At 60.7% G+C, this 52,970-nt stretch carries 43 protein-coding genes (1 of these 43 only partly in view); 27 read left to right on the top strand and 16 right to left on the bottom strand.

Translation table 11 applies throughout. The features are described 5' to 3' along the window. Nucleotides 1-111 precede the first annotated feature (111 nt). The 3 genes from AC3WN7_RS15440 to AC3WN7_RS15430 form a co-directional block, all read right to left on the bottom strand. Nucleotides 112-3,780, bottom strand: coding sequence for a translocation/assembly module TamB domain-containing protein (locus AC3WN7_RS15440; RefSeq protein WP_102674661.1), 3,669 nt, complete (start codon nt 3,778-3,780; stop codon nt 112-114). Next, nucleotides 3,777-5,504 carry an autotransporter assembly complex protein TamA gene (locus AC3WN7_RS15435; RefSeq protein WP_102674660.1) on the bottom strand — a complete coding sequence of 576 codons (1,728 nt, stop codon included), beginning with the start codon at nt 5,502-5,504 and terminating at the stop codon, nt 3,777-3,779. The genes AC3WN7_RS15440 and AC3WN7_RS15435 overlap by 4 nt, the downstream gene beginning before the upstream one ends. A gap of 78 nt (nt 5,505-5,582) precedes the next feature. Continuing rightward, nucleotides 5,583-6,233: a GNAT family N-acetyltransferase gene (locus AC3WN7_RS15430; protein WP_095966520.1), complete on the bottom strand. Its 651-nt coding sequence runs from the start codon at nt 6,231-6,233 to the stop codon at nt 5,583-5,585. Between the two features lie 305 nt (nt 6,234-6,538). Here AC3WN7_RS15430 and xthA point away from each other — a divergent pair, with 305 nt between their 5' ends. Both xthA and AC3WN7_RS15420 read left to right on the top strand, forming a co-directional pair. Then, nucleotides 6,539-7,351, top strand: a complete 813-nt coding sequence (gene xthA / locus AC3WN7_RS15425; RefSeq protein WP_007970500.1) for an exodeoxyribonuclease III — start codon at nt 6,539-6,541, stop codon at nt 7,349-7,351. Between the two features lie 189 nt (nt 7,352-7,540). Beyond that, nucleotides 7,541-8,881: a substrate-binding domain-containing protein gene (locus AC3WN7_RS15420; RefSeq protein ID WP_102674658.1), complete on the top strand. Its 1,341-nt coding sequence runs from the start codon at nt 7,541-7,543 to the stop codon at nt 8,879-8,881. 124 nt (nt 8,882-9,005) lie between these two features. Here AC3WN7_RS15420 and AC3WN7_RS15415 read toward each other — a convergent pair whose 3' ends face one another. Further along, entirely contained in the window at nt 9,006-10,235 is a 1,230-nt protein-coding gene (locus AC3WN7_RS15415) for an acyl-CoA dehydrogenase (protein WP_095966522.1), read from the bottom strand. 165 nt (nt 10,236-10,400) lie between these two features. Between AC3WN7_RS15415 and AC3WN7_RS15410 the strand changes: the two genes are divergently transcribed. The 3 genes from AC3WN7_RS15410 to AC3WN7_RS15400 all read left to right on the top strand — a co-directional run bounded on the left by AC3WN7_RS15410 (nt 10,401) and on the right by AC3WN7_RS15400 (nt 13,003). Further along, entirely contained in the window at nt 10,401-11,330 is a 930-nt protein-coding gene (locus AC3WN7_RS15410) for a LysR family transcriptional regulator (protein ID WP_007970503.1), read from the top strand. 221 nt (nt 11,331-11,551) lie between these two features. Continuing rightward, nucleotides 11,552-11,953: a MerR family transcriptional regulator gene (locus AC3WN7_RS15405; RefSeq protein ID WP_007980992.1), complete on the top strand. Its 402-nt coding sequence runs from the start codon at nt 11,552-11,554 to the stop codon at nt 11,951-11,953. Between the two features lie 150 nt (nt 11,954-12,103). Continuing rightward, nucleotides 12,104-13,003, top strand: a complete 900-nt coding sequence (locus AC3WN7_RS15400; RefSeq protein ID WP_095966523.1) for a hydroxymethylglutaryl-CoA lyase — start codon at nt 12,104-12,106, stop codon at nt 13,001-13,003. A gap of 685 nt (nt 13,004-13,688) precedes the next feature. Here AC3WN7_RS15400 and AC3WN7_RS15395 read toward each other — a convergent pair. Next, complete coding sequence (locus AC3WN7_RS15395) at nt 13,689-15,386, bottom strand: AMP-binding protein (RefSeq protein WP_102674657.1); 1,698 nt, start codon at nt 15,384-15,386, stop codon at nt 13,689-13,691. A 294-nt stretch (nt 15,387-15,680) separates the two neighbouring features. Between AC3WN7_RS15395 and AC3WN7_RS15390 the strand changes: the two genes are divergently transcribed. The 4 genes from AC3WN7_RS15390 (at nt 15,681) to AC3WN7_RS15375 (ending at nt 21,446) form a co-directional block, all read left to right on the top strand. Then, nucleotides 15,681-16,844 (top strand): isovaleryl-CoA dehydrogenase, encoded by a 1,164-nt coding sequence (locus tag AC3WN7_RS15390; RefSeq protein ID WP_102674656.1) that lies wholly within the window; start codon nt 15,681-15,683, stop codon nt 16,842-16,844. A 97-nt stretch (nt 16,845-16,941) separates the two neighbouring features. Beyond that, on the top strand, nt 16,942-18,546 hold the full coding sequence (locus AC3WN7_RS15385; RefSeq protein WP_102674655.1) for a carboxyl transferase domain-containing protein: 1,605 nt from the start codon (nt 16,942-16,944) through the stop codon (nt 18,544-18,546). Nucleotides 18,547-18,678: 132 nt separating this feature from the next. Continuing rightward, a complete protein-coding gene (locus tag AC3WN7_RS15380; RefSeq protein ID WP_007981004.1) occupies nt 18,679-19,491 on the top strand; it encodes a gamma-carboxygeranoyl-CoA hydratase in 813 nt (270 codons plus the stop codon). Further along, complete coding sequence (locus AC3WN7_RS15375; RefSeq protein WP_102674654.1) at nt 19,491-21,446, top strand: acetyl/propionyl/methylcrotonyl-CoA carboxylase subunit alpha; 1,956 nt, start codon at nt 19,491-19,493, stop codon at nt 21,444-21,446. The genes AC3WN7_RS15380 and AC3WN7_RS15375 overlap by 1 nt, the downstream gene beginning before the upstream one ends. Before the next feature lie 39 nt (nt 21,447-21,485). On the opposite strand, the gene AC3WN7_RS15370 is transcribed toward AC3WN7_RS15375, so the two are convergent. Then, nucleotides 21,486-22,133, bottom strand: coding sequence for a LexA family protein (locus AC3WN7_RS15370; RefSeq protein ID WP_095966528.1), 648 nt, complete (start codon nt 22,131-22,133; stop codon nt 21,486-21,488). A 129-nt stretch (nt 22,134-22,262) separates the two neighbouring features. Here AC3WN7_RS15370 and AC3WN7_RS15365 point away from each other — a divergent pair, with 129 nt between their 5' ends. Together AC3WN7_RS15365 and AC3WN7_RS15360 are read left to right on the top strand one after the other, a co-directional pair. Continuing rightward, the gene (locus tag AC3WN7_RS15365) at nt 22,263-22,604 is read left to right on the top strand and encodes a DUF6124 family protein (RefSeq protein WP_095966529.1); all 342 of its coding nucleotides are present in this window, start codon (nt 22,263-22,265) and stop codon (nt 22,602-22,604) included. A gap of 483 nt (nt 22,605-23,087) precedes the next feature. Beyond that, nucleotides 23,088-24,239, top strand: a complete 1,152-nt coding sequence (locus AC3WN7_RS15360; protein ID WP_095966530.1) for a M14 family metallopeptidase — start codon at nt 23,088-23,090, stop codon at nt 24,237-24,239. Between the two features lie 54 nt (nt 24,240-24,293). On the opposite strand, the gene AC3WN7_RS15355 is transcribed toward AC3WN7_RS15360, so the two are convergent. The 3 genes from AC3WN7_RS15355 to AC3WN7_RS15345 all read right to left on the bottom strand — a co-directional run bounded on the left by AC3WN7_RS15355 (nt 24,294) and on the right by AC3WN7_RS15345 (nt 27,426). Continuing rightward, nucleotides 24,294-25,631, bottom strand: coding sequence for a hypothetical protein (locus tag AC3WN7_RS15355; protein WP_102674653.1), 1,338 nt, complete (start codon nt 25,629-25,631; stop codon nt 24,294-24,296). Between the two features lie 167 nt (nt 25,632-25,798). Further along, the gene (locus AC3WN7_RS15350) at nt 25,799-26,344 is read right to left on the bottom strand and encodes a cytochrome b (protein WP_102674652.1); all 546 of its coding nucleotides are present in this window, start codon (nt 26,342-26,344) and stop codon (nt 25,799-25,801) included. Then, on the bottom strand, nt 26,341-27,426 hold the full coding sequence (locus AC3WN7_RS15345; protein ID WP_102674651.1) for a catalase family peroxidase: 1,086 nt from the start codon (nt 27,424-27,426) through the stop codon (nt 26,341-26,343). Before AC3WN7_RS15345 ends, AC3WN7_RS15350 begins: the two co-directional genes overlap by 4 nt. A gap of 163 nt (nt 27,427-27,589) precedes the next feature. Here AC3WN7_RS15345 and AC3WN7_RS15340 point away from each other — a divergent pair, with 163 nt between their 5' ends. Beyond that, nucleotides 27,590-28,096: an RNA polymerase sigma factor gene (locus AC3WN7_RS15340; RefSeq protein ID WP_095966533.1), complete on the top strand. Its 507-nt coding sequence runs from the start codon at nt 27,590-27,592 to the stop codon at nt 28,094-28,096. Beyond that, entirely contained in the window at nt 28,093-28,845 is a 753-nt protein-coding gene (locus AC3WN7_RS15335) for an anti-sigma factor family protein (protein ID WP_102674650.1), read from the top strand. Before AC3WN7_RS15340 ends, AC3WN7_RS15335 begins: the two co-directional genes overlap by 4 nt. Nucleotides 28,846-28,986: 141 nt before the next feature. On the opposite strand, the gene AC3WN7_RS15330 is transcribed toward AC3WN7_RS15335, so the two are convergent. Then, on the bottom strand, nt 28,987-29,823 hold the full coding sequence (locus AC3WN7_RS15330; RefSeq protein ID WP_102674649.1) for an IclR family transcriptional regulator: 837 nt from the start codon (nt 29,821-29,823) through the stop codon (nt 28,987-28,989). 252 nt (nt 29,824-30,075) lie between these two features. Here AC3WN7_RS15330 and AC3WN7_RS15325 point away from each other — a divergent pair, with 252 nt between their 5' ends. The 9 genes from AC3WN7_RS15325 to AC3WN7_RS15285 all read left to right on the top strand — a co-directional run bounded on the left by AC3WN7_RS15325 (nt 30,076) and on the right by AC3WN7_RS15285 (nt 39,652). Then, on the top strand, nt 30,076-31,101 hold the full coding sequence (locus AC3WN7_RS15325) for an ABC transporter ATP-binding protein (protein WP_095966536.1): 1,026 nt from the start codon (nt 30,076-30,078) through the stop codon (nt 31,099-31,101). Continuing rightward, complete coding sequence (locus AC3WN7_RS15320) at nt 31,098-31,967, top strand: ABC transporter permease (protein ID WP_007992817.1); 870 nt, start codon at nt 31,098-31,100, stop codon at nt 31,965-31,967. The genes AC3WN7_RS15325 and AC3WN7_RS15320 overlap by 4 nt, the downstream gene beginning before the upstream one ends. A gap of 6 nt (nt 31,968-31,973) precedes the next feature. Next, nucleotides 31,974-32,768, top strand: coding sequence for an ABC transporter permease (locus AC3WN7_RS15315; protein WP_095966537.1), 795 nt, complete (start codon nt 31,974-31,976; stop codon nt 32,766-32,768). A gap of 7 nt (nt 32,769-32,775) precedes the next feature. Next, nucleotides 32,776-33,066 (top strand): (2Fe-2S)-binding protein, encoded by a 291-nt coding sequence (locus AC3WN7_RS15310; RefSeq protein WP_102674648.1) that lies wholly within the window; start codon nt 32,776-32,778, stop codon nt 33,064-33,066. 145 nt (nt 33,067-33,211) lie between these two features. Continuing rightward, nucleotides 33,212-34,567, top strand: a complete 1,356-nt coding sequence (locus AC3WN7_RS15305) for an FAD/NAD(P)-dependent oxidoreductase (RefSeq protein ID WP_102674647.1) — start codon at nt 33,212-33,214, stop codon at nt 34,565-34,567. Then, nucleotides 34,564-35,679, top strand: a complete 1,116-nt coding sequence (locus tag AC3WN7_RS15300; RefSeq protein WP_095966540.1) for an NAD(P)/FAD-dependent oxidoreductase — start codon at nt 34,564-34,566, stop codon at nt 35,677-35,679. The genes AC3WN7_RS15305 and AC3WN7_RS15300 overlap by 4 nt, the downstream gene beginning before the upstream one ends. Nucleotides 35,680-35,697: 18 nt before the next feature. Beyond that, on the top strand, nt 35,698-36,744 hold the full coding sequence (locus AC3WN7_RS15295) for an ABC transporter substrate-binding protein (protein WP_102674646.1): 1,047 nt from the start codon (nt 35,698-35,700) through the stop codon (nt 36,742-36,744). A 266-nt stretch (nt 36,745-37,010) separates the two neighbouring features. Further along, complete coding sequence (gene zapE / locus AC3WN7_RS15290; RefSeq protein ID WP_102674645.1) at nt 37,011-38,135, top strand: cell division protein ZapE; 1,125 nt, start codon at nt 37,011-37,013, stop codon at nt 38,133-38,135. Nucleotides 38,136-38,338: 203 nt separating this feature from the next. Next, on the top strand, nt 38,339-39,652 hold the full coding sequence (locus AC3WN7_RS15285) for a leucine-rich repeat-containing protein kinase family protein (RefSeq protein ID WP_102674644.1): 1,314 nt from the start codon (nt 38,339-38,341) through the stop codon (nt 39,650-39,652). Between the two features lie 101 nt (nt 39,653-39,753). Here the strand turns inward: AC3WN7_RS15285 and AC3WN7_RS15280 are convergent, their stop codons facing one another. Then, on the bottom strand, nt 39,754-40,458 hold the full coding sequence (locus AC3WN7_RS15280; protein ID WP_102674643.1) for a YebC/PmpR family DNA-binding transcriptional regulator: 705 nt from the start codon (nt 40,456-40,458) through the stop codon (nt 39,754-39,756). A 225-nt stretch (nt 40,459-40,683) separates the two neighbouring features. Here AC3WN7_RS15280 and AC3WN7_RS15275 point away from each other — a divergent pair, with 225 nt between their 5' ends. Further along, nucleotides 40,684-42,096, top strand: a complete 1,413-nt coding sequence (locus AC3WN7_RS15275) for a type VI secretion system Vgr family protein (protein ID WP_102674642.1) — start codon at nt 40,684-40,686, stop codon at nt 42,094-42,096. A gap of 70 nt (nt 42,097-42,166) precedes the next feature. Here the strand turns inward: AC3WN7_RS15275 and AC3WN7_RS15270 are convergent, their stop codons facing one another. After that, nucleotides 42,167-43,492, bottom strand: coding sequence for an MFS transporter (locus AC3WN7_RS15270; protein ID WP_102674641.1), 1,326 nt, complete (start codon nt 43,490-43,492; stop codon nt 42,167-42,169). Nucleotides 43,493-43,759: 267 nt separating this feature from the next. Here AC3WN7_RS15270 and AC3WN7_RS15265 point away from each other — a divergent pair, with 267 nt between their 5' ends. Continuing rightward, on the top strand, nt 43,760-44,632 hold the full coding sequence (locus AC3WN7_RS15265) for a LysR family transcriptional regulator (RefSeq protein ID WP_015094338.1): 873 nt from the start codon (nt 43,760-43,762) through the stop codon (nt 44,630-44,632). Between the two features lie 94 nt (nt 44,633-44,726). Here AC3WN7_RS15265 and AC3WN7_RS15260 read toward each other — a convergent pair whose 3' ends face one another. Continuing rightward, entirely contained in the window at nt 44,727-45,590 is an 864-nt protein-coding gene (locus AC3WN7_RS15260) for a LysR substrate-binding domain-containing protein (protein ID WP_095966546.1), read from the bottom strand. A 109-nt stretch (nt 45,591-45,699) separates the two neighbouring features. Between AC3WN7_RS15260 and AC3WN7_RS15255 the strand changes: the two genes are divergently transcribed. From AC3WN7_RS15255 to AC3WN7_RS15245, 3 genes are all read left to right on the top strand, one after another. Then, nucleotides 45,700-46,809, top strand: coding sequence for a 2-aminoethylphosphonate--pyruvate transaminase (locus AC3WN7_RS15255; protein ID WP_102674640.1), 1,110 nt, complete (start codon nt 45,700-45,702; stop codon nt 46,807-46,809). A 151-nt stretch (nt 46,810-46,960) separates the two neighbouring features. Beyond that, complete coding sequence (gene phnX, locus AC3WN7_RS15250; RefSeq protein WP_102674639.1) at nt 46,961-47,788, top strand: phosphonoacetaldehyde hydrolase; 828 nt, start codon at nt 46,961-46,963, stop codon at nt 47,786-47,788. Between the two features lie 236 nt (nt 47,789-48,024). Beyond that, nucleotides 48,025-48,585 (top strand): cytochrome b, encoded by a 561-nt coding sequence (locus AC3WN7_RS15245; RefSeq protein ID WP_102674638.1) that lies wholly within the window; start codon nt 48,025-48,027, stop codon nt 48,583-48,585. 30 nt (nt 48,586-48,615) lie between these two features. Here the strand turns inward: AC3WN7_RS15245 and AC3WN7_RS15240 are convergent, their stop codons facing one another. The 3 genes from AC3WN7_RS15240 to AC3WN7_RS15230 all read right to left on the bottom strand — a co-directional run. Then, nucleotides 48,616-49,542, bottom strand: a complete 927-nt coding sequence (locus tag AC3WN7_RS15240) for a 1-aminocyclopropane-1-carboxylate deaminase/D-cysteine desulfhydrase (RefSeq protein WP_102674637.1) — start codon at nt 49,540-49,542, stop codon at nt 48,616-48,618. A gap of 186 nt (nt 49,543-49,728) precedes the next feature. After that, a complete protein-coding gene (locus AC3WN7_RS15235; RefSeq protein ID WP_095966551.1) occupies nt 49,729-51,768 on the bottom strand; it encodes an oxidoreductase in 2,040 nt (679 codons plus the stop codon). 636 nt (nt 51,769-52,404) lie between these two features. Next, nucleotides 52,405-52,970, bottom strand: the 3' portion of a protein-coding gene (locus AC3WN7_RS15230; protein ID WP_102674635.1) for a sigma-70 family RNA polymerase sigma factor. 148 nt of this gene lie beyond the right edge of the window; the window shows 566 of its 714 coding nt (coding positions 149-714); the start codon falls outside the window, past its right edge; its stop codon occupies nt 52,405-52,407.

Raw genomic sequence — 52,970 nt, 5'->3', positions numbered from 1 at the left:
GTTGGTTCAGGCGGCCATTGAGCTCAACAAAAAGTAAGCCATGCACAAGTCCCTGTGGGAGCGGGCTTGCTCGCGAATGGGGTGACTCGGTCTTTTGTAGGAAATGCGGGCTTAGAAATCCCGCTTGTAGAAGATGTCCAGCGAACTGGCCACGCCGCCGGCGGCCTCGAGGTAGACCCTTTTGCTCAGCTTGTAGCGCAGGGCAATGGTGTTGGCCGGTTCGAACACGCCGACGCCATAGCGCAGGCTGAGTTTCTCGGAAATATTACCGCTGGCCACCACACTGGTGGCGTCGCCACTGCCCTGGGTGTCGAGCTGGAAGTCCTGGATGCCCAGGTTCTTGGCGATGCCGCTGGTCACACCGGAACTGCCCATCAAGCCCAACCCGAGGGCCGCCTGGGCGAGCATGTTGTTGTCTTCGCCATTGCTGCTCAGTGGACGCCCGAGCACCAGATAGGACAGGGCCTGCTCCTGGCTCATCGCCGGTTCCGAAAAGATTTGCGTGGTCGGTTGTTCGGCGCTGCCACTCAAACGAATGCCGGCGATGATGTCGTCGGTCTTGCGAATGGCTTCGATGTCCAGGTACGGCTGATCGATGGGCCCGGCAAACAGCAAACGTGCCCGGCGCACCAACAGCCGCTGGCCATAGGCGCGGTAACGCCCGTCGTTGAGCCACAGCTCGCCACGGGTGTCCATGTTGTCGCCGATGTGCACATGCCCCTGCACATTCGCCGTCAGGCCAAACCCGGCAAAGCTCAGCTTGTCCTCGCCGACCAGCACTTCGATGTCCATCTTCATCGCCAGCGGCGGCTTGCCCTCCTCGGTCTGCTGACCGACGATCACCGTGTCATCGGAGACCTTGACCGTCGACGGCGGCAATTCACGAATGGTGATTTCGCCCCTGGGCACCAGCACTTTACCGGCGATGGCCAACTCATCGCCCTTCATCGAGATTTTCAGGTCCGGTGCGACTTCAAGCTTGGCGTAAGGCTCGACGGTGACCGGCAATTGCGTGCCCTTGAGCACCAGATCCACCACCAGCGCCTGACCCCAGGCGATGTTGCCGTTCAAGCTGCCCTGCCCGGCCTTGCCGCTGTTCCAGCCACCGTTCAGCTGCACGCTTTCACCGGCGATGAGCGCCTGAACGTGCAGGTTTTGCAACTCCATCGGCAATTCAGGCCCGGCCACCACGCCGTCACTGAGTTGCAGACTGCCATTGACCTGCGGCGCCAAAAGTCCGCCGGAAATCGTGCCGCTGCCATTCAGGCGCCCGGTCAGCTTCTCGACCATCGGCACGAACGGTCGCGCCACCGACAGGTCCAGCCCGCTCAAGCGGAACGAGCCGTTCAACGGTTTGTTCTTCGGCAACGGATTGAGCTGCGCCTGCACCATCAATTCGCCGAGCTTGCCGCCGACGAAATTGAGTTCGGTGTCGATACGTTTGGGCGTGAGTTTGCTGGTGAGTTTCAGGGTCTGGTACGGGAAGTCCAGCCACTGGTCCTTGTCCTTGATGCGCAACGTGCCGCCACCAGCATCGACACTGACCTGGCCGTTGGGGCCACTGGCCGGCAGATCCAGTTGCAGGTCGGCATTGAGCCGCCCCTGCCAGGCGAAATCCTTCGGCAACCACTGTGCGAGGCTGTCGATCGGGAACTGCTTGAGGTGATAACGCAGCTTCGGCTCTGGCATCAGGCGCGAGTCTTCCCCGCACAGGCTGGCCTGGCCGGATGCCCAGCAATGGGCACCGAAGTTGATTTTGCCGTCCGCCAGGCGTTCGAGTTTCGCCGGCCCTTGCAGCTTCCAGTCCTGGCCACCGGCCTGGATATCACCGCTGGCCAGGCGTCCACGCCAATTGCCTTTATCCAGCGCACCGTCCAGACCCAGCGCCAGTTTCAGTTTCGGCCCTTGCAGATCGAGGCTCAGCTTCTGGTTCTTGATATCGCCCTGGCCGCTGGCGGTCAGGGTTCCCAGCGAGGTGTCACCGGCCTGGATGCCGCTGCCCTTGAGATCGACTTTCGCCCGTTGCGCATTGTCCAGCGTGGCGTCCAGGTTCAGGCTTTGCAGGCGATTGTCCTGGAAAACCAATTGCGAGCCTTGCAAGTCAAGCTTGCCCTGGGGCGCCTTGAGTGTGCCGGCGACATCCACGCGGCCATTGAGTTGGCCGCGCAGCTCTGGCCAGAGCTGGGCCAGGCGCGGCAGCTTGAGATCGATCTGCCCGGCGAGTTTCTGTTGCAGGCTGCCCTTGCCGCTGATGCTGTTCTCGCCCAGGCGAACCTGCAGGGCATTGAGATTCCATTGCTCACCACGGCCATCGGCCTTGGCCTGGATCACCGCTGGCTGGCCGCGCAGTTTGCCCTTGAGGTCCAGGTCGGCATTGAGGCTGAGCACTTCGTTTTTCAGTTCGCCCGTGCTGCGCAACGGCCCCGCCAGCGTGCCCGGCAGCTCCGCGACCCAGTACGCCGGGTTGATCGCCGACAGATCCAGCGCGGTGTCCCAGGCAATGCCGTCGGCGAACTGCAGGTTCAGGTGCCCTTCAGCCTTGCCCTGCCCGGCCTGGAGTTGAATCTGTTGCAGGTAGATTTTCGTCAGGTCGCCCGCGAACGGACTGGCCAGGGTGAAGGCACCGGCCGGACCATCCGCCGCGGCTTCAAAATGACCGAGGTATTTGCCGTCGGTGTAGGACACCTCACCGGTGAAGCGGTGCAACACCACCTCCGGTTCGTCGATCAATGGATAGAGACGGTGCCAGGGGAAGTCCAGCCAGTCGATTTTCGCTTCGGCGCTCAGGCCTTTGCTCCAATCCACAAGCCCTGTGAGCTTGAGGCTTTGCTGGTCGTTGGCGGTCAGGTCGAGCGCGGCGATCTGCGCGCCGTTGGCGTCGACCTTGCCTTGCAGCGCCAGGGCGACCGGCCCTTGCTCGGCGGGCAGCGTGGCCTTGCCGAGCAGCGCGTAGCCGTTCTTCAAGTCGCCGGCACCGCTGAGTTCAAGCTGATTGAGTTGCAGGGTGTCCGGCAGATCGGCACCGGGTTTGAAGCCATCGGCGGTGATCCGCACCTTGGCCGGCAGGTTGTCCACCAGCGGTTGCAGTTCGCCGGTCAGTTGCCCGTTGAGGTAACCGCTGCTGTCGGCTCTGAGATTGAGGGTTTTCAGCAGGTCGCCATCAATCTTGAGCGCCAGCTCCCACGGCGCGGGGGTCGACAGGGTCAACTTGCCTTGCGCGTGAAGCGGCCAATTGCCGATCGGTTGCAGCGAGCCGGACAGGTTCAGGTTGAGGTCATCGCGCTGCAAATGCACGGAATCGATCTGCATGCCCTCAGGGGTCCAGTGTGCTGCCAGCTGCAAACCCTTGAGCTCTTCACTGCCGTTGAACAGCAGGCTGCCGACCTTGACATCTCCCAACTCGATGGCCAGCGGCAACTTCAGTTCCGGCAGGGTAATCGGGCCGCTGTCCGGCTCTTCGGAACCCGGCGGGAACGTCAGGCTGACCTGGTCGGCCTGCAATTGCTCGATGCACAAGGTCATGCGGGTCAGGCACAACGGCGACCAGGCGAAAATCATCTGGTTCAGTTCAATCCGGCTGGTGTCCTGCTGCCACAACACACGGTCAGCACTCCACTGCCCGCCCAACCGGCCCTGGAAGTTGTCCAGGGTCAATCCCGGCACGAAGCCCAACGCCCAACGGCTGCCCGTCGCCGTGCCCAGCACAGTGGCCAGCGTCAGGACAACCAGCATCAACAGTGCGGCTATCGCCAGCAGCGTTACTTTCAAACCACGCTTCACAGCTCAGGCCCCATGGAAAAGTGCAGTCGAATGCCACCATCGTCGTCCAGTGCATGGGCCAGGTCGAGGCGGATCGGCCCCACCGGCGATACCCAGCGCACGCCGATACCGACCCCGGTCTTGAGGCTCGGCAGTTCGAGGGTGTTGAAGGCGTTGCCCTGGTCGACAAAGGTCGCTATCCGCCATTTTTCGGCGACCGAATACTGATACTCCGCGCTGGCGGCCACCATGTAGCGGCCACCGATGCGATCGCCGTCGGAGTTTTCCGGCGACAGGCTCTGATAGTCGTAGCCGCGCACGCTCTGATCGCCACCGGCGAAGAAGCGCAACGATGGCGGTACCGATTTGAAGCCGTTGGTGGCACTGCCGCCGACCTGCACCCGTCCGAGGAAGCGGTGTTTATCGAACACCGTAGTCAGGCCTTTGACCAATGCCGTGCCATAGAGCAGGTTGCTGTCGGAACCCAGACCTTCCTTGGCCACCTTGGATTCGAATTGCAGGCGATAGCCGTTGTGCGGATCGATGCGGTTGTCGCTTTTGAGGTATGAATAGCTCACACCGGGCATCAGCAAGGTACTGAGTCCCGAGTCATCGCCCAGTTGATAATCCTCGTGCTGCCACTTCAGCGACACCACCCGTTGCCAGCCGCTGGGCAGTTTGCTGTGCCACTCGGGGCCGAGGGTCAGCAGCTTGCTGTGGCTTTCCTTATCGGCGATTTCTTCATTCTGGTAGCCACCGGCAAAACGCAGTTTGTCGGTCAGTGGCGGGTCCAGCGGAATGTCGTAGAACAGCCCGACGTTTTGCCGGGGTGCCGAGACTTCGGTTTCCCAGCCATAACTGTGCCCTTGTGGGTTGACCCAGTGCCGGGTCCAGTTGGCCTTGGCCCGTGGGCCGACGTCGGTGGAGAAACCCAGGCCCAGGCCCATGGTCCGTGGCTTGCGGGTTTCGAGTTTGACGTCTACCGGGATCGCATTCTCTTTTGACGCCGCGGGTGCTGCGTCCACGCGCACGCCTTCGAAGTAGCCACTCGATTGCAGGTTCTGATTGAGTTCGGCAATCAGCTCCGAGTCGTAAGGTGTACCGGCCTTGAAGGGCACCATGCGCTGCAGCAGTTCGTCATCGAACGGCGTATCGCCCTCGAAACTGACCTTGCCCAAGGAATAGCGTGGACCGCTTTCATAGATAAGGTCGATATCGGCAACGCCGGCCCGGGGGTCGACCGACAGTGTCGAACGGGTGAAACGGCCGCTGAAAAAGCCATAACGCGAAGCCTGGTTCTGGATCAGGCGCTTGGCGTCCTCGTAATGCCCATGGTTGAGCACGGCACCGGGCTTGAGCGCGTCGCTTTTGGGGATTCGAAAGGATTTGAGGGACGCCGCGGGTCCTTCGACTCGCACCGTGACATTGCGCAAGTGCACCGGCTCGCCGGGGTCGACCTTCAACACCAGGCGTGGCTTTTCGCCACCCTTCACTTCGCTGTCGATGTGCGGCTGGTAATAACCCAAGGCCTGGGCGGCCTTGCGCGCCTGCTCCTCGGCGCCACGACTGAAGCGCTGCAAGGCTTCTTCGTCACGATCGCCGAGGCTGCCGATATAGCCCTCTATATTGGCCTTCAGTTCATCGTTGGACGGTTTGATCCGCACATCCAATTCACTTTGCGCCAGCGCCGTGCAGCTGGATAACAGCATAAGCACGCCACTGGTAAATCTTCCTGGAAACTTCATAGGCGCGGATGCTATCACGAGCATGGTTCATGAACACGGAAGCGTGATAGAGCCTGACATGCCCGGAAAGTTCGTGGTCTAAGCCGTTGCTGTTTGTAACACCTGGGGATTGGGGTGAAAAAACACGTGTTCGCGAACCGGCCCAACCGCAACTTCACCGATTTCCTCATAGCCCTGACGTTTATAGAACTCCAGATAGCGAGGGTTCCCGGTGTCGAGGATCACGCCCTGTGAGTGTTCATCCACCGCGCACCAGTTGTGCACGGCTTGCAACAGCTGTTCGCCGAAATGCTGGCCCTGGAACTGCGGGTGAACCCCCAGCAACGGCAAGACGTGCACCGAGTCGTTCGGCACGCAGGCCTCCACGGCAGCGTGATACTCGAGGTAGCGACGGGTGCAGCGAAATCCCGTGCTGAGCACCATGCGCAGGCGCCACGCCCAACTTTCGGTGACCCCAAGGCGACGTTGCGGCGGCGCAATCAGGGCGATGCCGATCAGGCGGTCGTTGACCAGCAGACCGATGGCCGGCAGGTCCTGAAGAAAATGCTGGGTCACCAGTTCGCGCACCGTGGCGCGAACCCGCTGTTCGTAACCGGGGCGTTCAGCTTCGAACAGATAGCCGAAGGTCGGTTCGTGTCGATAAGCCTGGTACAGCAGCGAACGGGCTTCACGGGCGTAGCCGCTGTCGAGCATGTGAATATCGGCGATGGCGGTCGAGGTTTCGGGCATGACGGTTGATCTCCCCGGCACAGCTCGGATGGCTGCGCTCCTGTTGTTACTGTTGTTACGAGCTGATCGGTGCTGACACAGTTCCTTAAAGATCCGCAATCAGTGTAGGCAATGAAATAGCCTTCGCGAGCAAGCCCGCTCCCACAAAAGCAGAGTCAGGCACATAACCTGTGGGAGCGGGCTTGCTCGCGAAGAGGCCATCACTGCCCACACAAGGCTGACTGGAAAAACTCAATCCCCTCACCCCACACTGGCCCGATTCCCCCATGTCAGCTAGCATCGCCCTTTTGCCAGGACTGCCGACCATGAAGATCGTCTCCTTCAACATCAACGGGCTGCGCGCCCGTCCCCATCAGCTGGCGGCGCTGATCGAAAAGCACCAGCCCGATGTGATCGGCCTGCAGGAAACCAAAGTCCACGATGAGCAGTTCCCGCTGGCCGAGGTGCAGGCGCTGGGCTACCACGTGTATTTCCACGGGCAAAAAGGCCATTACGGCGTCGCCCTGCTCTCGCGCCAGGAACCCCTGGCCCTGCATAAAGGTTTCGCCACCGACGAAGAAGATGCCCAGCGGCGATTCATCTGGGGCACCTTCGCCGACGCCAACGGTGTACCGGTCACCATCATGAACGGTTATTTCCCACAGGGAGAAAGCCGCGACCACCCGACCAAATTCCCGGCCAAGGAACGCTTCTACGGCGACTTGCAGCAATTGCTGGAAAGCCAGTTCAAGAACGACCAGCCGCTGGTGGTGATGGGCGATGTGAACATTTCCCCGGAAGACTGCGACATCGGCATCGGCCCGGACAACATGAAGCGCTGGCTGAAAACCGGCAAATGCAGCTTCCTGCCGGAAGAGCGCGAGTGGATGGCCCGCCTGAAGAACTGGGGCCTGGTCGACAGTTTCCGTCACCTGAACCCGGACGTGACCGACACCTTCAGCTGGTTCGACTACCGCAGCCGTGGCTTCGAAGACGAACCCAAGCGAGGCCTGCGCATCGATCTGATCCTCGCCTCCCACGGCTTGCTGCCGCGTGTGAAGGCCGCCGGTGTGGACTACGAGCTGCGCGGCATGGAAAAACCTTCGGACCATGCGCCGATCTGGCTTGAGTTGAGCTGATCCCGAGACGTACGCAACACCAATGTGGGAGCGGGCTTGCTCGCGAAAGCGGTGTGTCATTCAACAATGATGTCGACTGATACGCCCTCTTCGCGAGCAAGCCCGCTCCCACATTGGAAAAGTGTCATTTTTCGGAAACCTTACTGACTTAATCTCCCGACACCTCCCTTGGCTATATAAGGTGCCGGCATGATGCTGCGCGTATTGTTCCTGTTGATGCTGTGCCTCGGCTTGCCACACCTGGCGGCTGCCGGCAATTTGCCGACAGCCGGACAAGGCCCGGTGCTGCGCATTCAGGGCTCCAACACCATCGGCGCGGCCCTGGGGCCGGCGCTGGTCGAAGGCCTGCTGGGCGAACAGGGCCTGCGCAGGATTCACCGCGAAACCCTGGCTACCGCCAACGAACTGCGCATCGTGGGTGAAACCGATCAGGGCAGCCGGGTTGTCGTTGAGGTCGCAGCCCACGGTTCGAGCACCGGTTTTGCCGCCCTGAAAGCCGCCAATGCCGACCTCGCCGCCTCATCGCGCCCGATCAAGGACAGCGAACGGGTGAGCCTTGCATCCCTGGGCGATCTGAAAAGCCCTGGTGCCGAACAAGTCATCGCCATCGATGGCCTGGCGATCATCCTTCACCCGGACAATCCGCTGACTCAACTCGGCACCGAGCAACTGGCGCGCATTTTCAGTGGCGAAGTCAAAACCTGGGAAGACATCGGCGGCCGCGGCGGGCCGATTCATCTGTATGCGCGGGATGATCAGTCCGGTACCTACGACACCTTCAAGGAACTGGTCCTGAGTGATCGCGGGAAAAGTTTCAGCAGCACGGCGAAACGCTTCGAATCCAGTGAACAACTGTCCGACGCCGTGAGTGCAGACCCACAAGGCATTGGTTTTATCGGCCTGCCCTACGTACGTCGGGCCAAAGCCGTGGCGATTGTCGATGGGCAATCACAAGCCATGCCGCCACTGAACAACCTGATTGCCACGGAAGACTATCCGCTGTCCCGCCGACTGTTTTTTTATCTGCCACCGAGCACAAAGAACCCTTGGGCCGATGCACTGGCGGCGTTTGCCCAAAGCAACAAGGGACAAGCGATTGTCGCCGCCAACGGTTTCATCGCCCAAACCGTCCAGGCCATGACCGTGACACCCAATGCGTTGATGCCGGAGGGTTATCAGGCTCTGAGCCGTCACGCACAGCGTTTGTCGGTCAACTTTCGTTTCGAAGAAGGCAGCGCAACGCTGGACAACAAGGCGCAACAAGACTTGTCCCGGGTGCTCGACTATATAAAGCAGCACGACAAAACCAATGGCCAGGTAACACTGGTGGGCTTTGGCGATGCCAAGAGCGACCCGGCGCGCGCCGATCTGTTGTCGAAGCTGCGGGCCATGGCGGTAAGGCGGGAGTTGGTGAAAAGCGGTGTGGTGTTTCGCGAGATTCGCGGGTTTGGAGCGCAGATGCCGGTGGCGGCCAATAGCGCCGATGAGGGAAGGATCAAGAATCGGCGGGTTGAGGTTTGGGTGTATTGAATCTGATGTTGCTGTATTGAATGGAATGACGCCTTCGCGAGCAAGCCCGCTCCCACACTGAATCTGCGCCATGTAGAGATCCAATGTGGGAGCGGGCTTGCTCGCGAAGGCAGGCGCCGCGGTATTACTGCCCGCTACGCATCATCTCTTTCGGCACATACTTGCCGATCTCGAACTTGCCGATCGCCGCACGGTGCACTTCGTCCGGGCCGTCGGCCAGGCGCAGGGTGCGCTGCATCGCGTACATGTAGGCCAGCGGGAAATCGTTGGAAACCCCTGCCCCGCCATGGATCTGGATCGCCCGGTCGATCACCCGCAGCGCAACGTTTGGCGCGACGACCTTGATCTGTGCGATCTCGCTGCGGGCCACTTTGTTGCCAACGGTGTCCATCATGTACGCCGCCTTGAGTGTCAGCAGGCGTGCCATGTCGATTTCCATCCGCGAATCGGCGATCTTGTCGACGTTACCGCCCAGCCGCGCCAGGGGCTTGCCGAATGCCGTACGGCTCACCGAGCGCTTGCACATCAGTTCCAGCGCACGCTCGGCCATACCGATCGAACGCATGCAGTGGTGAATCCGGCCCGGACCAAGGCGACCTTGAGCGATTTCGAAACCGCGTCCTTCGCCCAGCAGGACGTTTTCGTACGGCACCCGGACGTTTTCAAACAGCACTTCGGCGTGACCATGAGGCGCATCGTCGTAACCGAACACCGGCAGCGGACGCACAATCTTCACGCCGGGGGTATCGACCGGCACCAGAATCATCGAGTGCTGGGCGTGGCGTGGCGCGTCCGGATTGCTCAGCCCCATGAAAATCAGGATTTTGCAGCGTGGGTCGCAAGCACCCGAGGTCCACCATTTCTTGCCGTTGATCACCCACTCATCACCATCGCGCACCGCACGGGCGGCCATGTTGGTGGCGTCGGAGGACGCCACGTCCGGTTCGGTCATCGCGAATGCCGAGCGGATCTCGCCGCGCAGCAAGGGTTCGAGCCAGCGTTGCTTCTGTTCTTCGTTGGCATAACGCACCAGCACTTCCATGTTGCCGGTGTCCGGTGCCGAGCAGTTGAACGGCTCTGGCCCCAGCAGCGAGCGCCCCATGATTTCCGCCAGCGGCGCGTATTCAAGGTTGGTCAGGCCGGCACCGAGCTCAGACTCAGGCAGAAACAAATTCCACAACCCTTCAGCCTTGGCCTTGAGTTTGAGTTCTTCCATGATCGCGGTCGGCTGCCAGCGGTCGCCCTCGGCGACCTGGCGCTCGAACACGGCTTCGGCGGGATAAACGTAGGTGTCCATGAACGCTGTTACGCGCTCACGCAGTTCCTGAACCTTGGGCGAATAAGCGAAATCCATGAGCGAGATACCTTCTTGGGGGAGGTTGTTTAGATCATGCAATCGATGCTAGAACAGCCATGAAAATTTACCTAGCCTATTCTCGGCGTGTATAAACATTCATCACCGATATATGATCGGCTGATCGTCAAGGTCAGCCCGCCCACACAATAAGAGAGCCGCGTAATGAATCTGAGCAAGGTCGATCTCAACCTTTTCATCGTCTTCGACGCGATCTACACCGAAGCCAACCTGACCCGCGCCGGGCAGATTGTCGGCATCACCCAACCGGCGGTGTCGAACGCTCTGGCCCGCCTGCGCGAGACCTTCAACGACCCGCTGTTCGTACGCACGGCCCAGGGCATGGTGCCGACGCCCATGGCGCAGAACATCATCGGCCCGGTGCGCAATGCGCTCTCACTGCTACGCGTGTCGGTGCAGGAAAGCCGCATTTTCAACCCGCAGCAAGCGGTCAAGACCTATCGCATCAGCATGACCGACCTCACCGAAGCGGTGATCCTGCCGCCGTTGTTCCAGCGCCTGCGCCGCCTGGCGCCGACGGTGATCATCGAGAGTTTTCTGTCCAAACGCCGCGAGACCACCAAGGAACTGGCGGCCGGCCGCCTGGACTTTGCGGTCGATGCGCCGCTCAACACCGACCCGCAAGTGCGTCACGTCAAGTTGATGGAAGACCGCTACGTGTGCGCCATGCGCAAGGGGCATCCGCTGGCGGGCAAGGAAAAACTCACGCTGGATGATTACCTGAGCCTGACCCACATCCATATTTCCAGCCGCCGCAGCGGCCTCGGCTATGTCGACCTGGCGCTGGGCAAGATGGGCATCCAGCGCAAGATCGCCCTGCGTTCCCAGCATTACCTGATGGCCTCGCAGGTGTTGCAGCAGACGGACATGGTCATGACCGTGCCGGAACGCTTCGCCCGCCGTAACGACCTGCACGCCTTTTATCTGCCGGTCAACGATGTGCCGCCGGTGGAAACCCACCTTTACTGGCACGAAAGCACTGACCAGGACCCGGCGAACCGCTGGATGCGCGAGCAAATGATCGAGCTGTGCCAGCAGGTGACGGCGCAGGAGAAGAAGCTCGAGAAGGTGTAAAGGCGTCACACCGCGTTATCGTTCTTCGCGAGCAAGCCCGCTCCCACATTGGATCTTCAGTGGACACAATACTGGTGCCCTGCACAGATCCCTGTGGGAGCGGGCTTGCTCCGGGCGGCGTTCCGACGAAGGGGCCAGCAAGAACACTGAAAATTCACGCCCCTTGACGTAAACGTCAACCTGCCATTAGCTTAGCGCCATGACCTTTTGCGAGCGCTTCCATGAGCAGCCAGACCTACAGCATTTCCGACCTCGCCCGCGAGCTCGACATCACCACCCGCGCCATTCGCTTTTATGAGGAGCAAGGCCTGCTCAGCCCCGAGCGCCGTGGTCAGGAACGCATTTACTCGCCCCGGGACAAAGTCAGCCTGAAGCTGATCCTGCGGGGCAAACGCATCGGTTTCTCGCTGGCTGAATGCCGCGAGCTGATCGAGCTTTACGATCCGTCCAGCGGTAACACCAAACAGTTGCACAGCATGCTGGCGAAAATCAGCGAGCGCCGTGAGCAGCTTGAACAACAGTTGCTGGACATCGAACAGATGAAACTGGAGCTCGATACTGCCGAAGAGCGCTGCGTACAGGCGCTGGAGCAGACCCTCAAAAGCCAGGAATCGATTCAATAAATCCACACCGCCCCCCTGTAGGAGCGAGCTTGCTCGCGATGGTCGTTAACGATAACGCGTGTTTGCTGGATAAACGCGGTGCCTGAGAACCCATCGCGAGCAAGCTCGCTCCTACAGGTTTCTCCGAACAATCAGCACAGGTCGAAGCCCATGTCCCTCCCCTCCCACGTACGCATTGTCGAAGTCGGCCCGCGCGACGGCCTGCAAAACGAAGCCCAACCCATCAGTGTTGCCGACAAGGTGCAACTGGTCGATGCACTGACCGCAGCCGGGCTCGGCTATATAGAAGTCGGCAGTTTCGTGTCGCCCAAGTGGGTGCCGCAGATGGCCGGCTCCGCCGAGGTTTTCGCGCAGATCCAGCGCAAACCGGGTGTGGTCTATGGCGCACTTGCTCCCAACCTGCGCGGTTTTGAAGATGCCCTCGCCGCCGGGGTCAAGGAAGTGGCCGTGTTCGCCGCGGCGTCCGAAGCGTTTTCCCAGCGCAATATCAATTGCTCGATCAGCGAAAGCCTGGAGCGTTTCGCGCCGATCATGGAGGCCGCCAGACAACAGGGAGTGACCGTGCGCGGGTACGTGTCCTGCGTGCTGGGCTGCCCCTATGAAGGTCACATTCCCCCGGAGCAAGTCGCTTTGGTCGCTCGCGAGCTCTATGCCATGGGCTGCTACGAGGTCTCGCTGGGGGACACCATCGGCACCGGCACCGCTGGCGCGACGCGGAAAATGTTCGAAGTGGTAGCAAAGGATGTACCCCGTGAAAAACTCGCCGGGCACTTCCACGACACCTACGGCCAGGCCGTGGCCAACATTTACGCCAGCCTGCTGGAAGGTATCTCGGTGTTCGACAGCTCCATCGCCGGTCTCGGCGGCTGCCCCTATGCCAAGGGCGCCAGCGGTAACGTCGCGACCGAAGACGTGGTTTACCTGCTGAACGGCCTGGGTATCGCCACCGGAATCGACCTCGATGCCCTGATGCTCGCCGGTCAACAGATTTGCAGCGTATTGGGTCGCCCGACCGGTTCCCGCGTGGCCAGGGCTCGCAGCGCACAGTGAGTGGGTTGAGTGTGTCCGGGTGTTACCGCGCAGACTCAAACGTGGGCACAAGCGAGTAACACGGAAACAAAATGTAGGGTTTTGCCTGAGTCGAAAAACCCTGCAAAACCGTAAAACGTTGATTTTAAAGGACTTTAAAAAGTTGGCACGGCTCCTGCTATATCTATCGCATAACAAGAATAAAAAAATTGCGGCAACCCTAATAAAAACAAGACGTAACGACTCTGACATAATAAAAACAACACGGCAGAGACGCAGCTAACAGATTTTTTTGGAGAAGATGTGCTTTTCAGGGTGCTTTTCGAAGTGACCCGCGACCAGACAGAGAATAATAAAACTACCTTCAGGTAGCTCCCGTACTGGTTGGATCGCTCAGCGAAAAAGCAGATCAGCGCTCAAAAAAATACGTTTGCTCTTGATCCCGGATGGGGATCGCCAAAAACAGCGGTAAAGGGCAACGGTTGCCAAAAACAACAACAGACCGACCCTCAATAATAAAAAAAGAGCACGCGCAACGACAAATTAAAGGGGAGCTTCGGCTCCCCTTTGTGCTGTCTGGCATTCAGGTTTTCCTCGATCAAAACTGTGGGAGCGGGCTTGCTCGCGAAGACGGTGCTTCAGTCAATACATGTATCGACTGATCCGACGCCTTCGCGAGCAAGCCCGCTCCCACATTAGGTTGTGTTCAGCCTTTGTTGATGCGCAACTCCTCGATACTGATCTCGCGCATCCGGAATTTCTGGATCTTGCCGGTCACGGTCATTGGAAACTCTTCCACGAACTTGAAGTAACGCGGCGTCTTGAAGTGCGCGATGCGCTCCTTGCACCAGGCTTGCAGCTCTTGTTCGGTAGCGCTGTGGCCGGGGTGGAACTTGATCCAGGCAACGATCTCTTCGCCGTAGCGCGAGCATGGAATGCCGATTACCTGAACATCCGCAACGGCCGGATGCGTGAAGAAAAACTCTTCCAGCTCCCGCGGGTAAATATTCTCACCGCCACGGATGATCATGTCCTTGTTGCGCCCGGCAATACACACGTACCCCTCATCGTTCATGCTCGCCAGATCACCGGTGTGCATCCAGCCTGCCTGATCGATGGCTTCTGCGGTGCCTTCGGGGTTGTTCCAGTAACCCAGCATCACGCTGTAACCGCGAGTGCACAGCTCACCGATGGTGCCCCGCGGTACCAGGTTGCCGGCTTCGTCGATGATCTTGCTTTCAAGTTGCGGCTGGGTGCGGCCGACGGTGGTCACGCGCAGTTCCAGGTCGTCTGAAGGACCGGTCTGCAATGACACCGGACTGGTTTCCGTCATGCCGTAGGCAATCTGCACTTCGCTCATATGCATTTCGCTGATGACCCGACGCATCACTTCAATAGGACAGGTTGCGCCTGCCATGATCCCGGTGCGCAGGCTCGACAGATCGAATTCGGCACGTTGAGGTTGATCGAGCATGGCGATGAACATAGTCGGCACGCCGTACAGCGCCGTGGCTTTTTCGTCAGCCACAGTGCTGAGGGTCAGCAACGGATCGAACGCGTCGTTCGGATAAATCATCGTGCTGCCATGGGTGATGCAGCCGAGATTGCCCATGACCATGCCGAAGCAGTGATACAAGGGCACCGGGATCACCAGGCGATCGGCCGCCGTCAGGCCCAGGCTTTCACCGACCATGTAACCGTTGTTGAGAATGTTGTAGTGACTGAGGGTCGCGCCCTTGGGGAAACCGGTAGTGCCAGAGGTGTACTGGATATTCACCGGCTGATCGAAATGCAGGCTGTTCTGGCGCTCATGCAGTTGCTCGACCGTCACGCTGTCCGCCAGACCGGCCAGTTGCGACCAGGGCAGGAACCCCGACGGCGGCTGGGCATCCAGGCTGATTACGCCACGCAACTGCGGCAACCGCTCGCTCTGCAGTTTGCCGATGGATTGCTCGGCCAGCTCGGGCACCAGGCCCTGCAGCATCGCGTGATAGTTCGAGGTCTTGAAGGCGCCGGCACACACCAGCCATTGGCAGCCGGACTGCTTGAGTACGTATTCGAGTTCGGAACTGCGATACGCCGGATTGATATTGACCAGGATCACGCCGATTTTCGCGGTGGCAACCTGGCTGATGCACCACTGCGCACAGTTCGGCGCCCAGATACCAAGGCGGTCCCCGGCTTGCAGCCCCAGCGCCAGCAGCGCCCTGGCGTGCAGGTCCGCAGCCTCGGCCAGTTGCCGCCAGGTGTAACGCAGCTGTTGATGGCGCACCACCAGCGCCTCCCCGTCCGGGTACTGCGCGACCGTGTTGTCGAACGCCTGGCCGATGGTCATCGCCAGCAAGGCTTTGTCCTGGGAACCACGGGTGTAACTGCGTTGCGGGCTTGCACTGGGTTGATCCATGACGACCCCTATTGTCTTTATTTATGGGCTACCGGCGGTCCCTTGTGGGAGCGGGCTTGCTCGCGAAAGCGGTGTATCAGACAACATGAATGTCGACTGACAGGACGCCTTCGCGAGCAAGCCCGCTCCCACAGGATGGGTCCGCGTTCTATCTTGAACTGCCTCTACTCTCGCTCAAGTTGACGTTAACGTAAAGGGTGATTGACAGCCATTCGTCACAGGCTTACGTTAACGTAAAGGTGAGAACCCAATCACGGCCCTCCCCCGCCCCACAAAAAAGCCAAAAGGTGACCCATGAGCTATCCATCCCTGAACTTTGCCCTCGGTGAAACCATCGACATGCTGCGCGATCAGGTCCAGTCCTTCGTCGCCAAGGAGATCGCCCCGCGCGCCGCTCAGATCGACATCGACAACCTGTTCCCCGCCGACCTGTGGCGCAAATTCGGCGACATGGGCCTGCTGGGCATTACCGTGCCGGAAGAGTACGGCGGCGCTGGCCTGGGTTACCTGGCTCACGTGGTCGCCATGGAAGAAATCAGCCGCGGCTCGGCCTCGGTGGCCCTGTCCTATGGCGCCCACTCCAACCTCTGCGTCAACCAGATCAACCGCAACGGCAACCACGAACAGAAATCCAAATACCTGCCGAAGCTGATCAGCGGCGAGCACATCGGCGCGCTGGCCATGAGTGAGCCGAATGCCGGTTCCGACGTGGTCTCGATGAAACTGCGCGCGGACAAGCGTGGCGACCACTACGTGCTCAACGGCAGCAAGACCTGGATCACCAACGGTCCGGACGCCAACACCTACGTGATCTACGCCAAGACCGACCTGGAAAAGGGCCCCCACGGCATCACCGCGTTCATCGTCGAGCGCGACTGGAAAGGCTTCAGCCGCAGCAACAAGTTCGACAAGCTCGGCATGCGCGGTTCGAACACCTGTGAGCTGTTCTTCGATGACGTCGAAGTGCCGGAAGAAAACATCCTCGGCGTACTCAACGGCGGCGTGAAAGTGCTGATGAGCGGCCTCGACTACGAGCGCGTCGTCCTTTCAGGTGGCCCGACCGGCATCATGCAGGCGTGCATGGACCTGATCGTGCCGTACATCCACGACCGCAAGCAGTTCGGCCAAAGCATCGGCGAATTCCAACTGATCCAGGGCAAGGTCGCCGACATGTACACCCAGCTCAACGCCAGCCGCGCCTACCTGTACGCCGTGGCCCAGGCTTGCGAGCGCGGCGAAACCACGCGCAAGGACGCCGCCGGCGTGATCCTCTACAGCGCCGAACGCGCCACGCAAATGGCTCTGGACGCGATCCAGATTCTCGGTGGCAACGGCTACATCAATGAATTCCCGGCCGGCCGTCTGTTGCGTGACGCCAAGCTGTACGAAATCGGCGCGGGCACCAGTGAGATCCGTCGCATGCTGATCGGTCGCGAACTGTTTAACGAGACGAAATGAATTTCGTCAGCTGCAAGCGGCAAGCTTCAAGCGACAAGCAGAAGCGATCCTCTTGCAGCTTGAAGCTTGCCTCTTAAAGCTGCTTACGGAGTAAGCCATGATTCTGCATACCCAGCTCAACCCTCGTTCAGCGGAGTTCGCCACCAACAGCGCGGCGATGCTCAAGCAGGTCGACGCGCTGCACACCCTGCTCGCCCAAGTGGCACAAGGTGGCGGCCCGAAGGCTCAGGAACGCCACACCTCGCGGGGCAAACTGCTGCCTCGCGAGCGCATCAACCGCTTGCTCGATCCGGGTTCGCCGTTTCTGGAGATCAGCCAACTGGCGGCGTATGAGGTGTATGGCGAAGACGTCCCCGCTGCGGGCGTGATTGCCGGGATCGGTCGTGTGGAAGGCGTCGAGTGCATGATCGTCGCCAACGACGCCACGGTAAAAGGCGGCTCGTATTACCCGCTGACCGTGAAAAAACACCTGCGCGCCCAGACCATTGCCCAGCAGAACCGCCTGCCGTGCATCTACCTGGTGGATTCGGGCGGCGCCAACCTGCCGCGTCAGGATGAAGTGTTCCCTGACCGTGAGCACTTCGGCCGGATCTTCTTCAACCAGGCCAACATGAGCGCCATGGGCATTCCGCAGATTGCCGTGGTCATGGGCTCCTGCACCGCTGGCGGCGCCTACGTGCCGGCGATGGCCGACGAAGCGATCATGGTCCGCGAACAAGCGACGATCTTCCTCGCCGGTCCGCCGCTGGTGAAGGCTGCGACCGGTGAAGTGGTCAGCGCCGAAGACCTCGGCGGGGCCGATGTGCACTGCAAGATTTCCGGGGTGGCCGACCATTACGCCGAGAGCGATGAACACGCTCTGGCACTGGCGCGCCGCAGTGTGGCCAACCTCAACTGGCGCAAGCAAGGTGAGGTTCAGCAACGCACACCAATCGCCCCGCTCTACAACAGCGACGAGTTGTACGGCGTGGTGCCGGCCGATGCCAAGCAGCCGTTCGACGTGCGCGAAGTGATTGCGCGACTGGTGGACGGGTCGGTGTTCGACGAGTTCAAGGCGCTGTTCGGGACAACGCTGGTCTGCGGTTTTGCTTACCTGCACGGTTACCCGATCGCTATCCTCGCCAATAACGGCATTCTTTTCGCCGAAGCGGCGCAGAAAGGCGCGCACTTCATTGAACTGGCATGCCAGCGCGGCATTCCGTTGTTGTTCCTGCAAAACATCACCGGCTTCATGGTCGGCCAGAAATACGAAGCCGGCGGTATTGCCAAGCACGGCGCGAAACTGGTGACGGCGGTGGCTTGCGCCAAGGTGCCGAAGTTCACGGTGATCATCGGCGGCAGCTTCGGTGCCGGTAACTACGGCATGTGCGGTCGCGCCTACGATCCGCGCTTCTTGTGGATGTGGCCAAACGCACGCATCGGGGTGATGGGCGCCGAGCAGGCGGCCGGCGTGCTGGTGCAGGTCAAGCGCGAACAGGCCGAACGCAGCGGCCATGGGTTCAGTGCCGAGCAGGAAGCCGAGATCAAGCAACCGATCCTCGACCAGTACGAAGAACAGGGTCACCCCTACTATTCCAGCGCGCGCCTGTGGGACGACGGTGTCATCGACCCGGCCCAGACCCGCGACGTACTGGCCCTGGCCTTGTCCGCGTCGTTGAACGCGCCAATCGAACCGAGCCGCTTCGGCGTGTTCCGGATGTGATTTTTTTGCTGTAGGAGCGAGCTTGCTCGCGATGGACGTTAACGATAACGCGTGTTTTCTGGAAAAACGCGCCGCCCTGTAGTCCATCGCGAGCAAGCTCGCTCCTACACAAGAGCCGTGGAGACGGACAACATGAGCGACTTCAACACCCTCGAACTGCTGAGCGATCCGCGTGGTTTTGCCACCCTGTGGCTCAGCCGTGAAGAAAAGAACAACGCCTTTAACGCCGAAATGATCCGCGAACTGATCATCGCCCTCGACAAAGTCGCGAGCGATGCCAGCCTGCGATTCCTGATCGTGCGCGGCCGTGGCAAGCACTTTAGCGCCGGCGCTGATCTGGCCTGGATGCAGCAATCGGCCGAACTCGATTACGCCACCAACCTCGATGACGCCCGGGAACTGGCGGAGTTGATGTACAACCTGGCCAAACTCAAAGTGCCGACCCTGGCCGTGGTGCAAGGCGCAGCCTTCGGCGGCGCGCTGGGCCTGATCAGTTGCTGCGACATGGCCATCGGTGCCGATGACGCGCAGTTCTGCCTGTCGGAAGTGCGCATCGGCCTGGCACCCGCGGTGATCAGCCCATTCGTGGTGCAAGCCATCGGCGAGCGCGCGACCCGGCGTTATGCCCTGACGGCTGAGCGCTTTGGCGGGCAACGGGCACGGGAAATCGGCCTGTTGTCGGAGAGCTATGCCAGTGCCGAGCTGGAACAGAAAGTCGAGCAGTGGATCGACAATCTGCTGCTCAACAGCCCGGCGGCCATGCGCGCCAGCAAGGATCTGTTGCGCGAAGTCGGCGACGGCTCATTGACCCCGGCATTGCGCCGCTACACCGAAAACGCCATCGCCCGCATCCGCGTCAGCCCCGAGGGGCAGGAAGGCCTGCGTGCCTTCCTGCAAAAACGTCCGCCGAGCTGGCAAGCCGAAACCACCAAGGAGCCCCGTTGATGAGCGCACCTGTCCTCACCACCCTGCTGGTGGCCAACCGTGGCGAAATCGCTTGCCGGGTGATGCGCACCGCCAAGGCCCTGGGCCTGACGACCGTGGCCGTGCACAGCGCCACCGACCGTGACGCCCGGCACAGCCGCGAAGCCGACATTCGCGTTGACCTGGGTGGCAGCAAAGCCGCCGACAGTTATCTGCAGATCGACAAGCTGATCGCCGCCGCCAAGGCCAGCGGCGCCCAGGCGATTCACCCCGGCTATGGTTTTCTGTCGGAGAACGCCGGATTCGCCCGCGCCATTGAAAACGCCGGTCTGATTTTCCTCGGCCCACCGGCCTCGGCCATCGACGCCATGGGCAGCAAGTCCGCGGCCAAAGCCCTGATGGAAACCGCCGGCGTGCCACTGGTGCCTGGTTATCACGGCGAAGCCCAGGACCTGGAAACCTTCCGCGCCGCCTGCGAACGCATCGGCTACCCGGTGCTGCTCAAGGCCACCGCGGGCGGCGGCGGCAAAGGCATGAAAGTGGTCGAGGACGTCAGCCAGCTGGCCGAAGCCCTGGCCTCGGCGCAGCGTGAGGCGCAATCGTCGTTCGGCGATTCGCGGATGCTGGTGGAGAAATACCTGCTCAAGCCACGTCATGTGGAAATCCAGGTGTTCGCCGACCAGCACGGCAACTGCCTGTACCTCAACGAGCGTGACTGCTCGATTCAGCGCCGGCACCAGAAAGTCGTCGAAGAAGCCCCGGCACCGGGCCTGAGCCCGGAACTGCGGCGCGCCATGGGTGAAGCGGCTGTGCGTTCGGCGCAGGCCATCGGCTACGTCGGTGCCGGCACCGTCGAGTTTTTGCTGGATGCCCGCGGCGAATTCTTCTTCATGGAGATGAACACCCGCCTGCAAGTCGAACACCCGGTCACCGAAGCCATCACCGGTCTCGACCTGGTGGCCTGGCAGATTCGCGTGGCACGCGGTGAAGCGTTGCCGATGACTCAGGATCAGGTGCCGCTGGTGGGTCACGCGATCGAAGTGCGGCTGTACGCCGAAGATCCAGGCAATGATTTCCTGCCGGCGACCGGTCGCCTGGAGCTGTATCGCGAATCCGCCCCGGGGCCTGGGCGCCGGGTGGACAGCGGCGTCGAAGAAGGCGATGAAATTTCGCCATTCTACGACCCGATGCTCGGCAAGCTGATTGCCTGGGGCGAGGATCGTGAACAGGCACGGTTGCGCCTGCTGAGCATGCTCGACGAGTTCGCCATCGGCGGGTTGAAAACCAACATCAACTTCCTGCGGCGCATCATCGGTCACCCGGCGTTCGCCGCTGCCGAACTCGATACCGGCTTCATTCCGCGCTATCAGGAACAGTTGCTGCCGGCGCCAGCACAACTCGGCGATGAGTTCTGGCAAGCCGCCGCCCAGGCATTTGCCCAGAGCCAGCCGCACGCAACCCGTGCCGATGACCCGAGCTCACCGTGGGCGGCGCCTAATGGTCTGCGTGCCGGTTTGCCGAGAGAAATCACTCTGCACTTGAGTTGTGAAGGCCAGGACCGTGCACTGACGCTGGGCGATATCAATGCTCACAGTGCCCGGCTCAAGGGTGAGCATCTGTTGACCGAGCAGGCTGGCGTGCGCCGTCAACACCGGGCAATACGCCGTGGCGAGCATGTGTATTTGCAGTGGGATGGCGAATTGCACCGCATCGAGGCCTATGACCCGATCAGCGCCGTCGAGGCCAGCCACAGCCATCAGGGCGGGCTGACCGCACCGATGAACGGCAGCATCGTCCGCGTGCTGGTGGAGGCCGGGCAATCGGTCGAGGCCGGGGCGCAGTTGGTGGTACTGGAAGCGATGAAAATGGAGCACAGCATTCGCGCGCCCCATGCCGGGGTGATCAAGGCGCTGTATTGCCAGGAAGGCGAGATGGTCAGCGAAGGCAGTGCACTGGTCGAACTGGAAGAAGCGTGAAATGAAGATGGGTCCTGCGCATTGCCAGGACCCATCTGATCAGAACCTGGCGGTTGCCTGAACCACTACGCCGATGATTCGACACTCATCGGCGTACAAGGCTTTCGGATACGTCGGATTGAGCGGGACCAGATAACGCTGACCACCCTCTTCGATCAGCTTGCGAAACGTGGCTTCGGTGCTGTCCGGCCACTGGGCAATGACCAGTTTGCCAGGCACGGCTTCCACGGCCGGGTCCACCAGAATCAACATGCCTTCCGGGATGCTGATGCCATTGGGCGCGGTCATCGCATCGCCTGCCACTCTCAACCAGAATGCCGGCCCCCGGGCGTGGTAATCGGACAGTTCATAGCGCTCCTTGCCGTACACCGGGACCTCGCCGTCGCGCACTTCGGCAGGCTCGTGCCAGTCACTGATCGGATAGCGAAAGTACGGGTTGTACTTGCGGGTCAGGGGGATTTCGTCGTCCGTTGACGCCTGCGGTTCCCGGATCACCAGCGCCACCTCGAGAAACTCCAGGCCCAACGCCTGCAGCACACGGTTCATGTCATCGATGCCGGGTTCACGACGTTTGTTGAGCCAGTGGCCAATGCCGCCCTGGGACATCCCGAGGCGCTCGGCGAGTATCTCTTGAGTGATTTTGAGTTCACTCATCTTGGCCTTGACCAATTCAATCCATTTATCCATGTGCGGCACGATACGTGGGCGCCTCCGACCATCAAAACACAAATTGTAGTATTTAAATCCTCGTCACAAATACAGTTCGTATTAGGATCGACTCACGGATCTGAATCTAACACGGAGCTTGCCATCGCCATGAACCCACCCGCCAATGACCTGCCGGACGCGCAAATCGACACTACCCTCACCTCATCCCTGGACTCGGCGGCGGCACAACGCGCGCTGGACTATTACCTGAAACCTGCCGTTTCGGAGGAAGTGGCCGAGTCGCGTTTTTTTGATGTCAACCGCAACATCAGCGGCGAAGAGGCGCTGGTCCATGCCTTGGACCTGCTGCGCTGTGCTGCCGCCACTGCATACGAATCAGCCAGTCACCTGCAAGGCGTAAACCGTGACCTGGCGTTTTCGACGGTGCACATGATCGACATGGCCAAGGCGATGGTCGATCGTTCGCTGGAAAAGTATGAAAACACTTGAAGTGAGAAGGTAAATCGAGAGGACAGGAAAGAATTTTCCTGCCGCGCAGGTAAAAATGCTTGACCCGCAAACGAGAATGATTATTATTGCTTCAGCTGGTCGCGAGATCAGTCGATGGACCAGGTGACCTTAGGTCGGTCTCCTGGACTATCTCCTCATCAGGCTAATCACGGTTTTTGACCCGGCTTTTTGCCGGGTCTTTTTTTTGCCAGTTTTTTCTGGCTTTGGCTTCAGGCTAATGAAGTCTTTGGGTGCCGCAAATTCGATGGCGCGGATGATATCAAAAGAATTCCAGTTGGCAAGAGAAGCCCGGCATCATGGGTTCAAACCAGCGACAGATAGCACTTGAGAATCAATCGCATAGCCTCTAAGCTGCGTCGGCGTCAAGGAGGACGCCCCCCCTGCAACCCGCAATTTCCCTCGGTTTCACCCCTCTCTTGCGTGTAAAGTAGCCGCGATAAAAATCATATTCAGGACCCGATTATGACCGTGGGCAAATCCTCTTTCGACATCAGTGCCAACTTCGACAGCGGCAACATCCAAGTCATCGACATCAGCGATCCGCTCAAACCGCTTCTGGCCATTCGCCCGGACACCCGCAGCGCCCATTTCCAGTGGTTCCACTTCAAGGCCAGCGGCCTGCATGTCGGCCAGGAGCACTGGTTTCGCCTGAACAATGCCAGCCAGTCCTCCTATAACAAGGCCTGGACCGGCTATCAGGCGGTGGCGTCCTACGATCACGTCAACTGGTTCCGCGTACCCACCATTTTCGAAGGCGACTGCCTGCGCTTCAGCCTCGAAGCCGAGCAGACCCACGCCTGGTTCGCCTACTTCGAACCCTACAGCCGTGGCCGCCACGACTGGCTGATCGAACAGGCGCTGAGCAAGGCCGGTACCGAACTGCTAGCCACCGGCAAGAGCGTCGAAGGCCGTGACATCCAGTTGTTGCGCAAAGGCACCGGGGCCGAAGGCCGACGCAAGGTGTGGATGATCGCCCAGCAACATCCGGGCGAACACATGGCCGAGTGGTTCATGGAAGGCGTGATCGAACGCCTGGAAAAACACGACGACCCGGTGCTGAACAAACTGCTGGCCAGCGCCGACCTGTACCTGGTGCCGAACATGAACCCGGACGGCGCTTTCCACGGTCACCTGCGCACCAACGCCATGGGCCAGGACCTCAATCGTGCCTGGCAGAGCGCCACCCAGGAAATCAGCCCGGAGGTCCTGTTCGTTCAGCAGCAGATGGAAAAGCATGGCGTCGATATGTTCCTCGACGTTCACGGCGATGAGGAGATCCCTCACGTGTTCACCGCCGGCTGCGAAGGCAACCCCGGTTACACGCCGCGGATCGCAAAGCTCGAGGAGCACTTCCGCAGCCACCTGAAGCACACCACCAAAGACTTCCAGACCAAGTACGGCTACACCCGCGACGAACCGGGCCAGGCCAACATGACGCTGGCCTGCAACAGCGTCGGCCAGAAGTACGACTGCCTGTCGCTGACCCTGGAAATGCCGTTCAAGGATCATGATGATCATCCGAATCCGTTGACGGGCTGGTCGGGCAAGCGGTCGAAGCAGTTGGGGAAGGATGTGCTGACCACGCTTGCGGATATGGTCGATACCCTGCGCTGATTCGACTACATAGCGACGTGGCCTGACAAAAGGCCACGTCACTCACTTGAGCATTTATGGCCTTGCAACAACGGAATTGCTCGGGACTGAAACCAGTCCAATAGAACTAACAGCCTTAACAAAGTACAGCGCCTCCCCTGAAATATTGGTTGCGGTAAACGTTAGCGCTGTACTGTCTCCAATTTTTTTTGGTAAATTTTCATAAGCAACCTCCACACTGTATATTTCATATCGAACGGCTTCAGGTGATGCGTTCCAGCTAAAAGTAATCGTACTAGCAGTTGACCCAACTTTGGCAAAGTTTCCTGGCGCGGTTGGCCGGGAGGGAGCGTAAGAGGATAGCCGCTCAGCATTTTCGCGCCATATACGCGCTGTATCTGCGGTTACAGCATCCCCACGCGGCAAACCGAACTCATCGTTCAGAGCAGGTGTTGAATAGTACCCCGTTGACTCTCCACACAAAATCGTAGAAGTCTTCCCATTGTTATACCCATAATGGTATTTAGCCCCGCCGTTGGAATTGCAATGAATACTTCCAGCATTGTGACCTACCTCATGCCTATACGTATTGATGCTACGTGCCAATCCAATACCCGCACGGCCTCCTATATTCCCCCAACCTGTGGCCGTATCCTCTGGAGTCGAATCAAAAAAACCATAAATTATGTCAGGTACGTATTCGGCCATGCCTGCAGAAAAAATCGTTCTTAATTGCCCCAGGGTCCCGGTCGTTGTTGGGTAATTCTGCTCCACTACCTGAATCCCGACCAATCTAAGTGAAACATTGGAAACCTCTGAGATTCTCAAGGCTAAGTTAACAGACTCTATTTGTGATAACGCATGGGCCATCACATCCCCGCCTACTCGATTAACCGCCGCACGAGAATAGCCCAACAAGACATCAACAATTTTGGGATCCTCGCTGGCTGAATTTACCAGCGCCGTGGCAACTTTTTCATCGGGACTTGGAATGCCGTCCTCGACTGCCGGATCAAATTTCGGCTCTGGACTAAACGTACTCAAGCCTTGTTTGTTGACTAAAAACAGCCCGCTTTTGCCTGGCTTATTGACTAACGAGACAAGACTTCCATTTGCCGTACGCACCGTCACCAGCGAACCCTCGGACTTATCTGGCATGCGCAGCTTGCCACTCTCAACGGTATAACCATCAATAACCTTCGAACTCGAACGTTCGAAAACCGCCGGCGCAATCAAGTCCGCATACAGCTCTGCTGTCGATTTACTCGCAACATTTTCGACAACCCAGCTTTTCGGTTCTCCGGAGTCAGTCGTCGGCGGATGCGCACAAGCACCGAGTATCACCGCCAAACACACTAACGACAGCCCGAAAAAAGCGCGTCGTATGGAACGCACGCCTGCAGTCTTGAACATGGTTCGTCTCCCTGAATGGCACGATCAGTGCTGTCCGACTGGCCCCATTCGGGACCACTGCAGTCTTTGAGCATTGAACGTGCTTTTTCAGATCAGCGAAACTGTCAGAGTTGACAGGTAAGCAGACGATCACCCTGTGACAAAAGCCAAATCACAGCCCAGCGTGATCAACCGCGATCCTTACCCCGCAACATACTGTCCAGCACTTCATCTCGCCGCACCCAACCGTGAAACAACGCCGCCGCCAGATGCAGCAACACGGTCAGAAACAACAGATACGCCAGATACCCATGCGCCTTGCGCAAAAACGCGAACAGCTGCGCATTCGCCGACACAATCGACGGCAGTTGCAACGAACTGCTGAGCATGACCGGTTCGCCCGAGGCCGAAATCATCGCCCAACCCAGCAGCGGCAAGACCAGCATCAGTGCATACAACAAGACGTGCGAAGCCTTGGCCGCCAGCGCTTGCCAACCCGGCAGGTCCGCTGGCAGCGGTGGTTGCGTGGAGGAGAAACGCACCACCAGCCGCACGATCACCAACAGCAAAATCGCGACCCCCAAGGGTTTGTGCAAATGGATCAGCCATTCATGCCGCTCGGACACCGAGGCGACCATGCCGGCACCGATAAACAGCATGGCGATGATCATCAGCGCCATCAGCCAGTGCAGCAGGCGTGCCAGCGGGGCGAAGTGGTTCGGTTGAGTGCTCATTGCCGGGTCTCCTGTGTGGCGGCGGGCAACTGGCTGACTTCACTGGTGCGACGCAGGTAGGAATTGGCGTAACCGGCTGAACGAGCGGCGAGCAAAGGGTCGTCGGAACCTTCGATCCCGGCAGGCAACACCAGCGGATCGTAATTGATGTCACGGCATTCGCCGTTGAGTTGCGGCTGAGTCTTTTCAAGCACCAGCGTGCCGGCATTCAACACCTTGCGTCCTTCGGGCCAGGCCTTGCTGGCGTCGTTCACCGGATCGCCGGGGTTGGCCAGGGTGATGTTCAGTTGCCAGCGCAACGGGCCTGCGGCGATTCGCTCGACCAGGTCTTTCTCCAGGAAATCACTGCCCTCCGGCGCCGTGGCCCCGGGTGCGTCCTGGGCCAGAGGCACCATGTTCCAGCGCACGGCCTGGCGTTGACCCGCCGCGTTGACCAGGTAGAACGCATTGACGCTGTTGTAGTTTTCGGTCACATAACTGGCCGACGGCTTGGCGGTTTTGATCCAGGCCAGGAAGGGCGCCGCTTCCGGGTGCGAAGCAAAGAATGCGGGCACAGCCTTGGGGTCCGGTTTGCCGGTGGCCGGGTCTGGTGACTGGGCTTTTTGCAATTGATAGAACGCCTCGGGCGTGCCCACCGGGAACACCGGCATGCTGTTCATCCCGGTGCGCCACTGCTGGCCGTTGGCCTGAGTGAAGCGCAAGGCCATGCTGCGGATCGGCACGGCACTGTCCGGCGCGTAGGGGTTACCGGCCGGCAAGGCGAAACGCCCGACCACCGGCGTCTGCGCCTCATTGAAGACCTGAGCGGTGGAATAGCTGCGCGCCTCACCACTGCTCTCGAAATGCCCGATCACGCACACGCCTTTTGAATGGTTGCGACGGAAACCCGGATGCACGCCGTTGTTGGTTTCCAGCACGTTGATCAGTTTCTTCGGGGTCAGGCGCTGTGGGTCGAAGGTGCCGTTGACATAGGCAAACGCCCCTGCCAGTGCGGCAACGACCACGGCAATGCCAGCCAGACGCAACGTCAGGCTGGCCGCACTCAAGGGTGGCCGGGTGGGCGGTGATGATCGATCTACCATGAAAGACTCCAGGGCCATCGGCCACAAGTGAGAAGAATCAAGCAGACGAACCGCACACAGGTTTATTCCCACACGCGGTATTTATTTTTTCTGACGTGGAATAACCTCCAATACCGAGCGTCTTCCTGGTCCACTGTCCAGCGTAGTGACTAGCCAGAACTTCATGAACGATATCGACGAACAACTCAGAGAAATCATTCCCCGATTGCGACGGTTCGCCGTGTCGCTGACGCGCAACCCGAGCAGCGCTGACGATCTGGTGCAGGCCAGTCTGGAGCGTGCGCTGTCGAGTTGGGCTGGCAAACGCGCCGAGGGCGACTTGCGCGCCTGGCTGTTCTCGATTCTGTATCGGCAGTTTCTCGATGCGCACCGCCGCTCCCGGCGCTACGCGCGCATGCTCGACTTTTTTACCGGCCGTGACGATGCCCAGCCCTCGGTGGAGCGCACCGTCATTGCTCAATCGACCCTCAATGCCTTCGATCAACTGCCCACCGAACAACGCGCGCTGCTGCTCTGGGTCTCGGTAGAAGGCTTGAGTTACAAAGAGGTCGCCGAGATTCTCGACGTACCCACCGGCACCGTGATGTCCCGCCTGTCCCGGGCTCGCCAGGCCCTGCGCCAACTCAGCGATGGCGAAATCAACCGCCCCTCCCTGCGGAGACTCAAATGATCAGCATGCCCCCCAGCGAGCGAGACCTGCACGCCTACGTCGACCACCAACTGAGCGACGCCGACCGGCGCCTGGTGGAGACTTTTCTCACAAGCAATCCGGAGATTGCCGACCAAGTGCGGGCCTGGCAGCAAGATGCCCAGCAACTGCGCGCGGCCCTGAGTGGCGTATTGCAACAACCGACCAATCCTGAACTCGATCCGGCCATGATTCGCCAACGCCTGAAATGCCAATCGCGGCGACATCTGGCCAGCGCGGCCGTATTGCTGATCGCGGTCAGCATCGGCGGCTTCAGTGGCTGGCAGGCCCGTGAGATGACCTTCACTGGCGCACAGCTGCCGATGACCGATGCGCTGCAGGCCTATCGTCTGATTGCCCAGCAAGGGATCCTGCCAGCCGACTACAAGGCCAGCGACGACGGCGACATGCAGAGCTGGCTCGACCGTTATTTCACCCAGGCCAATCGCTTGCCTGACCTGTCGGGGGCAGGCTTCAAACCGGCCAGCGGGCGCTTGCTCAGCACCGAACAAGGGCCTGCGGCGATGGTGGTCTACGAGAATCAGTGCGGGCAGAAAATCAGCTTCTACGTGCGCCCACCGGGACCGAAAAACTTCATGCTGCCAAGAGGCAGTCGCAGTGATGGCGACTTGCAGGCCGAGTATTGGTCGGGGGGCGGTTACAACTATGCAATGGTCAGCCCGGCGGATACGCCGGCGGCGCAGATGCTGAAGCAGACCGTGCAGTTTTAGTCACACCCACAGAACATGAATGGAACACTGTTCTATTGTGGGAGCGGGCTTGCTCGCGAAAGCGGAGTGTCAGTCGACATTCATTTATCTGATACACCGCCTTCGCGAGCAAGCCCGCTCCCACAGGGGATCTGTGGTGACTCACCCCTGTCCAAATACTTGAGAAGGCCGGCGCAGCAATGGATCGAACGGATTGATCCGCGGCCCGATCAATGCCGCTTCGCGCTTGAGCATCTCCACCACCGTCGGCAATCGATCCGGCCCCAGGCGGTCACTCACAGTCGCCACGCTCAACGCCGCCACCGCCCGCCCCTCACGATCGAGAATCGGCACCGCCACCCCGGCCATACCCTGCAGCACACCGGTGTTGCGCCCGGCGTAACCGAGCTTGCGCACGCTCTCGACTTCCGAGCGCAGGAACACCTCGTCATACAGATGGAAGTCCTTCAGCCGCGGCAGGTTGTAATGGATCACCGTGTCGCGCTCCTCTTCCGGCAGGAACGCCAGGATTGCCAGGCTGCCCTGCCCCACCCCCAACGCCACGCGCCCGCCGATGTCACCGGTGAACGTACGAATCGGAAACGGCCCTTCACTGCGATCCAGGCAGATTGCATCAAAGCCGCTGCGCGCCAGCAGAAACAACGAATCCCCCAGCGATGCCGAAAGCCGCAGCAGTGCCGGGCGCACCAGTTCGCGCAGGTTGCCGCTATTGCCCGCACGGGCGGCCAAGGCGAAAAAGTCCAGGCTCAGGCGGTAGCGCTTGCTGCGCGCGTCCTGCTCGACCATGCCCTCGTCCATCAGACTGCGCAATAAACGATGGGTCGTCGGCTGCGACAAACCGATGTGTTGCGCCAGTTGCGTCACGCGCTCACCGTCCTCGACGGTATCGCCCAACGCACGCAGCACCGCAAACAGTCGTGAGACAGCGCCGACACCGACATCATTTTTATTTTCATTCCGCTCAGTGGAATCAGACATGTATTTTCTCAACGATTAATTTACTCACCGAATGAAACTGAAAATAGTTAGCGCTTCAGTGAAATAGGCCATTGAGCCCATCCTAGTCTTCGTCCTAATCTGCGTCCAGACAGGGGCGATTCGAACAACAGCGGCAGCCGACTCAAGTCGAGCGCCAACGCCCCCCCCCCCGGAAACATTTTTTTCGTATCTGCCCATACAAAAAAGCGCGCCTTCGGGCGACGCATAACAATCTCAGGTGGAGGCGCAGTCATGGCTTTTTTGCAACTTGAAAAACTCGGCAAACGATACGGTGAAATCGACGCCGTGGTCGCCACCGACCTCTCGGTGGAGAAAGGCGAATTCGTTTCCCTGCTCGGTCCTTCCGGATGCGGTAAAACCACCACCCTGCAAATGATCGCCGGGTTCGTTGAAGTCACCAGCGGGCGTATCGTCCTGGACGGTCGTGACATCACCCATGCCAAGCCCGCCAGCCGTGGCCTGGGTGTGGTGTTCCAGAGTTACGCGCTGTTCCCGCACATGACCGTCAAGGACAACGTCGCCTTCGGCCTGCGCATGCGCAAGGTGCCGAATGCCGAGATCCAACAGCGGGTTGAGCGGGTTCTGAAACTGGTTCGCCTGCACCAGCACGCAGAGCGCTACCCACGGGAGCTGTCCGGCGGCCAGCGCCAGCGTGTAGCTCTGGCTCGGGCTTTGGTGATCCAGCCACCGGTGCTGCTGCTCGATGAACCGCTGTCCAACCTCGACGCCAATCTGCGCGAAGAGATGCAGTTCGAGATCCGCCGCATCCAGCGTGAGGTCGGCATCACCACGCTGATGGTCACCCACGACCAGTCCGAAGCCCTGTCGATCAGCGACCGCGTGGTGGTGATGCAGGCCGGACGCATCACCCAGATCGACGCGCCCTACACCCTCTACGAACACCCGCGTACCGAGTTCATTTCCGGGTTCGTCGGCAAGGCCAACCTGCTGCCCGGTGAACGCGATACGGCCGGTGTGGTTCAGGTGTGCGGACGTGGCGATGGCGACCTGACCCTGAGCCTGCGTCCGGAGAAAATCGATCTGCGCGAGGCTGGCGCTGGTCGCCTGCAAGGCAAGGTCAGCAGCCGTTTCTTCCTCGGCAGCCAATGGCTGTACGGTGTGTCGACGACCCTGGGCGAACTCTGCGTGGTGCGCCGCAACGATGGCTCGGCACCATTGAGCGAAGGCACGGCGGTCGGCCTTGACTGGGACGCGGCGCTGTTGCGGGTGCTGAGTGTCGACGAGGTGACGGCATGAGTGCACTCGCCGCCATTCGCCTGGGGCGCCAGGGTTACCTGCTGTCGGCACCTGCCCTGGCGTTGTATGTCAGCCTGCTGGTGATCCCGTTGATGCTGACGTTGCTGCTGTCGTTCAACGTCTTCGACTACGGCTCGGGGATCAAGGGCGACGCCTACACCGTCGAACACTACGGCAGCCTGCTGGGCGATCCGTACTTCTACGAGATTTTTCTGCGCACCCTGTGGATCAGCGCCCTCACCACCTTGCTCTGCGTGCTGATCGGGGTTCCCGAGGCGTACATCCTCAGCCGCATGGGTGCGCCGTGGCGTTCGATTTTTTTGATCCTGATCCTCACGCCGCTGCTGATCTCGGTCGTAGTACGCGCCTTCGGCTGGAGCCTGCTGCTCGGCGCCGACGGCCTGGTCAACCAGACCCTGCAAGCCTTCGGCGGCTCGCCGATGAAGCTGCTCTACACGCCGTTCGCGGTGGTGATTGCGTTGGTTCACGTGATGCTGCCGTTCATGATCATTCCGGTGTGGACCTCGCTGCAGAAACTCGACCCGGCCGCCGAACAAGCCGCGCTGTCGCTGGGCGCCGGTCACTTCACGGTGATTCGCCAGGTGGTATTGCCGCAGATCATGCCCGGCATCCTGTCTGGCACCCTGATCGTATTCGGCCTCGCCGCCAGCTCCTTCGCCATTCCCGGCCTGCTCGGCGGACGTCGCCTGAAGATGGTCGCCACGCTGATCTACGACCAGTACCTGTCGGAACTCAATTGGCCCATGGGCGCGGCCATCGCCGTGGCTCTGCTGCTCATCAACCTGCTGATCATGCTGTCGTGGAACCGCATGATCGAAGGCCGCTACAAGAAGTCATTGGGATAATTCGTCATGTCCAGGAACGGTTCTTTCGCCCTGCTGTTTCACACCCTGGTGGTGCTGTTCATGCTCGCTCCGTTGGTGGTGGTGTGCCTGGTGGCCTTCACTCCGGAGAACACCCTGAGCCTGCCGACCACCGAGTTTTCCCTGCGCTGGTTCCGGGCCGTGTTCGAGCGCGCCGACTTTGTCGATGCCTTCTATAACAGCCTGATTCTGGCGTTCAGCGCGGCCAGTCTGGCGACACTGATTGCCGTGCCGGCGGCGCTGGCGATCACCCGCTTCGAATTCCCTGGCCGGGACTTTTTCAATGGGCTGTTTCTGTCGCCAATCATCATTCCGCACCTGGTACTGGGTGTGGCGCTGCTGCGTTTGTTTGCGCTGATAGGGGTCAACGGCAGCTTCGCCTGGCTGATATTCGCTCACGTGTTGGTGATCACACCCTATGTGCTGCGCCTGGTGCTGGCCTCGGCCATCGGCCTGGATCGCAGCGCCGAACACGCCGCGCAATCCTTGGGTGCCGGGCGTTTCACGCTGTTCCGGCAGATCACTTTGCCGATGATCCTGCCGGGGGTCGCCGGTGGCTGGCTGCTGGCATTCATCAACAGTTTCGACGAAGTCACCCTGTCGATCTTCGTCACCTCGCCGGCCACGCAAACCCTGCCGGTACGCATGTACGTCTACGCCACCGAATCCATCGATCCGATGATGGCGGCGGTGTCGGCACTGGTCATCGCGCTGACCGCGCTGACCATGATTCTGCTCGACCGGGTCTATGGCCTGGATCGGGTTCTGGTGGGCAAACAATGAGGACGCCATGGCGCTGCTGAAACGACTGGTCGAAGGCGACCGCCCGGTCCTGGACTTTACTCTCGACGGCCAACCGGCCAGCGGCTTGCTCGGCGACACCGTGCTGACTGCGGTGCTGACCTGCAGCGATCACCTGCGCGGCAGCGACTTCAGCGCCGAACCCCGCGCCGGCTTCTGCCTGATGGGCGCCTGCCAGGACTGCTGGGTGCGCCTGGGCGATGGCCGCCGGGTACGTGCGTGCTCGACGTTGCTGGAAGCCGGGCAACACATCAACCGCGAACCGGGGCGATCGATATGAACACCCATTCCCACTACAGAAACCGAATCCCCTGTGGGAGCGCGCTGGCTCGCGAAAGCGGCCTGCCAGTCAACATCTCGGCTGCCTGTGTCGCCGTCTTCGCGAGCAAGCCCGCTCCCACAAAAGCACAGCAGCCGAGGTGCGCATGAAACCCATCGTCATCATCGGCGCCGGACCTGCCGGCATTCGCGCGGCGCAAGCCCTGGTCGCGCACGGCGTTCGCCCGGTGCTGCTGGACGAAGCTGCACGCGGTGGCGGACAGGTTTATCGGCGTCAGCCGGTCAACTTCAAGCGTTCGCCAGTCAAGCTGTATGGCTTCGAAGCGCCCAAGGCCAGTGCGTTGCACCAGACCATCGACGAGTTGCGCGAACAGCTCGATTACCGCCCTGAAACCCTGGTGTGGAATGCCGAGGACGGCGCCCTCGACACCTTGCAGGACGGACGTGCCGCACGACTGGAATTTTCCCGGGTGATCGTCGCCACCGGCGCCACCGACCGGATTTTGCCGGTGCCGGGCTGGACGCTACCCGGGGTCTACAGCCTCGGCGCGGCGCAGATCGCCTTGAAGTTTCAGGGTTGCGCCATCGGCGAGCGCGTGGTGTTCGCCGGCAGTGGCCCGTTGCTGTACCTGGTCGCGTATCAATACGCCAAGGCTGGCGCCAAGGTGGTCGCGGTACTCGACAGCTCACCCTTCAGCGCCCAGGCTCGCGCCCTGCCCGGCCTGCTGTCGCAACCGGCCACGCTGGTCAAAGGCATCTACTACCGTGGCTGGCTGACCGCCCACGGCATCCCGGTGCATCAGGGTGCAACCTTGAAGCATGTCGACGGAGATCAACGGGTGCAGGCGCTGATCTGGTCCGACGCAAAAGGCGAACATCGACTGAACTGCGATGCCGTAGCGTTCGCCCACGGCCTGCGCAGCGAAACCCAGCTCGCCGACCTGCTCGGCTGCGAATTTGCCTGGAACCCGCTCAATCGCGCCTGGCTCCCACAACGCGATCGCGCCGGGCGCAGCAGCGTCGCCGAGGTGTACCTGGCCGGTGACGGCGCCGGGATCATGGGCGCCGACGCCGCGGAAATGGCCGGCGAACGCGCCGCATTGGCGTTGCTCGAAGACATCGGCTACCTGATCCCGACGCAACGCACCACACAGCTTGAACAGGTGCTGGAACGCATCGGCGATTTTCGTCAGGGCCTGGAGCGCGCCTTCGCCTTTCCCGAGAACTGGGCCACCGGCATCGCCGATGACGTGATGGTCTGCCGCTGCGAAGAAGTCCGCGCCGGCGATATTCGTGAAGTGGTGCGCGAGGGTCACTGGGAAATAAATCGGGTCAAGGCCCATTGCCGGGTCGGCATGGGTCGCTGTCAGGGTCGGATGTGCGGCGCGGCGGCAGCGGAGATCATCGCCTGCGAAAGCCAGCGCGCGGTGTCCGACATTGGCCGGCTGCGCGCCCAGGCCCCCATCAAGCCGCTGCCCTTTGGCCTGGAGATCGACGCATGATCGAAGTCGACGCAGTGATCATCGGCGGCGGCATTGTGGGTGCTTCGGCGGCGCTGTTTCTCGGCAAGGCCGGGCGTCGCGTGGTGCTGCTGGAGCGGGACTTCTGCGGTTCGCATTCCAGCGGCGTCAACTACGGTGGCGTCCGCCGCCAGGGCCGACCATTGTCGCAATTGCCACTGTCGCAACGTGCCCACGCCATCTGGGCGCAGCTGCCGCAATTGATTGGCATCGACGGCGAATATCAACGCAGCGGCCACCTGAAACTCGCCCGCAGTACAGACGATTTGCGTGCCCTGCAAGACTACGCTGCCAGCAGCCAGGGCTTCGGCCTCGACTTGCAGGTGCTTGACCGTACCGAGCTGCGCAGCCGTTTTCCATGGGTGGGAGACGTCGCGGTGGGCGCCTCGTATTGCCCGGATGACGGTCACGCCAATCCGCGTCTGGTGTCCCCTGCGTTCGCCCGGGCGGCGCGGCGACACGGTGTGCAGGTACATGAGCAATGCACGGTCACCGCCGTGGAACACGACGGCCAGCGCTTTTGCGTACGCACGCAAAACGGCATGCAGTTGCACGCACCCTGGCTGCTGAACTGCGCCGGGGCTTGGGCAGGCAGCATCGCCGCGCAATTCGGCGAACCGGTGCCGATGCATTCCGGGCACCCGGCAATGCTGGTCACCGAACCCCTGCCGTTGGTGATGGATGCCAGCACCGGCGTCGAGGGTGGCGGCATCTACGCGCGACAGGTCGCCCGCGGCAATTGCGTGTTGGGTGGCGGCCAGGGTTTTGCCCTGGACGACGCCCGCGCCCGCCCCGGTCAAGGCGCCGTGCTGGAAATCCTGCGCCAGGCCGTCGAGCTCTATCCGTTTCTTGAAGGTGCCCAGGCGATTCGTACCTGGAGCGGCACCGAGGGTTACCTGCCTGATCGCCAGCCGGTGATCGGCCACAGCCGTACCCAGCCCGGTCTGTTGCATGCGTTCGGCTTTGCCGGCGCCGGTTTCCAGATCGGCCCGGCGGTGGGCCAGGCGCTCACCGAGATCATCTGTAGCGGCGCGTCAAAGACGTCGCTGGATGCGTTTTCCATCACCCGGTTTCACTCCATCTCCGTAGCTTGATAGAGGAAGGTCGCGCCAATGAAAAACCTCAAACGCAACGCACTGCTCGGTTTGTCCTGCATGAGCGCCCTGCTCACCCTCACCCCGGCCCACGCCGAACCGACGCTTTACCTGGGCATGAACGGCGGGACCATGGAGCGGCTTTACGCCGACAAGGTACTGCCGGCCTTCGAGAAGGCCAACAACGTCAAAGTGGTGATCGTGCCCGGGACCTCCGCCGATATCCTGGCCAAGGTCCAGGCCAGCAAGGACAACCCGCAGATGCATGTGATGTTCCTCGACGACGGCATCATGTACCGCGCCATCGCCATGGGCCTGTGCGACAAACTCGAAAACAACCCGGCCCTGGCGCAGATTCCCGCCAAGGGGCGAATCAAGGATGAAGCGGTAGCCGTCAGTCTCGGCGTCACCGGGCTGGCCTACAACACACGCTTGTTCAAGGAGAAAGGCTGGAGCGCGCCGACCTCGTGGATGGACATGGCTGACCCGCGCTTCAAGGACAAAGTGGTGTTCCAGTCGATGGCCTCCTCCACCTTCGGCCTGCACGGTTTCCTGATGTTCAACCGGATTCAGGGCGGCAGCGAAACCAACGTCGATCCGGGGTTCAAGGCTTGGCCGAACACGGTTGGGCGCAACGTACTGGAATACATCCCGAGTTCGGCGAAGATTTCCGAAATGCTCCAGACCGACGAGGCGGCGCTGTTTCCGCTGACACCGACCCAGGTCACCGCCCTGAAGCTCAAGGGCATGCCAGTGGAATACGCACAACCGAAGGAAGGTGCCGTGGTGCTCAACGTCGCTGAATGCGCCATCGCCAACAACACGCAACCGCAACTGGCGCAAAAACTCGCCGCGTTCCTGCTCACCCCCGAAGCCCAGGCGGCCGCGCTTGAGGACGGCGACCAGATTCCTTCAAACCCCAATACCCCGACCTCCGAGCGAACCCGTGGGCAGGTCGAAGCGATGCAACAATACCTGGAGACCGCAATCGCGGTGGATTGGGATCAGGTCAACGAACAGCGCCCTGCGTGGAATGCACGGTGGAATCGGAGCATCGAGCGATAGGCGACTGACACGACTGTGTTTCGCAAACGACCCCTCCTATAGGAGCGAGCTTGCTCGCGATGGACGTCAACGATAACGCGTGCTGCTTGAGTGCCCGCGCTATCCAGAGTTTTTCGCGAGCAAGCTCGCTCCTATAGGCCCTTCCAAGTGACCGGTCGGAACCGCTCCGACGCGCACCGACACAACTGGAAGCAAATTCTCTGCTCTGGTTACACTATGGCGCCCCGGCTCAGGGAGCCTGCCCGCACACCAGAGGTGACATCTCAGTGGCCGTTCGACCACCCAATCGTTCGCGAATCAAATCGCGCTGGCAATCGTTGCGTCGCCTTCTCGGTAAGGCACCGGCTGCCGGCAGCGCCGAGGCAAGCGAGGTTATCCACGACTACTTTCGTCACCAGGCCCATTCCCGGGGCTACACCCTCAGTCACAGCCAGCAACGCGTGATCGACTGCATGGCCCGGCATGCCTGCCTGTTGATGGGCACTTCGACGCAAACCCTTCCGGGCCTATACCTGCATGGTGCCGTGGGGCGCGGCAAGAGCTGGCTGCTCGACGGTTTTTTCCGGGCCGTTCCCCTCGTGCAAAAACAACGCCTGCACTTCCATCAGTTTTTCGCCCAACTGCACCAGGGCATGTTCGAGCATCGCGAACAGCCCGACGCCCTGGCGATCACCCTGGATGCATTGCTCAGCGATTGCAGGGTGCTGTGTTTCGATGAGTTCCATGTGCACGACATCGGCGATGCGATGCTCATCACCCGGTTGTTCAAGGCACTGTTTCAGCGTGGCATCCTGTTGCTGGTCACCTCCAACTACCCGCCCGCAGGCCTGTTGCCCAATCCGCTGTACCACGCCCGCTTCAAACCGGTGATCGACTTGATCAATGCACGCATGCAAGTCATGGAAGTCGGCGGTCCGCACGACTATCGCAGCCAGGTCCGCAGCCATGCGCAGCAGCTGTTCACCCAAGGCCATTATGTGTGGCCGGCCAGCGTGGCGCAGCGACGCTCTTTGAATCTGCCGGATTGCGGCGCCCCGCCCCTGTCGCTCCCGGTGGGCACCCGGCATTTCCGGGCGCGTTTGTGCGATGAGCGCCGCATCGGATTTACTTTCGCCGACCTGTGCGAGCAGCCTGTGGCCGTGATGGATTACCTGGAGCTGTGCCGCCGCTTCGATCGCTGGATCATCGATGACCTGCCGCGGCTCGCTGAGTGCTCGATGGCCGCCCAACAGCGCTTCATCAACCTCATCGACGTACTGTACGACCAGGACAAGCACCTGACACTGCTCGCACAGCACGCCCTGCGCGAAAGCCTGGACGGCGATGCCATTGACCTGGCGCGCACCCGCAGTCGATTGGGGCAACTGGTCGAAGTCAGCGAACCGGCCTGAGCGATATTATTGCGTTGTATTGAAGGGCCTCTTCGCGAGCAAGCCCGCTCCCACAGTTGACCGAATTGCCCGGACGGGAGTGATCCAATGTGGGAGCGAGCCTGCTCGCGAAAGCGGTCTGACCGGCGCCACATCTTTCCCGCTATGATGTCGCCCATTTCCAGGGCCACGCGTCCTCCCCTTGGCTAATGGCGAATCTGTTCATGCATACCCTTGCTCAATTGCGTGCCGGCAAGTTGTCAGGCATCACGCGGCTGGATCTGGTCGACGACCTCACGGAATTCCCTCGGGAAATTTTCGATTTGGCGGACTCGCTGGAAGTACTCAACCTCAGCGGCAATGCCTTGAGCGCCCTGCCGGAAGACTTGCATCGCCTGACCCGTCTGCGCGTGCTGTTCTGTTCCGATAACCGCTTCACCGAGTTGCCGGTCTGCCTGGGCCAATGCGCCGCACTGACGATGATCGGCTTCAAGGCCAACCGCATTGCCCACGTGCCCGCTGCGGCACTGCCACCGCTGCTGCGCTGGCTGATCCTGACCGACAACTGCATCGAGACGCTGCCGAGCGAGTTGGGAGAGCGGCCATACCTGCAAAAGCTCATGCTCGCCGGCAACCGTTTACGCGCGCTACCGGAGTCGTTGCGTCAGTGCCATCGGCTGGAGCTGATTCGCATCGCCGCCAACCAGTTGACCGAGTTGCCGCAATGGTTGCTGGAATTGCCGAGCCTGACCTGGCTGGCGTACGCCGGTAACCCGCTGGAAACCGAAGCCGACGCCGCGGCCCTCGACGCGACACCGCGCATTGACTGGTCGGCATTGCGCCTGGAAAAACAGCTCGGCGAAGGTGCGTCCGGGGTGATCCATCAGGCAGTCTGGCAACAGGCAGAGCAACCGCCCATGGCCGTTGCGGTAAAGCTCTACAAGGGCGAAATGACCAGCGATGGTTCACCGCTGCACGAGATGAACGCCTGCATCACCGCCGGCCTGCACCCGAACCTGATCAGCGTCGAAGGGCGGATTGTCGATCACCCGCAGCAAACCGCCGGGCTGGTGATGCAACTGATCGCGCCGAGTTACCGCAACCTCGCCGGACTGCCGAGCCTGGCGTCGTGCAGCCGTGACACCTACCCCGACGACTTGCGCTTCAGTGCGGCCGTGGCGCTGCGCATTGCCTCGGGCATTGCCTCGGTGGCCGAACACCTGCACAGCCATGGCATCACCCACGGCGACCTCTACGGGCACAATATCCTGTGGAATGAGCAGGGAGACTGCTTGCTGGGGGACTTTGGCGCGGCATCGTTCCACGGGATTTCCGACAGCCTTGAAAGCCGTGCCTTGCAGCGAATCGAGGTGCGGGCGTTCGGGGTGTTGCTGGGGGAGTTGCTGGCGCGGATCGACTCGGGGTTGAGCGATGAAGGGCGTGGGGTGCTGGAAGATCTGGAGCGGCGTTGCTGTCAACCGCAGGTGCTGGAGCGGCCGGGGTTTAGCGATGTCGTGGAGCAACTGAAAAATCTGTGACCGCTATACGGTCAATCGCGAGCAAGCTCGCTCCCACAGCGACAGCGCTAAACCTGTGGGAGCGGGCTTGCTCGCGAAGACGGTGTCACTGGTGAATCAGATCAACCCGCCAACCCGACAAACATGTCTTGCACGTCGTCATGGTTATCGAGGCCTTCGAGGAAGGCTTCGACTTCCGCCATCTGCTCGTCGCTCAGGCCGCTGACCGGGTTTTTCGGCTGATAGCCCAGTTTGGCCGACAGCACGGTGAAGCCTTGTTCCGGCAGGGCTTTCTGTACCGCGTCGAGGTCGGTCGGTTCGGTCAGGAACAGGGTTGCACCCTCTTCACCCGGTTCGAAATCCTGTGCACCGGCTTCGATGGCGGCCATTTCCGGGTCGGCGTCCGGGGTGTCCGGCGACGCTTCGATCATGCCGACATGGTTGAAGTCCCAGGCCACCGAACCGGAAGCGCCCAGTTGGCCCTTGCGGAACGCCACGCGGATTTCGGCAACGGTGCGGTTGATGTTGTCGGTCACGCACTCGACGATCAACGGCACCTGATGCGGGGCGAACCCTTCATAGGTCACGCGATGGTATTGCACGGTCTCGCCCAACAGGCCCGCGCCCTTCTTGATGGCGCGATCCAGTGTTTCCTTGGGCATCGAAACTTTCTTGGCCTGTTCAACCACCAGACGCAAGTGCGCGTTGGTAGCAACATCAGCGCCATTGCGCGCAGCAATGGTGATTTCCTTCACCAGTTTGCCGAAGATCTTGCCCTTGGCATTGGCTGCCGCTTCTTTGTGTTTAACCTTCCACTGTGCGCCCATTTCTCACTCTCTTATCTGTGACATCTGTGGCGTCGAGACAACCATTGGCCGACGCTTTGCGCAAGTTTATACGGCCTAAAGTTGGCAATCGACCAAAAAATCCCGACTGGCATCGACATCTTCACCAGCGGTTGTAGGGGGATTCTGAAATGCCGCTTTGGCCTGTCCGCAATGCGCCGGGGTTTCGTACGCTTTGCACCTTATTCAACGGCGGCAGCGTGTTCGATGCACAACGACAAGGAAAGTCCCACCACCCTGACGCTTCTCGATGACGACCTGAGTTTCCAGGTGGTCCGGTTCAGCGGTCACGAAGCACTCAACCAGCCCTATCGATTCGACATCGAGGTTATCGGCCTGGCACCGGCCCTGAACCTTGAACGATTGCTGCACCAGCCCGCGTTCCTCGAGTTCGGCCTCGACCAGGGCCTGCATGGCGTGCTGCACAGCGCCGGGTGTGAACATCGAAGCGCACACCGGGTCGCTTACAAACTGGTGCTGGTGTCCCGTCTCCAGGCGCTGGAGCAGCGACGCCGCCGACGGGTTTTCCAGCGCGCCAGCGTGCCCATGATCCTGCGCCAGTTGCTCGAGGAACATGGGCTGCCCGCCAGCAGTTATCGCTTTGAACTGGCCACCGGGCACTATCCCGTGCGAGCTTTTTGCATTCAGTACGAAGAAACCGACCTGGCATTGTTGCAACGACTGTGCGAGGAAGAAGGCATCCATTACCACTTCGAGCATCAACGCGACGGCCATGTACTGGTACTGGCCGATGACAGCCTGAGTTTCCCCCAGGAGCCGCTGCTCATGTCGCTGCGCAGCGACGCAGTCGACGATCATCACCAACCCGTGATCAGCGAATTGTTCCAGCGCCATGATGCTTCGCTCCCCCCTGTGCGCCCGGGTGCGAGCAATCCTGGTGCAGCGGACATCAGCGACGGTGCAGCCAATCACTCGTTCACCACGGCCAGACAGGTTCTCGCTGGCGAACAGCAGCATCGCGACCAGCTCAGCCGGCGACAACTGGAACGCCTGCGGTGCCGGCACCTGCAGATCCACGGTCAAAGCAACCTGGGAGCATTACGCAGCGGCCGGATCGTGCAGGTGGCCGGGCATCCCCTGGCGAGTTTCAATGATCAATGGCTGGTAACCGAAACAAGCCATCAGGGAGGCCAGTCATCGATTCTGCTCGACGATTCAGCGGGTATGGCCCTGGGTTACCGCAATCAATTCAGCGCCATCCCCTGGTCAACGGTGTTCAGGCCCGCGCTAAAACAACCCAGGCCGAGCATCCCCGGGTATCAGCCAGGCCAGGTGTGCGGCCCGGTCGGACAACCGCCGACAGTGAACGAGGATGGCCGGATTCGGGTGAACCTCTGGCCCGCCACAGATTCAGCCACAGAGTCGTTGTCCAGCGGCCTGTGGCTACCCTTGGCGCTGACCACCGCCGAGGACTGGATCGATCCCTCCCGCTTGCCCGTGGCCGGCAGTGAGGTACAAGTGATCTTCCTCGACAGTGACCCGGATCGCCCGGTGCTCTGTACGGCGCTGGGCCCTCGGCCACAACCTCTGCGCCCACGGCCCCGTGAACCCCGTGGCGATACCCGCCTGCTGTTCGACTGGCTGCTCCACCGTCCTTGAGCATGACCGAGGTCCACAAGCCGGTGTAACCGCCGCCGACGATGCACACATCGGCGACGAGGAACAGGATTCAGGTACGCAGGGGTTTGATGTTTATCGCTCGGTTGGGCACGGAGGGAGGGTTGGTTTTAAGGCCGCCGGGGCGACTGTTCCAGTGCGGGATCAGCACCAGCGCCGAGAACATCGCACAACCGGCGAAGACAATGAACACCGTGACCGAGTCGAAGTAACCCGGCAGCAATCCGCCGAGCACCGCTCCGACGGAACCGCAACCGTTGACGAACCCGGCCGCCGTTGCACCGGCCTTGGCCGTGCCGAAATCGATCGCCGCCGCGCCGCTGATCATCGAGTCCGGCCCGTAGAGGGTCAGGCCCATGACGAACAAGAGCGCCACCACCAGGACCACACTGCCGGTATGCAGGGCGCCCATGAACAATGCCAGGGTCACGGTGAGTGCCAACAGACTGAGAACGCAAGCCGGCATGCGCCGGGCGCCGAACAGTTTGTCCGAGGCCAGGCCGATCATGATCGGCCCGAGCAACCCGGCCAGCTCGAACGAGGTCGGAATGATCGCCGCACCGACCTTGCCCACCGAAGGCATCTGTTCGAAGACGATCACCGGTCCCCACAGCAGAATCGCGTAGCGCGCCGGTTTCAGCATGAAGTACGCCAGCCCCAGCACCAGTACCGTGCGGTTGCGCAGGATTTCCTTGAGTGGCACCCAGATACTGATTTTGCTTTGGGCAAGGGTTTCTTCAGCGGTCTGTTCTGGCTCCGGTTCCACAGCCGGCAAGCCGACGTCTTCAGGTTTGTTGCGCTGGAAAATAAAAAACAGCACGGCGACCAGCCCAACCACCACCGCACTGGAAACAAATGCCGCATGCCAGGTGCCGATGAGCGTATACGCCCACCAGCCGGCAAACGGCGAGGCCACGAGCCCGCCAAAGGCGTAGCAGGAACTCCACAGGCCCAAAACCCGCCCGCGCTGTTCGGAGGGAAAGAAACTGCCCAGGTTCTTGCACAACCCCGACCAGCCGGTGGACTGCGCCAGACCTTGTACCAGCATGCAGGTAGCAAAAATCGGTAACGTCGCAAAGTTGCCCATCACCAGCGCCGCACCAGCGGAAATCAGCAACCCGCCGAGCACCACCACCCGCGGCCCGAAGCGGTCGGCCAGGATGCCCCAGGTGAACTGGCCGACGGCGTAGGCCGTCAGGTAGATGGCATCGAGGTTGGCCATGGCCATTTTGTCGAGCATGAAGGTCGGGTCTTCGGCGATGCCGAGTTTGGCCACCGAGAAGGCTTTGCGGGTGAAGTAGAACGCGGCGTAGGCAAGCCAGGTGATCGCGAAGATCTGCACGCGCCAACGCTTGATGGTGCCGATGTGCTTGTTCATTGTGATTCTGACCTCAGGGTGTGAGTGTGCCGGCAGAATTGGAAGCAAACGCCTGTTTTTTTATTGTTGAGCACTGCGATATCGCCCTGTCCCTACGGCGGATACCGGTCAGATGAGTCCTGTTTTGCACGCCCAGGCTCATGGCACCCGCTGCGGTTCGACTGACCGGTCAGCGGGGCTGAGTGTGATAAAAACAATTACTGTTTAATAAGTGAAATCGATTTATCGTATTTCCAAAATAAGCTTTGCTTGTTACTGGAGATATCGATGTCGGTTTCCCACGCCCAACTCAAAGCGTTCCATGCCGTTGCGGTATATGGAAGCTTTACCAAAGCCGCCGAGCGGCTATTTCTGACGCAGCCGGCGATTTCCGACCAAGTGCGCAAACTTGAAGAGCGCTACGGTGTTTTGCTGTTTCACCGCAACAAGCGTTCGGTACGCCTGACCGATCTGGGCGAACGCCTGCTGAGCGTTACCCAGCGGCTTTTTGTGATTGAGGCCGAAGCCCAGGAACTGCTGCAGGATTCCCAGGCCCTGCAGACCGGCAGCCTGATTCTGGCGGTGGATGCGCCGGTGCACGTGCTGCCGCAGATTGCCCGATTCTGCGAACGCTACCCGGGGATCAGCGTGAAGATCGAAACCGGCAACACTGATGAGTCGCTGTTTCGACTGTTCAACTATCAGGCCGACCTGGCGTTGCTGGGCCGGGACGTCAGTGACGAACGCCTGATCTCCCTGCCCCTGCGCAATGACCCGATGGTGGCGTTCGTGTCGCGCAATCATCCGTGGGCCGACCGTGAATCCATCACCCTCGCCGACCTTGATGACACACCGCTGGTACTGCGGGAAATCGGTTCGGTGACGCGCCAGACCCTGGAGGAGGAAATGGCCGGCGCCGGGCTGCGCATTCGTCCGGCGATCCAGGTTGAAGGCCGGGAAGCCGCTCGTGAAGCGGTGGTGGTCGGGATTGGCATCGGCGTGGTGTCGGCGGCCGAGTTCGGCGCCGACTCACGGGTATGCGCGTTGCCGATTACCGATTGCAAACGCCGCCTGACGGAAACCCTGGTGTGCTTGCGCGAGCAGAGTTCGCGGCGAATCGTGGCGACGTTTCTTGAGATGGTTCGCGAGAGTCTTGTGTAGGCAGGACCGGCCCCTTCGCGAGCAAGCCCGCCCCCACAGGGGAATGCATTCCAAATGTGGGAGCGGGCTTGCTCGCGAATGCAGGCGACTCGGTCTACCTGACTGACGCCAACCCCAAAAAAGCCTGAATCAACCGCAAATCCCGCCGCCGCTCCATGCACCCGATCATGTGCCGGTTCACCAACCCCTCGCCAATGATCGGCACCGCCGCCACTCGCGGGTCGTGGCTGACTTCCACCGACGACACCACCCCCACCCCCAGTTCGGCAGCCACCGCCTCGGTCACCGCTTCGCGGCTGTCCAGTTCCAGCAGCACCCGCGGATTGACCCTGGCCTGAGCGCAAGCCTCATCGAAGGTGCGCCGGGTAATCGAACTCGGCTCGCGCAGCACCATGATTACCTGATCCAGCTCCTTGAGCTGCACGCCTTGGGTCTTCTGCGCCCAAGGGTGCCCGTCGGGCACCAGCGCACAAATCCGTGATTCGCTCAGTGCCTGCAGATGCAAGCCCTTGCGCGGCTCGACTTCGGTCAGCACCGCCACGTCGGCATGTTCGGACAGCAGCGCCGCCAGGGTTTCCTGGGCGTTGCCCAGGCGCAGGTTCACCGTGATCCCCGGATAGCGCGCGCGCAGGCTGGCGAGCATCGGCATGACCATGTGCGGACCGTCCGCCGCCACCTCCAGGCGCCCGGTCAGCAATTGCCGGTTGGCTTCGAGCATCGCCTGCGCCTCCTCGGCCAGGCCGAACATCGCCCGGGTGATCGCCGCCAGCTTGGTGCCCTCCTCCGTCAGTTCCACGCGTCGGGCGGTGCGGCGCAACAGGGTGATCTGGTAGTGCTCCTCCAGCGCCTTGATGTGCCCGGTGACCGCCGGCTGGCTGATGAACAGTCGCGCCGCCGCCCGGGTAAAGCTGCCTTCCCGGGCCACGGCATCGAAGGCGCGGAGCTGAAACAGGTTCATGAATAACCCTCACTGATGGCTGGCATAACAACAAACAATTTGATTGATAGCACGGCAAATTGCAATTTAAGCCCCGTAGCTTGATCCCATCGATTGCGAGGACACGAAAATGAGTGCTGCCGAACCCATCCTGCTCACCCCCGGCCCGTTGACCACTTCGGCCCGCACCCGTCAGGCGATGATGATCGACTGGGGCTCATGGGATGAGCGCTTCAATCAACTGACCGCCAGCCTCTGCGAGCAATTGCTGGCGATCGTCAACGGCGCCGCCACCCACCACTGCGTGCCCTTGCAAGGCAGTGGCACCTTCGCCGTCGAGGCCGCGATCGGCACCCTGGTGCCTCGCGATGGCAAGGTTCTGGTACTGATCAACGGCGCCTACGGCAAACGCCTGGCGAAAATCTGCGAAGTGCTGGGCCGCTCCTTCAGCACCTTCGAAACCGCGGAAGACGAACCGACCACCGCTGCCGACGTCGACCGCCTGCTGCGCGCCGACAACGGCATCACCCACGTTGCCCTGATTCACTGCGAAACCAGCACCGGCATCCTCAATCCGCTGCCGGAGATCGCCCAGGTCGTCGCCGGACACGGCAAGCGCCTGATCATCGACGCCATGAGCTCCTTCGGTGCCCTGCCGGTGGACGCGCAACAAGTGCCGTTCGACGCCCTGATCGCCGCCTCGGGCAAATGCCTGGAAGGCGTGCCTGGCATGGGCTTCGTCTTCGCTCGCAAAGAATCCCTGGCCAGCGCCGCCGGCAACTCGCACTCGCTGGCGATGGACCTGCAGGACCAGCACGCCTACATGGCCAAGACCGGCCAGTGGCGCTTCACCCCGCCGACCCACGTGGTCGCGGCGCTGCACGAAGCCCTGCTGCAATACAACGAAGAAGGCGGCTTGCCGGCCCGGCACGAACGCTACGCCGCCAACTGCCAGGCACTCATGGAAGAGATGGGTAACCTGGGGTTGCGCAGCTTCCTGCCGGCGGCCATTCAGGCGCCCATCATCGCCACCTTCCACGCCCCGAAAGATCCTCGCTACCAGTTCAAGGAATTCTACGAGCGGGTCAAGGCCAAGGGTTACATCCTCTACCCCGGCAAACTGACCCAGGTCGAAACCTTCCGCGTCGGCTGCATCGGACATGTGCAACCGGCCGAGATGCGCGAAGCCGTGGCCGCGATTGGCGAGGTGTTGCGCGAGATGGAAGTGCTGGAGATCTAACCCACACCGCATTCCCCTGTGGGAGCGGGCTTGCTCGCGAAGACGGACTGACACTCAACATGGATGTCGGCTGACACACCGCTTTCGCGAGCAAGCCCGCTCCCACCCAAAGCTGCTCTTCATCCGCCAGTTTCCAAGGAATTTGATCACCATGAACTACTCCAACCCAGGCAAACTCCAGGCCGCCATCCTCGACTGGGCCGGCACCGTGGTCGACTTCGGCTCCTTCGCCCCGACGCAGATTTTCGTCGAGGCGTTCGCCGAGTTCGACGTCCAGGTGTCCATCGAAGAAGCCCGTGGCCCGATGGGCATGGGCAAGTGGGACCACATCCGCACCCTATGCGATCTGCCGGAAGTTGCCGAGCGTTATCGCAAAGTATTCGGCCGCACGCCGACCGACGACGACGTCACCGCGATTTACCAGCGTTTCATGCCGCTGCAGATCGAGAAAATCGCCGAACACTCGGCGCTGATTCCGGGCGCTCTGGAGACCATCGCCAACCTGCGCGAGCAAGGGATCAAGATCGGCTCCTGCTCCGGTTATCCGAAACAGGTCATGGACAAAGTGGTCGAACTGGCTGCCACCAACGGCTATGTGGCCGATCACGTGGTGGCCACCGACGAAGTCCCGAATGGCCGCCCGTGGCCCGCCCAAGCGCTGGCCAACGTCATTGCCCTGGGCATCGACGATGTCGCCGCCTGCGTGAAGATCGATGATACCGTGCCAGGCATTCTCGAAGGTCGCCGCGCCGGCATGTGGACCGTGGCGCTGATCTGCTCGGGCAACGCCCTGGGTCTGGATTACGAAGGTTATCGCGCGCTGGGCAGCGACCAACTGGACAGCGAGCGCAAGCGCATCCATGCGCTGTTCGAAGGTTCGCGCCCGCACTACATGATCGACACCATCACCGATCTGCCGCAGGTGATCGCCGACATCAACAAGCGTCTGGCCAACGGCGAAATGCCGCAATCGAGCTAAAAACCACAACGCCCCCTGTAGGAGCGAGCTTGCTCGCGATGGAGTGTCAGATACGTTGATGTCGACTGACACACCATCGCGAGCAAGCTCGCTCCTACAATGTTTTTTTCTATTGCCCCGATCCAGAGCATCCAGCGACCAATCACCTCAGGCAAACCCGGTGAAACAGGATTACAGTTAAGGCACACCGTCGGACAAGAGCGGTGGCTTTAAACCGGACCTCTGAGGAACACCGTATGCCGTGGAAAAACTCCGAGTCGCGCTACAGCACCGTATCGATCACACTGCATTGGTTAATGCTGGTCCTGCTGGTGCTGGTTTACGCCTGTATCGAGTTTCGCGGGCTCTTTCCCAAGGGCAGTGGCGGACGCACGCTGATCGTCGAATCACACTTCATGCTCGGCCTGACCGTATTCGTCCTGGTCTGGCTGCGATTGTTCGCACGCAGTCTCGGCCCGGCGCCGCAGGTCTTCCCCGCCTCGCCACCGTGGCAAACGACGCTGGCCAGGCTGATGCACTGGGCGCTGTACATTTTCATGATCGTCACGCCGATTCTCGGCTGGCTGGTCACCAGCGCCAAAGGCAACCAGGTGATGTTCTACGGTTTCGACCTGCCGATGCCAATAGCCGAAAACAAGGAGCTGGGCAAACAACTCCAGGACTGGCACGAGCTCGGCGGCACTATCGGCTATTGGTTGATCGGCCTGCATGCCGTGGCCGCGCTGTATCACCATTATGTGGTGGGCGATAACACCTTGCTGCGGATGATGCCCAAGAGCGTGAACCGCGACTCCTGAAACCTATGAATTCAAATGTGGGAGCGCCGTTCAGTTTGTTGATTTCAATCCCCGCCCCCCCTGCAAGCCACCGGTGTGGATGAAGATCAGTCGCGTACCTTGGGCGAATCGGCCCGCTTCGACTTGCTGCTTGAGTGCCAGCAGCGCTTTGCCGGTATACAGCGGTTCCAGGGGAATGCCGCTGGCCTGCCCGGTCTTTTCGATGAACTCAAATAGCAGCGGATCGACCTTCGCGAAGCCACCGCGACTGGCCTCAAACAGCTCATACGCCGCATCGACCACACCGGCTTCCTGCATGATCCGCTCGACCTGCTGCGCCACCCCATGATCTTCGGGCACCGCCAACGCCCCGAAAACCGGATGATCACCGGTTTCGGCCAGTACCAGCCCCGCGAGCGTCGTGCCGGTTCCACAGGCCAGCCACCAGCCGTCGTAGTCGTTCCAGCCCAAGCCCTGCAATTGCGCGCAAACAGCAGCCCGCAATGGCATGCAACCCAGGGCACCTGGCAAACCACCTCCCCCTTCAGGCACCGGGTGCAAGGTCGGGTAGCGGGTTTGCCAGGGTTGCCAGAAACCGGCTTCATGCCTCGCCCGATAGCCGCCGTAACCCAGCCAGTGCAACTGCATGCCAAATGCCTGCAAATCCCTCACGGTCGGTGTTTCCTGAGGATGCCCGCGCAACAAGCCGACGGTGGAAAAGCCGAAACGCTGGCCCGCCGCCGCCAACGCGTGGAGGTGGTTGGAGTGCGCGCCACCGAGACTGATGATGCCTTCGGCCCCCGCGTGGTCGGCGGTCTTCAGGTGTTCGATGAGCTTGAACCATTTGTTGCCGCTGATCAGCGGGTCGATCAGGTCCAGACGCAGGATGGCGACTTCGACGCCGGCATCTGTGAGCCAGTCGAGGTGGAGCGGTTCGAGGGGAGCCTGGGTTAACCAGGCTTCTGGAGGAAGAAGCATCAATGCCGGCTCTGGATGAAGAGCCGGCATCTTAACAGCTGACTTGTGGCGAGGGAGCTTGCTCCCGCTCGGCTGCGCAGCAGGCGCAAACCCGGAACACTCGATACTTCTGGTGTATCGGAGCTACCGATTTGGGGCCGCTTCGCGGCCCAGCGGGAGCAAGCTCCCTCGCCACAGACCAGTCTGTTACAACTGCGCCGCCAACCGCGAACCCTGATTGATCGCCCGCTTGGCATCCAGCTCTGCCGCAACATCCGCGCCACCGATCAGGTGCACGCTCTGCCCCGCCGCCACCAGGCTTTCATGCAACTCGCGCAGCGGGTCCTGCCCGGCGCAAATCACGATGTTGTCCACTGGCAGCACCTGCGGCTCGCCGGTTTCGCCGATGCGGATGTGCAGGCCTTGGTCGTCGATCTTCAGGTATTCAACGCTGTTGAGCATCTGCACCTGCTTGTTCTTCAGCCCCGTGCGATGGATCCAGCCAGTGGTCTTGCCCAGGCCGTCGCCGACCTTCGACTTCTTGCGTTGCAACAGGAACACCTCGCGGGCCGGCGCATGGGGCGCAGCCTTGATTCCGGCAACACCACCGCGTGCTTCAAGGTGCGTATCGATGCCCCATTCCTTCCAGAACGCGGCGCGATCCTGACTGGTAGCGACACCTTCATGAACGAGGAACTCGGAAACGTCGAATCCAATACCACCGGCACCAATCACCGCGACACGCTTGCCGACCGGTTTGCGCTCCAGGATCACATCCAGGTAGCTCAGCACCTTGGCGTTTTCCACGCCAGGAATCGCCGGCACGCGCGGCGCAATGCCGGTGGCCAGAATGATCTCGTCGTAGCCGCCTTCGACCAGCTGTGCCACGTCGACGCGGGTGTTCAGGCACACCTCGACGTTGGTGGTCTGCAGCTTGCGGTTGAAGTAGCGAAGGGTCTCAAAGAACTCTTCCTTGCCCGGAACGCGCTTGGCGATGTTGAACTGACCGCCGATTTCGCTGGCCGAATCGAACAGCGTCACCTGATGGCCACGCTCGGCCGCCACGGTCGCGGCGGACAAACCGGCAGGCCCGGCACCGACCACGGCGATTTTCTTCAATTGCTGCACGGGCAGGTAATTGAGTTCGGTTTCGTGGCAGGCACGCGGGTTGACCAGGCAGCTGGTCAGCTTGCCGCCAAAAGTGTGGTCGAGGCAGGCCTGGTTGCAGCCGATGCAGGTGTTGATCTCATCGGCGCGACCTTCAGCGGCCTTGTTGACGAAATCCGGGTCGGCGAGGAAGGGCCGCGCCATGGACACCATGTCGGCATCGCCCTCGGCCAGGATCTGCTCGGCGACTTCCGGCGTGTTGATGCGATTGGTGGTGATCAGCGGAATATTCACCGAACCCCGCAGCTTGGCCGTGACCTTGCTGAACGCCGCACGCGGCACTTTGGTGGCGATGGTCGGAATCCGCGCTTCGTGCCAGCCGATACCGGTGTTGATGATGGTCGCGCCGGCCTGCTCGATGGCCTTGGCCAGTTGAACGATCTCTTCCCAGGTGCTGCCGCCTTCGACCAGGTCGAGCATCGACAGACGGAAAATGATGATGAAGTTCGGGCCGACCGCTTCACGCACGCGGCGAACGATTTCCACCGGCAGGCGCATGCGGTTTTCATAGCTGCCACCCCAACGGTCGGTACGGTGGTTGGTGTGGGCGGCGAGGAACTGGTTAATGAAATAGCCTTCGGAGCCCATGATTTCCACACCGTCGTACTCGGCGGTTTGCGCCAGTACCGAGCAGGTGACGAAATCGCTGATCTGCTTCTCGATGCCTTCCTCATCCAGCTCCTTGGGCTTGAACGGGTTGATCGGCGCTTGAATGGCGCTGGGTGCAACCTGTTTCGGGCTGTAGGCATAACGACCGGCGTGGAGAATCTGCATGCAGATCTTGCCGCCCGCGTCATGAACGGCACGGGTGACGATACGGTGCTTGAGCGCCTCTTCTTCGGTCGTCAGCTTGGCCGCACCGGAATACACGCCACCTTCGTCGTTCGGGCCGATACCGCCGGTGACCATCAGGCCGACACCGCCACGGGCACGTTCGGCAAAGTACGCCGCCATGCGTTCGAAACCACCCGGTTTCTCCTCAAGGCCCGTGTGCATCGACCCCATCAGGGTGCGATTGCGCAGCGTGGTGAAACCCAGGTCCAGCGGAGCCAACAGGTGCGGGTATTGAGCGGCGGTCATCGGTAACTCCACATCGATCGATCACGGAAAGTGCAGGAGCTCTACGGCCCCCGTCAGTCATGTTCGACAGACTAAGAGCCGCGACGCCGTCGCTCAATGACCGTAACTGACAACTTAATGATCGAAATGCGCAGCAACTTGGGGTGACTGGGAAATAGCTGCTACGTCAGCGCATGCCTGCCCCATGACTTTTCACTTCGATTGGAATTCTTTTCATTAAGAATGGAGTCATCCAACCATAGTCAGCCGTGTCGCGAATACCTTAAACGCCAGCATGGGCGCCGTTTGTGAAAAATCTTATGTAGTGATGTCGGGCCATTGCTAGAAGAATTTCCGCGGTGCGGTGTTGAACTGGTGCACTCCGAAGCACACCTCCAGCTTGGCGACACTCTTGGCCCCGCCGTTGGTATAGCTCAAGAATCAAACGTTCTTGGCGAAGCTACCGACCCCGGCACTGCGCACAAAGCATTCGATACTCCTGAAGGTTTCCCTAGATACCACTATAAACTTTGGTTTACACAGCTTATTGCAATTACCGCCTACCTTCCCTTCAGTGGTCATTAGAAAAAATAAAACGAGGTCTTTAGATTTTGGAATGAAACCTCACTTGAGAACAGGTAAGTCGTCCCACCAATGCTACCAACTCCCCCCTGCCATTAATCTTTCGTGGCTAACCCGAATTTTTTTCAATGCCTGGGCATGCAACTGTGAAATCCGTGACTTAGAGACCCCCATTAGCTCACTTATTTCTGTAAAGCTTAAATGCTGGTGATAATGACCCTGGATGACTTGCCTTTCGTTCGCCGAAAGAAGCTTTACGCACTCGTTCAGCGCGTCGCTCTCACGCTCCACTTCGTAGAGGCTCAAGGGGTTATTATCCTTAGGCTCCTGGTCGACGATGCCGGACTCTAGAAACAACCCGAATGCCAAGCCAATAGCGACGTTCGCCACCTGTTCCAGATCAGACTCAGTTAGCCCATCCACCTGCGTACCGGAAATACTTTCTAGCCGCTCTCGATAATAGCGACGTTGGTCGCTCACATAACAAGACAGCCCTTTGAGGACGTTGCCCTTTACATAGGGTTCGGCATAAGACTGGAAACGGGTACTCAATTCAGGATTAAACCGATCGATTGCCTGCAACAGACCAATCGACGCCAGGTTCACGTAATCGCCCCACTCCGCCAGTGGATGCGGATAGC

The organism is Pseudomonas sp. FW305-70 (genome assembly GCF_058783925.1).
Note: the sequence above shows the minus strand (reverse complement) of the source record. Positions and strands in the feature narration are given on the sequence as shown.

What these genes read in the sequence shown, in the direction of transcription:
- AC3WN7_RS15325 (WP_095966536.1), top strand. Translation starts at nt 30,076, where the DNA reads ATGGCTTTTTTGCAACTTGAAAAACTCGGCAAACGATACGGTGAAATC.
- AC3WN7_RS15350 (WP_102674652.1), bottom strand. Translation starts at nt 26,344, where the DNA reads ATGAGCACTCAACCGAACCACTTCGCCCCGCTGGCACGCCTGCTGCAC.
- AC3WN7_RS15255 (WP_102674640.1), top strand. Translation starts at nt 45,700, where the DNA reads ATGAGTGCTGCCGAACCCATCCTGCTCACCCCCGGCCCGTTGACCACT.
- AC3WN7_RS15345 (WP_102674651.1), bottom strand. Translation starts at nt 27,426, where the DNA reads ATGGTAGATCGATCATCACCGCCCACCCGGCCACCCTTGAGTGCGGCC.
- AC3WN7_RS15420 (WP_102674658.1), top strand. Translation starts at nt 7,541, where the DNA reads ATGATGCTGCGCGTATTGTTCCTGTTGATGCTGTGCCTCGGCTTGCCA.
- AC3WN7_RS15355 (WP_102674653.1), bottom strand. Translation starts at nt 25,631, where the DNA reads ATGTTCAAGACTGCAGGCGTGCGTTCCATACGACGCGCTTTTTTCGGG.
- AC3WN7_RS15270 (WP_102674641.1), bottom strand. Translation starts at nt 43,492, where the DNA reads ATGAACAAGCACATCGGCACCATCAAGCGTTGGCGCGTGCAGATCTTC.
- AC3WN7_RS15240 (WP_102674637.1), bottom strand. Translation starts at nt 49,542, where the DNA reads ATGCTTCTTCCTCCAGAAGCCTGGTTAACCCAGGCTCCCCTCGAACCG.
- AC3WN7_RS15375 (WP_102674654.1), top strand. Translation starts at nt 19,491, where the DNA reads ATGAGCGCACCTGTCCTCACCACCCTGCTGGTGGCCAACCGTGGCGAA.
- xthA (WP_007970500.1), top strand. Translation starts at nt 6,539, where the DNA reads ATGAAGATCGTCTCCTTCAACATCAACGGGCTGCGCGCCCGTCCCCAT.
- phnX (WP_102674639.1), top strand. Translation starts at nt 46,961, where the DNA reads ATGAACTACTCCAACCCAGGCAAACTCCAGGCCGCCATCCTCGACTGG.
- AC3WN7_RS15310 (WP_102674648.1), top strand. Translation starts at nt 32,776, where the DNA reads ATGGCGCTGCTGAAACGACTGGTCGAAGGCGACCGCCCGGTCCTGGAC.
- AC3WN7_RS15295 (WP_102674646.1), top strand. Translation starts at nt 35,698, where the DNA reads ATGAAAAACCTCAAACGCAACGCACTGCTCGGTTTGTCCTGCATGAGC.
- AC3WN7_RS15395 (WP_102674657.1), bottom strand. Translation starts at nt 15,386, where the DNA reads ATGGATCAACCCAGTGCAAGCCCGCAACGCAGTTACACCCGTGGTTCC.
- AC3WN7_RS15280 (WP_102674643.1), bottom strand. Translation starts at nt 40,458, where the DNA reads ATGGGCGCACAGTGGAAGGTTAAACACAAAGAAGCGGCAGCCAATGCC.
- AC3WN7_RS15365 (WP_095966529.1), top strand. Translation starts at nt 22,263, where the DNA reads ATGAACCCACCCGCCAATGACCTGCCGGACGCGCAAATCGACACTACC.
- AC3WN7_RS15405 (WP_007980992.1), top strand. Translation starts at nt 11,552, where the DNA reads ATGAGCAGCCAGACCTACAGCATTTCCGACCTCGCCCGCGAGCTCGAC.
- AC3WN7_RS15435 (WP_102674660.1), bottom strand. Translation starts at nt 5,504, where the DNA reads ATGAAGTTTCCAGGAAGATTTACCAGTGGCGTGCTTATGCTGTTATCC.
- AC3WN7_RS15340 (WP_095966533.1), top strand. Translation starts at nt 27,590, where the DNA reads ATGAACGATATCGACGAACAACTCAGAGAAATCATTCCCCGATTGCGA.
- AC3WN7_RS15245 (WP_102674638.1), top strand. Translation starts at nt 48,025, where the DNA reads ATGCCGTGGAAAAACTCCGAGTCGCGCTACAGCACCGTATCGATCACA.
- AC3WN7_RS15275 (WP_102674642.1), top strand. Translation starts at nt 40,684, where the DNA reads ATGCACAACGACAAGGAAAGTCCCACCACCCTGACGCTTCTCGATGAC.
- AC3WN7_RS15390 (WP_102674656.1), top strand. Translation starts at nt 15,681, where the DNA reads ATGAGCTATCCATCCCTGAACTTTGCCCTCGGTGAAACCATCGACATG.
- AC3WN7_RS15315 (WP_095966537.1), top strand. Translation starts at nt 31,974, where the DNA reads ATGTCCAGGAACGGTTCTTTCGCCCTGCTGTTTCACACCCTGGTGGTG.
- AC3WN7_RS15235 (WP_095966551.1), bottom strand. Translation starts at nt 51,768, where the DNA reads ATGACCGCCGCTCAATACCCGCACCTGTTGGCTCCGCTGGACCTGGGT.
- AC3WN7_RS15430 (WP_095966520.1), bottom strand. Translation starts at nt 6,233, where the DNA reads ATGCCCGAAACCTCGACCGCCATCGCCGATATTCACATGCTCGACAGC.
- AC3WN7_RS15360 (WP_095966530.1), top strand. Translation starts at nt 23,088, where the DNA reads ATGACCGTGGGCAAATCCTCTTTCGACATCAGTGCCAACTTCGACAGC.
- AC3WN7_RS15370 (WP_095966528.1), bottom strand. Translation starts at nt 22,133, where the DNA reads ATGGATAAATGGATTGAATTGGTCAAGGCCAAGATGAGTGAACTCAAA.
- AC3WN7_RS15410 (WP_007970503.1), top strand. Translation starts at nt 10,401, where the DNA reads ATGAATCTGAGCAAGGTCGATCTCAACCTTTTCATCGTCTTCGACGCG.
- AC3WN7_RS15300 (WP_095966540.1), top strand. Translation starts at nt 34,564, where the DNA reads ATGATCGAAGTCGACGCAGTGATCATCGGCGGCGGCATTGTGGGTGCT.
- AC3WN7_RS15320 (WP_007992817.1), top strand. Translation starts at nt 31,098, where the DNA reads ATGAGTGCACTCGCCGCCATTCGCCTGGGGCGCCAGGGTTACCTGCTG.
- AC3WN7_RS15285 (WP_102674644.1), top strand. Translation starts at nt 38,339, where the DNA reads ATGCATACCCTTGCTCAATTGCGTGCCGGCAAGTTGTCAGGCATCACG.
- AC3WN7_RS15330 (WP_102674649.1), bottom strand. Translation starts at nt 29,823, where the DNA reads ATGTCTGATTCCACTGAGCGGAATGAAAATAAAAATGATGTCGGTGTC.
- AC3WN7_RS15385 (WP_102674655.1), top strand. Translation starts at nt 16,942, where the DNA reads ATGATTCTGCATACCCAGCTCAACCCTCGTTCAGCGGAGTTCGCCACC.
- AC3WN7_RS15265 (WP_015094338.1), top strand. Translation starts at nt 43,760, where the DNA reads ATGTCGGTTTCCCACGCCCAACTCAAAGCGTTCCATGCCGTTGCGGTA.
- AC3WN7_RS15260 (WP_095966546.1), bottom strand. Translation starts at nt 45,590, where the DNA reads ATGAACCTGTTTCAGCTCCGCGCCTTCGATGCCGTGGCCCGGGAAGGC.
- AC3WN7_RS15335 (WP_102674650.1), top strand. Translation starts at nt 28,093, where the DNA reads ATGATCAGCATGCCCCCCAGCGAGCGAGACCTGCACGCCTACGTCGAC.
- AC3WN7_RS15380 (WP_007981004.1), top strand. Translation starts at nt 18,679, where the DNA reads ATGAGCGACTTCAACACCCTCGAACTGCTGAGCGATCCGCGTGGTTTT.
- AC3WN7_RS15400 (WP_095966523.1), top strand. Translation starts at nt 12,104, where the DNA reads ATGTCCCTCCCCTCCCACGTACGCATTGTCGAAGTCGGCCCGCGCGAC.
- AC3WN7_RS15415 (WP_095966522.1), bottom strand. Translation starts at nt 10,235, where the DNA reads ATGGATTTCGCTTATTCGCCCAAGGTTCAGGAACTGCGTGAGCGCGTA.
- AC3WN7_RS15305 (WP_102674647.1), top strand. Translation starts at nt 33,212, where the DNA reads ATGAAACCCATCGTCATCATCGGCGCCGGACCTGCCGGCATTCGCGCG.